The organism is Sphingobacterium corticis (assembly GCF_042684745.1).
Lineage (GTDB): Bacteria > Bacteroidota > Bacteroidia > Sphingobacteriales > Sphingobacteriaceae > Sphingobacterium > Sphingobacterium corticis.
Genome location: NZ_JBHUMA010000004.1, coordinates 633519 through 690579, shown reverse-complemented (window position 1 = coordinate 690579; position 57061 = coordinate 633519). Strand labels below are relative to the sequence as shown.

Genomic DNA, 57061 nt, shown 5'->3' with positions numbered 1-57061 from the left:
AGAAAATTCGCGGAGGTTGCTACGTTTAAAAATGTAGTGCAATTGGATGCGGGTAAAGATTATAAAGGGCAATGGGCCAAAGAACTTTTCGGTAACGATAAGCCGATCATTTTGGAACTGGCTTGTGGAAAAGGCGAATACACGGTCAATCTGGCGAAGAAATTTCCGGACACCAATTTCATTGGTGTGGATTTTAAAGGCAATCGCATTTGGCGCGGAGCGAAAACGGCGTTGGAAGAAGGGATTGAAAACGTAGGGTTTTTACGCATCCAAATCGAAAGCATTTTGGAACATTTTGCTGAAAGTGAAGTTTCACAAATTTGGATTACTTTTCCAGATCCCCAACCGCAAGATAGCCGCATTAAGAAGCGTTTAACAAATCCACGATTCTTGGAAAAATACAAAACGATCATGAAAGATCGTGGCGTCATGCATTTGAAAACCGATAACGACGATTTTTACGCATATACGCTGGAACAAATTGAAGCAGGAAATATGCCAATTTTGCGACAAACTACCGATTTGTATAAATCAGATTTAGTTGACGATGTATTGTCCATTAAAACGTATTACGAAAAGAAATACTTAGCGGACGATAAAAACATCAATTACGTGCAGTGGCAATTTGTTTAGCACGTTCTTATGATTCTGCGGGGTATTCTAAACTATAATCCCGCAGAATTAAACTGTAAATCGTACAGTTTTTTGTATGCGCCATCTTGCGCTAAAAGCTGTTGGTGCGAACCAATCTCCAACATTTCTCCTTTTTCCAAAACGATAATCTTGTTTGCTCGCTGAATCGTCGACAATCGGTGTGCGATTACAATTGCCGTGCGGCCGTCCATCAAATTTTCAATCGCAGATTGAATTAACTGCTCGGTTTCCGTATCCACAGAAGAAGTCGCTTCATCCAAAATCAAAATTTTTGGATCATGGACCAATGCACGAATAAAGGAAATAAGCTGACCTTGTCCGGCAGATAGCGTGGATCCGCGCTCTTGTACCTGATAATCGTAACCTTGCGGCAAGCGCTGAATGAAATCGTGAGCGCCAACTTTTTTCGCAGCATCCACGATAGCATCCATAGAAATCGACGAATCGTGCAGATTGATATTGTGTAAAATAGAATCCGAAAACAAGAAAACATCTTGCAGCACGGTCGATATTGTTCTTCGCAAATACGCTAAGTCATACTCGCGAATATCTACCCCATCCAACAAAATTTGTCCGCGTTGTATTTCGTAAAATCGACTCAGGATATTGATGGTGGAAGATTTACCCGCGCCAGTGGCACCAACTAAAGCAAGTGTTTCGCCCGGCTCCACCACGAAACTGATATCTTTCAACACCCATTTCTCGTCGTTGTAAGCAAACCATACATTTTTGAATTCTATCTTCCCGCGTACGTTTTCTGGCTGATAATTACCTTCATCCGGGGTGAATTCATTGGTGTCCAACACATCAAAAATACGCTCCGCAGAAACCATCCCCATTTGTAGCGTATTGAACTTGTCGATCAATTCGCGAATCGGGCGGAAAATCATGTTGATGTACATCAAAAACGCGACAACAACACCCGGCGAAATAACATCACCTAGAATCTGTTTTGAACCGTACCAAACCAGTAAACCTGTAGCTAACGCCAAAATAATTTCCAAGACTGGAAAGAAGATGGAAAAGTACCAGTTCGCACGGATATGGGCATTCCGATGTTCTGCATTGATTTCCTTAAACTTGCGCATTTCCTGCTCTTCGCGAGCAAAATACTGGATAATTGCCATCCCGGAAATATGCTCTTGCAAAAAAGTATTCAGGTTGGAAACCCAAGTTCGCACGCTTTGGAAAGCGGATTTCATTGCTTCTTTGAAAATGTATGTTGCAGCGATCATCAACGGCATCGGAATCAAAATGACCAAGGTCAACCTCCAGTCGGTATAAAACATTACCAATAGAATGACGACCAATTGCAATAAATCACCAATAATTTGGATCAATCCTTCAGAGAAAATGTTAGCAATGGTTTCCAAATCGGAAATCGTACGTGTAATTAATCTACCAATAGGCGTATTATCAAAGTATTTCAACCGAAGGTTGGTAATGTGTTCAAACACTTGAATACGAATATCGCGGATAACGGATTGCCCTAATGTATTCGTCATCAAGGTATGGAAATAGCGGATTATCGTTTGTAAAACCAGTAATCCGATCATGGCGAACAGCATATTAGACAATCCTGAGGTGTTTCCAGAAAGGATGTATTTATCCACCGTATGCTCGACGAGCATCGGCAAAGCTGGAGCCACCGCAGCTAACAAAATCGTCAGCACAACGGAAATCCAAAACACTTTTTTGTACGGCCGGATGTATTTCGCTAACCGACTTAATAATTTGCTGTCGTATGCTTTTCCGGTAATCTCTTCTTTTTTCACGATGTTATATCGATATATGGGTAGATAACTTTTGTAAGATAAAGTCCGCAGGCAGGAACAGAAACGCCGGCGCGTGCGCGATCCTGACTGGCGATCACTTCGGCAACATGTTCAATGGGTTTTCCTTTCATGCCCACTTCTAGTAATGTGCCAACAATTGCGCGCACCATGTTGCGTAGAAAGCGATCTGCTGTTACATGAAAAATCAATCGGTCGCCGATTTCTTCCCAACGGGCTTCCGTTACGGTGCAAATGTTTGTAAATACCTGCGTATGCGCTTTACTGAATGAACCAAAATCCTGTTTTCCCAATAATTGCTGAGCGGCGATGTTCATTTTTTCTACATCCGGGCGATCCCGAAAATAGCTGGAAGCTTCATGGAGGAAAGGATTCTTCTGGGTATGAATGTGGTATTCGTACGAGCGCGATGTAGCATCAAAACGTGCGTGCGCATCAGCGTGCACGGGAATCATTCGCTTCACGCTGATATCGTAAGGCAAAAGCGCATTAAATGCGTGCGTCAGTTTTACTAATTGCGCAGCTTCAGGAATTATGGGTAAATCCACGTGAACAAACAACTGTTTGGCATGCACTCCCGTATCCGTTCGTCCGGCTCCCGTCGTCTCAACATCCTGTCGTAACACGGTTTTCATAGCCTGATTCAGCTTTTCTTGCACCGATATCGCATTATCCTGCACCTGCCATCCATGGTAAGCCGTTCCTCGATAAGCGATCTCTAAAAAATAACGTTGGGAATCTGTTTGCACAGCACAAAGTTACGCAAATTTAGCTTGCATTAGGATGATCTATTCCATCCTTTGACGCTTCCGTGTCCAAAGATAAATTGCTATCTTTAACGTTCAAAATACAGCAAATCACCATGAAAACTATAAAAGGACCTGCGATATTTCTAGCGCAATTTATCGATCAATCAGCACCTTACAATACGTTGGAAAACATTTCTGCCTGGGCAAAATCATTGGGTTATGTCGGCGTGCAAGTTCCAACGAACGATCCGAACTTTTTCGATTTGAAGCAAGCAGCGGAAAGTAAGACCTATGCGGATGATATAAAAGGCAAATTGCAGGAAATTGGTGTAGAAATCACCGAACTTTCTACGCATTTGCAAGGTCAGTTGGTTGCGGTGCATCCTGCGTACGATCAATTGTTTGACGGATTTGCGCCGGCGGAAGTGCGCAATAATCCGAAAGCGCGGACGGCTTGGGCAATCGATCAACTAAAGTTGGCGGCGAAAGCTTCTCATAATTTGGGGTTGAATGCGCACGCCACATTCAGTGGTGCATTGCTTTGGCACATGGTTTACCCGTGGCCACAACGTCCTGCCGGTTTAGTGGAAACAGGATTTAAAGAATTGGCCGATCGCTGGCTTCCAATTTTGAATGAGTTTGATAAATATGGCGTTGATTTATGTTACGAGATTCACCCGGGCGAAGATTTGCACGACGGGGTTTCTTACGAACGCTTTTTAGACGCCGTCGACCAACATCCGCGTGCATGTTTGCTGTATGATCCATCGCATTTGCTCTTGCAAGGAATGGATTATCTTAGTTACATTGATCATTATCACGAGCGCATTAAAATGTTCCATGTGAAAGATGCGGAATTTAACCCGAACGGCAAGCAAGGCGTTTATGGAGGTTATAGCAATTGGTTGGAAAGAGCCGGACGTTTCCGTTCTTTGGGCGATGGTCAGGTGGATTTTAAATCGATCTTCAGCAAATTGGCCGGATATGATTACGATGGTTGGGCCGTGTTGGAATGGGAATGTGCAATTAAGAATAGCGTAGACGGAGCGACGGAAGGAGCGAAGTTTATTAAAGAGCATACGATCAAGGTTACTGAGCGTGCGTTCGACGATTTCGCATCAACGGGATCGGATGAAGATTTCAACCGAAAAGTTTTAGGCATATAATTGAATTCCATGAAATTAAGCCTTGGTTTTTCGCCTTGTCCGAACGATACGTTTATTTTCGATGCATTGATCCATCAAAAGATAGACACGAAAGGGCTATCTTTTGATGTGCAATATCAGGATGTAGAAACGTTGAACCAGCAAGCTTTCGCGCAAGAATTGGACATCACGAAATTAAGCTATCATGCCTTTGCGTACGCCGCGAAGGATTATGAGTTGTTGGACGCAGGTAGCGCTTTGGGATTTGGTGTCGGTCCATTGCTGATTACCAAAGATGCCGCGTTAGCCGAAGAGCTCGGAGCTTTGGCGGGCAAGGATTTGCCGGCTCATTTGGCGAAGCTACGGATTGCTATTCCCGGAAAGTTTACGACGGCTAATTTCTTGTTGGGGTTAGCTTATCCGCAACTTAAAGATAAAGTGGAATTGGTGTTTTCGGATATTGAAGATGCTGTTTTGAGCGGAAAGGTTGATGCAGGATTGATTATTCATGAAAATCGGTTTACCTATTACGAACGTGGATTATCAAAGATTCAGGATTTAGGTGAGTTTTGGGAAGGGAGCACTGGGTTTCCAATTCCGTTGGGAGGAATTGTTGTCCGTCGTTCCTTGCCGCAAGAAGTAAAATTGCAGATCAATCAACTGATCGCTGAAAGTGTACGTTTTGCATTTGCGAATCCAAAATCTAGCGCGGCGTATGTTCGTGAGCATGCACAAGAAATGGAAGAAGCGGTCATGTACAAGCATATAGAATTGTACGTGAACCAATATTCTGAAAATCTTGGTGAGCAAGGACGAAAAGCGGTGTCGTTTATGTTTAGCGAAGCAGAGCGTTTAGGACTAATTCCTATCGAAAATCAATCCTTGTTTCTAACTAACGATCAACAATTGGATTAACATTCTGGAAGGCTCAACGGTACTTTTACTGCTAATCCGCCATCGGCTGTTTCTTTGTACTTCACGTTCATATCCTGTGCGGTTTCCCACATGGTGCCAACCACCGCATCCAAACTTACTTTTGCTTTTTCGGGATTGGATTGTAAAGCAAGTTGCGCTGCGGTAATTGCTTTTATCGCGCCCATTGTATTGCGTTCGATGCACGGAATTTGCACTAAACCGCCGATCGGATCACAGGTTAATCCTAAATGATGCTCCATGGCAATTTCCGCTGCCATCAAAGCTTGGCGTTGCGAACCACCCAAACATTCTGTCAATGCACCTGCCGCCATCGCGGAAGAAACGCCGATTTCTGCTTGGCATCCGCCCATCGCAGCAGATATGGTAGCACCTTTTTTAAATATCGAACCTATTTCGGAAGCGGTAGCAATGAACTGAATAATTTTCTGTTCGCTGTACGCATCGTGAAAAGTGATGTAATATTGTAACACGGCAGGAATAACCCCAGCCGCGCCATTCGTTGGAGCGGTTACGACGCGTCCGAATGAGGCATTTTCTTCATTTACTGCTAACGCGAAACAGCTCACGCAATCCAATATATAGCCGAAATCTTTACCGCCTGCGCGGATTGCTGCTAACCAAGATTCGTAATCGTCGTAGCTGCGATCTTTGGTAATGCGTTTGCTCAATTTCGAAGCGCGGCGCTCCACTTGCAATCCGCCGGGCAATACACCCGTCGTGTGACAACCTTTATAAATACAATCTTTGATTGTCGAGAAAATTTGTAAAACGCCGGCGCGCGTGTCTTCTTCACTGCGCCAAGCTGTTTCGTTTTCCAATACCAATTCCGAAATTTTCAATCCGGTACGTCGACACCAAAATAACACATCTTCTGCGGTATCAATTTGAAAGGGCAAATCCAATTCAGAAGCGGAAGCCTGATCGTCGCTTTCTTGTACCACGAAACCTCCACCAATGGAATAATACGTTTCGCTGTGTGCACTTCCGTCTGCTAAAAATGCTTGAAATGTTACCGCGTTCGGATGAAAAGGTAGGCTTTCGTTGTACAAAAACAACATGTGATTGTTGTACTCAAATGCAACGGAATGCGTATTGCCTAAAATAAGTCTTTGGGAAGATTTGATGCGATCTACCTTAGGTAGCACGTCGTACACATCGAAAGTAACCGGATCATCGCCACTCAATCCCAATAAGATGGCGATATCTGTGCCGTGACCGACACCCGTTTTTGCTAACGAACCGTATAACAGCACGTTCACTTGCTGCACATTTTCCAAAACACCTCGCACGCGAAGCGCGTCTACAAATCGTTGTGCAGCGCGCCATGGTCCCAAAGTGTGAGAGCTGGATGGGCCGATGCCGATTTTGAACATGTCGAAGATGGAAATTTGTTCGCTAGCCATATAATTTTAAAAATATCACAAAAATAACGGATAAAACGCCTTCTTTTTTACTAAATGTGAAATATCGAAAAATTAGCTTTCGCGATATACAAATGATTACAATCCTGCGCCATTTTTGTGTTTTCGAGATACCGCAACCGGAAGTTTTCCTTCTGAACGGATATCCTTAAATAACACTTTTGCCGCAGCACGTTGCATGAACGCATCGTTTTGATAAGTAAGAATAATGCTGCCACTGCCATCAACATCCACCGAATTTAGTGCATAGGGATTGGCATGAAATAGCGTGATGACCTTCTTATTCGTGATCTTGTCGATAAAGCTTTTGATGTCGTCCGAAAAAGGAAGCGCACTTTGCGGACGATTACGCGCATCGTGGATTGCCAAAATAATTTGTCCGTATTTCCGGGATTCTGCGAGTATATCTTTGAGTTGATCTTCGGTTTCATTGCCTTTCACATAAAGCTGCATGCTGCCGCGAACGCGGCTGGCAATAGCTTGTTCGATGGCTTGCGGTTTATCAATTCCGACGCTCACCACTAAAGTAGGTCTCGCACTACTAAATGAGTTGATGGCGCGTTTCGAACGAAGTACCGTAACAGAAGCTTCAGCCAAACGCTGAACCAATTGTTTTGCAGCAGCGCTGTTCACATCTTGATAAAGATTCTTGGTAGCCACGGGCTGGTACTTATCTAATCCCAGCCAAAGTTTAGTTGCCAGCACTTTCTTAACGCGACGATCTACATCCGCTTGTTTGATCGTTCCACTTTTGATTGCTTGCTCAATCATCTGAACAGCACGTTGACTGTTTTCGGAAATTTCTAGCAAATCATTTCCAGCTTCGATAGCCATTACATCTGCACGGCCGTTCGGGAAAAACTTCGTGACGCCCTTCATATCCATAGCATCAGTCACAGCAAGCCCTTTAAATCCTAATTCGTTGCGCAATAAATCCGTAACGACTTTTTTCGAGATGGATGAAGGGATGTTTGGCGTGTTGTCTAAAGATGGAATATGCATGTGCGCAACCATTATGGCAGGTGCTCCCGCGCGGATTAATTCCCGAAAAGGAAAAATTTCCAACTTATTCAATCGATCTCTTGAAAAATCCAATTGAGGCAAATCATGATGCGAATCCACATCGGTGTCACCATGTCCCGGAAAATGTTTTAGCGAAGCAACGATTCCACCATCGACCATGCCGTCCATATAAGCCTTCGCTTTACGTGCAACATTCTCTTTGTTGTCACCGAAAGAACGGAAGTTGATGACCGGATTATCTGGGTTATTGTTGATATCGACGACGGGCGCAAAGTTGAAATGCATGCCCAAACGGCGGAAGTCTTTGGCCACTTGTTTCCCCATATCGTATAGCAATTGATCGCGTTGAATGGCGCCCAAAGTCATTTGATAAGGAAAAGAAATCGTGGAATCTGCTAAACGCATACCCAGTCCCCATTCGCCGTCAAACGTAATCAGCAATGGAACTTTGCTGTCTTTTTGATAGCGATTGAACATATTAGCGTGCCGAACCGGACCGCCTTGAAAAACAACCAAACCGCCTAATTTTTCTTGTTTAACAATTCTTCCAACAGAATCCACATAGCGTTGTCCGCGATCGGTATGCGCACGGATCAAAAGCAATTGTGCAATACGCTCTTTAGGCGTTAACTGCTGAAATGTTTTTTCTACCCATGGATGCGATTGGTTGATGAAGGTTACAAAATCTGTTTTCTGCTGGGCATTCGCCACAGAAATGAATATAGAAATGCTAAATAACAAAGAAAATGCTTCTTTTAATCGTATCGAGATCTCGTGCATATATGAATTAAATGAGATTATATTTTTTTTCAATGAGCGCTGTCAATTCTGCTGCATTTTTCAAATCGCCGCTTGCTTCTTTTTTCCAAAGCATATCGATGATAAGGAGTAAATACTGGGTTTCCAGTTCTGGCTTATCATATCCCAATTCTTGAAATGCCTTCAATATGATTGGCTGCACGGGTTTGATGAAATGTTCGTGTTGTGCCCGCGATAATTCGTCATGTGCTAAACGTTCCTGCATTTTCCAGAACAATGGTTCTTCTGTTACCAACTTGTTGGGGAGCAAGATCATGTTCTGAAGAAATTCTTTCGCGCCTTTGTAGGTCATCATACCTTTGTGGTGCATGACTACGCGGCTATATCCAGTTTTGATGATGAAAGAAAGCAGGCGATCTTTGTTGCCGAAGTGTTTAAAGATTAATGCTTCAGATACGCCGGCTTTGATTGAAATTTCTTTGGTAGAGGTGTCTGCAAAACCGTTTTCCGCAAATAGCGATGTGGCTGTTTGGATGATTTTATCTTTTCTACTGAGAGCGGTTTCTTTCATGGCAATCTACGGCAAAGGTATAGAAAATATTGATGGGAGCGATTTGAACAGATAAGTTGACTATTACAAGATTTTACCACCTAACTGTAGGAAATGTTCTTTCTTGTCCATGTAGATAGTTTTGTCGATAGCCTTCGTTGCTTTGGATATTATCGCGGTTTGAAATCCGGCTTCCAGACTATCCAGTGCCGAAAAATAAACGCAATAATCGGCCGCCAAACCGCAAAGGTGCAATTCGGTAATGTCACGTTCGCGCAGGTAGCCAGTCAATCCGGTGGATTTCTTTTTCCCATTGTCGAAAAAGGCGCTGTAACTATCGATTTCTTTTGATGTTCCTTTGCGGAATATAGCTTCAACCAACTGCGTGTTTAGCAATGGCGACAAGTCCGCCCCCTCTGTATTTTGAATGCAATGGTCTGGCCAAGCAACTTGCTCTAGACCATAGAGATCGAATTGGTCAAATACGTTGATGTCGGGATGTTGGCTGGCGAAACTTCCATGATCTGCAGGGTGCCAATCCTGTGTAGCTATTACCAAATCATAGTTTTTCTGTAATCCATTGATTACCGGGATAATGCTGTCGCCATCGGTAACCGCCAAAGACCCGCCAGGCAAAAAATCGTGTTGAACGTCGATAATCAGAAGTGCTCTCATACTCAAATATACTTATTCGATGGTTAATCGATAGCCAACACCACGAATGTTTGTGATCTTAATGCGCTCATCCTTGGATAGGTATTTGCGAATGCGACTGATGAAAACATCCAAGCTTCTTCCGGTAAAATAGGTGTCGTCTCCCCAATAGGTTCGGATAATTTCTTCACGAGGAACGACCTGATCTTTTCGTTCGAATAATCTTCGTAGCAGTTCCGCTTCGCGGAAGGAAAGTTTTTCCATTTGTTCGCCGTGGCTCAAAGTAAATCGCTGCGCGTCCAATTTGTATTGCCCGATTTCATAATGTTGCTGTTCTTGCCGATGGTTGGTCGATCGATGTGCTGCTTCTATGCGCACAATCAACTCCTCAATTTTAAAAGGTTTACGGATATAATCGTTGGCGCCCAACTGAAAACCTTTCACAACATCTTCTGTCTGCGTCATGGCCGTCAGGAATAAAATAGGTGTTTGCGCGTCGATTTTCCGGATTTCTGTAGCCAGAGTAAATCCATCCATGATCGGCATCATCACATCCAGCACCATCACATGCGGTTTAAATTTCTTCAGCACCTGCAACGCATCTTGTCCATTTACGGCATGTTTAACCTCAAAACCATATTCAATTAAGCTATCCTCCACGATCATGGCAAGGCTCAATTCATCTTCTACATATAAAACTTTCAACATAAATGCACAAGTAATGACTGCTTAGGACTTTGGAAGTTTAATGGTAAACGTACTTCCTTTTCCTTCTTCACTTTCCACCGTAATGCTTCCTTTGTGTTGCTCTACAACCTGTTTGACATAGGTCAGCCCCAATCCAAAGCCCTTTACTATGTATAATTCTCCGTTCGGAACGCGGAAAAAAAGTTCGTAAATATCCTTCTGGTATATTTTTGGAATCCCAATGCCGTTGTCGCTCACTTCGATCTGCACAAAATTACTCGCTTCGCTCAGTCGGAGATTGATAGTCGGCTTTTCCGAATAGTTATATTTAATGGCGTTGTCGATCAAGTTGGATAGCATGTTGCGTAAATGTGCGGGGTCGCCTTGCAATTGGCAACTTGCTGATACCGCATCTAACTGGATGACGATATTACGCGTGCCGATCAAGGTGAAAGATTCCGAAAGTTCACGAACCAGCGGAACCAAATCGATTTCCTGTTTGGATAAAGTAAGTCCGCGGCCATTAAACTGCAAAACATGCTCAACCATTTGACTTAAGTGCTCCAATTCACGTTTAGAAATATTTAGGTAGCGATCTTGTCGTTCCGGATTCTCTTTAGTCTTTGTATTTTGGAGCGCTTCTACTGCGGCACTTACCGTGGATAGCGGCGTTTTTAACTCGTGCGTCATGTTTGTGACGAACGATCGTTGCAAGATGGCTAACTTGTTTTGTTTACGAATCGTTTTAAATAAAGCGATAAACGTGATTACCAACGCAGCGAGTAGCACAAAAGAAAAAGCAATTTGCCCGAACATGCTTTTTATGATAAACTTCCAAACTTGCGGAAGCGTAGCAAATAGGTACAAATCATTTTCTGTATTTATTAATATCGGGCGGGTATCGTATTGCTTTTTATGCATCGCGGCACGCCTCCAAAATTCACGTCCGCGTTCGATTTTTTCCACCGACAAGCGTACGTTGGAAAGTCGAACGCCTTTAAATGCGAGTTCCTGCACGTATTCTTTTGTCAGTGAATCAAGAACAGCTTCAGACAACTGCAGGTTTTGGTTTTGAAACATCCATTGGTTGAAATCGCGAGATCTTCTGCGACCATTTCTTTCTTTCGGCGCACCGCGGTAAAAGTCCTGAAACTTACGGCGCATACTATCTTGTCGACGTGTAGCGTTTTGCTCCATCCACGCGTATAAACTATCGACAGCGACGTTAGGATAAGCACGATGGATAATGTCGGCTAAGTTCCTTTGCGAGTTGTTTGGAGTAGTTACGTTTACTGGCGGATGCTCATTATAGTAATCGTTTAATGTAGCTACCAACGCTTGATCCGCTTTTGCGAACGTTAATTCTCGATGATCCTCGTAGCTTTTAAATAACCAAAAGCAGAGCACCGTAAGGATGCCTGAGATCACGATAACGATCAGTAGAGCTAGGATTTTGTGGCTTTTAAACATAACGAAAGCAAATTTAATTTAGTAGCTTTGCAACGCATGCGTAATTGTTGATTTTTAACAAAATATAACACTGATTAACAGTAGGCTTCGGTTACATTTGCAATTCATTAGTATTTATGCTGAAACACCTTATTTCTATTGCCGTCGGGTTCGTATTTTTCGGAACGAGTATTTTGATGTCGAGTTGTGAAAAAGACATGGCCATCGCATTGAATAATGATAACGTTGATGCGTTGAGTTTAGCATCGGTCGATTCACTTTCCGCTTATATCACCAACGTCAATTTGGGGCACATTCCAACTTCGGGCGCTGGAGCAATTTTATTGGGTAAATACAATCGCGATGGTGTAGGTTCATTTAGCGTTGCACCTTACTTTCAGGTGGAGCCTGAGAATTATACATTTAACGATATTCCCGAGGATGCACGTTTCGATTCTATAGAATTGATTCTGCGCACACATACGCGTTTGCACGTGCAGGGCGATACCACGAAACCACACGTTATTCGTGCGCACCGCTTGGCCGAGCGTTTGCAGACGACTACCTTGCAAGCTGGCGGAATCAACAACGTAGAGATTCCTTTCTACGTGCAAACGCCAGCTATTTTCGGACAGCAAACTTTTCAAACGCAAGAAGCTCCTTTAGGTGAGTTGACGTACCTTCCAAGACCGGGTGCACGTCAACGTTTAGCGATTCGTTTGCAAGATGCTTTCGGAAAGGATTTGTTCGATAAGATGAAATCCGGCGATAGCCGCGTTTCTTCTTCAGCAAACTTTACGGATTATATGCACGGTTTTGCGATCATGCCTGATTCTGCCAATACAAGCGTAATTGCTTACAACGATACGATCCAAGCAGCTATTCACTATTCGTACATTGGTGAAGGTGGTTTGCGTACTAATGCGCAGAAGAATTTGGTTATTCGTAACTACAACTTGAAATACAATAAATTTAGTGCAGATAGAAGAGGAACAACATTTCAGTCTTTAGCTGTTGGTAGTCCGGTTGCCGGATCACAAACGAATGGCGTCGGATTGATCCAAGCGGGAACGGGAGCTTCCGTACGTATTGACATTCCTTCGCTTCGCGAATTCTTGCAAACACCGGGTTTGGCCGTGAACAAAATGGAACTGGAGGTTGAAGTGAATGCGAGACAGGAACTGATGTTTCCTTTGCCAAAAGAGCAAGATGCGCCGGTATTGTATTTAGCGAATACGAGCAACGTGGCGCTGGATTTCATTCGTTCTCCATTTGCAGCAGCAAATAGTAATGAAATTCAAACGGGCGTTTTTGTGGAAGGAAATAATACAGGGATGAATCCGAAATATACGTTCAACCTGATTCAATATGTGCGCACGCTGAATAGCGAAAGCACAGGTCCGCAAACATTAATATTATCTTTGCCTCCATCTACTTTGGTAGGTACGGCAAATTCTTTAGTGATAGCTAACGAAGACAACAAACCTAAAATTAAATTAAACATCTTATACACAAAATTCAATTAGTCATATGAAGAAGAAAAACTGGCTAGCATTACTTTTAGTTGGTGCGATTGCGATAACATCATTCCAATCCTGTTCTAAGGATGATGATGAGACGGGGACTACTACAGATACTGGACCAACAGAATGGACTAGAGCAACAGTATTCTCTGATGATCCAAGAGAAGGAGCAGCCTCTTTTGTGATTAATGACAAAGCATATGTTGTAGGTGGTTATACCGCTACGCGTGCCATTTTAAATGATGCACAATCATTCGACGGTTCTCAATGGGATACAGCGGCTACATTCATCGGAACGCCACGCCACCGTGCGGTTGGTTTTGCGATTGAAGGTGCTGGTTACGTAGGTACTGGTTACGATGGTACTTCAGCATTGAAAGATTTCTACCGTTATAACTCGGCAAACAATACTTGGACAAAAATTGCTGATTTCCCGGGCGAGGCGCGTTTCGGTGCGGTTGCATTTTCGTTGGGCGGTGTAGGTTATGTAGGTTTGGGTGAAACGGCTACTGGAAAAACCTTTGATGATATGTACCGTTACAATCCTTCAAGCAACACTTGGGAGCGAATTCAGACACAATTCGGTTGGAAAAGATCTGGTGCTTTTGCATTCGTAATTGGAAACAAAGCGTATGTTGGTGGTGGTCGTACAAACAACCAATTGCCAGAAGATTTCTTGTCATTCGACGGAACAACATGGACACCGTTGAGAAACTTGAATCGTAGCGACGCAGATAATACGTATGATGTTAGACGTTCTAATGCTTCTGCATTCGTGATCGGCGGACAAGGTTACTTAGTAAGTGGTAGAGGTTCTGCTGGCTTAATCGCAAATGTTTGGAAATATGATCCTGCTAGCGATACTTGGACTGGTCAACACCAAGCAATTCAAGGAAGCGGTGCTCGTGAGAAAGCAGTTGGATTCGCTATCGGAAACAACGGTTTCATCACTACCGGTTCTAATGGTACAGGAAGAGAAAACTTCTTCGATGAAACATTGAAGTTCGTTCCTGTTAGATAAGAATAACACACAATCAGCAATCGTTAAGATTGCTGATTCATTCCATAAAAAAATCCGTTTGACAAACGTCAAACGGATTTTTTTATGGAATTACTTTTTAAAATTAGCTGGATCAAGACTGTAAGCATCCAGCTAATCAAATTGTATTTTTATTATCCGATCAATTGCTTTTTGTGGAGCAATTCGGCGATCTGAACCGCATTAGTTGCTGCTCCTTTACGTAAGTTGTCGGCAACAACCCAAAGATTCAAGGTTTTCTCTTGGGATTCATCACGACGAATACGGCCAACAAAAACTTCATCTTTTCCGTGTGCATCCTTCGGCATTGGGTATTCCAATTTCGCTGGATTATCTACCACGATAACTCCTTCTTGAGCTTCCAATGCTGCGCGTACATCGTTCAATTCAAATTCGTTCGTGAATTCGATATTCAACGCTTCTGAGTGCCCACCGATTACGGGAATACGAACCGTTGTAGCTGTAACTTTGATGTTGTCGTCACGCATGATTTTGTTCGTTTCCTTGATCATTTTCATTTCCTCTTTCGTATAACCATTCTCTTGGAATACATCGATTTGAGGAATTACGTTCAAGTCGATTTGGTGCGGATATGCTTTTTCGCCATCAATGCCAGCACGCTCATCATTCAACTGCTTTACTGCCGCTACACCGGTTCCTGTTACGGATTGGTACGTAGATACGACAACGCGTTTGATATTATATTTTTCGTGCAAAGGTTTCATTACCACAACCATCTGAATCGTCGAACAATTCGGATTAGCGATAATTTTGTCTTCTGCAGTCAATAGATCACCATTTACTTCTGGAACGACTAATTTCTTGGTTGGATCCATGCGCCATGCTGAAGAATTATCGATTACAGTAATTCCAGCTTCCGCGAACTGCGGGGCAAATTCCGTCGAAGTAGAACCGCCAGCCGAGAAAATCGCTACATCAGGTTTCAGTGCAATAGCTTCCTTAGCAGTAACCACCTTGTACTTCTTACCCTTAAAATCAATCTCTTTACCCTTACTTCTTTCTGAAGCTACGGGGATTAATTCTGTAACGGGGAAGTTTCTTTCCGCTAATACTGCCAACATTTCTGACCCAACAAGTCCTGTTGCGCCAACTACTGCAACTTTCATAAATAAATTTTTCTTTTAGATAAAATAAATTAACCTAATTAATTATTTTTGATAACTAATCAATTTCAAACTTACTCAAATTTTCGGAATGAAGATAAGGTAAGTGTCTGTTAAACCTAAAATTCTCCAATTATGAAGTGGCTGATAACCATCCTGCTTAGCTGTAACTTGTGTTTTCTTGTTGGATGTAAGATGGAGAATGCGTTGACAGAATATTATACTTCGCGTCATCCGATTATCAATGAAGTTATGACGAACCCGGCAGGTGGCAAGCTCCCGTCGCACGAATGGGTGGAATTGTATAATCCTTCCGATGTGGCCATTCAGCTCAGCGATTATACTTTTTATTATAACAATCGGTCTTTCGCGATGCCAGATCTTTTCCTGCCGGCCAAGCAGTACGTAATTATTTCGTCCGCCTCTGATGCACATCGCTTAGAACCTTACGGAAATACTATTGGCTTGCAGGGATGGCCGAGTATGAGTAATGCTGGCGGGAGATTATGCTTGTCGCATGACGAGTTGGGTTCGGTGGATGAGATTGCCTACAAAAGTAGCTGGTTCGATAGTGCGGAAAAGCGGCGCGGCGGCTGGAGTTTGGAACGCATAAATCCACTTTTCGGATGTAATCCGAAGCATGCTTGGGCGGAATCCGTGGATGATCAAGGAGGAACACCAGGTAAGCAGAATAGCGTTCATAACGCGGAGCGTAAACCCAAATTGGAAATAAAAGATGTGCAATTGGAGGATGAGCTTATTCGATTGACCTTAAATATAGATATCGAGGGCATGTTGACCATAAATCAAGCTTCGCTAAATTACGGTGATGAAACCATCACGCTATCCACAGATGCAGATGGTAATATGCTGTTATTAAAACCGAATACTTCCGTTTCTTCCGGTGTGCCTTATCAGCTTGTTATTCAAGGTGCATTTTGTGACCAGTCAGTGGAACTCACAACTCCGATTTTATGGCAATCGCGTTTGCTTTTTAACGATGTGGTAATTAATGAAATATTGTTTAACCCAAAGTCTGACGTGCCGCGTTTTGTCGAGATCTACAATCGTTCCGATCAAATTGTGAATCTTCAAGGATGGCGCTTGGGAAATCGCTTATTGACTTTTAATCCATTATTTCTCCGCCCTAAATCATATAGTGTAATAACCACCGACATCGAAAAGTTATCCGCAGCTTATCCAAGTGCGATGATGGAAAATGCGATTGAGCTGAAAAGTTTGCCTTCGTATAATAGTAAACAGGGGATTGTGACTTTGTATAACGGTGAGCAATTGATGGATAGTTTGTATTATAACGAATCCATGCATCAGCCTTTGCTTCGCGACGAGCGTGGAATTTCTTTAGAGCGAAAATCACCGGATAAGTCGACCAACGAGATTGGAAATTTCCACTCCGCATCGACTTTTAGCGAAGGCGCTACTCCGGGTTATGAAAACTCTCAATTGCGCGCTGGTACAATCACGGAAAACAGGATGTTTCTTTCTAGTCGTACCTATCATGTTGATCGATCGCCTTGGTTTATTCATTATGATTTTATAGAAGAGAATGCAATGTTGAATGTACGTATTTACGACGATAAAGGTCGCGTTGTTCGTCACCTGTTACGGAATCAAAGCGTCGGTCATGTTGGCAAAATTGGATGGGATGGAAAGAACGATAAGGAGCAAAATGTTAAATCGGGCATTTACATCGCTTGGCTTGAGATGTATAATCATTTAGGAACGCGCAAGGTGTTTAAAGAAAACTTTGCGCTCCGCAGATAAAAGAAATGGGAAGGTGGTCGCGCTGTGGTTTTAAGAAAGGGGCGAAAAAAACTATATTTGCACCGAAATATCCATTTACAACACACTTTATATCAGTTTTACTGAAAAAAGACAGGATAACGAACTGCAACATGGAAGAACGTATTATTATACTTGGAGCTAATGGACAGATTGGCTCAGAATTAGCCGCTGCGCTGCGCACTAAATTTGGCGCTCCGAATATCATCACATCAGATATTAGAGAACCAAAAAGTTTAGCGGAAGAGGAAGTTTTTGAATTGGCCAATGTGCTGGATAAAGACAAATTGAAAAGCCTTTTTGAACAATACAAACCGACACAAGTATATCTTTTGGCAGCGATGTTGTCCGCTACGGGCGAGCAGTATCCACAAAAAGCATGGGATTTAAACATGAACGGCCTTTTGAATGTGCTGGATTTAGCCGTAGAATTGGGAATTCAGAAAATCTTTTGGCCAAGTTCGATTGCCGTTTTTGGACCGAACTCACCGAAAATCGATACGCCGCAATATTGCGTGATGGATCCCAACAGTATTTATGGCATCAGTAAATTGGCTGGTGAGCGCCTTTGCGAATATTATCACAAACGTTATGGATTGGATATCCGCAGCATTCGTTATCCGGGAATCATTTCTTGGAAAACCGAACCAGGAGGTGGTACAACGGATTATGCGGTACATATTTATTTTGAAGCGTTGCGTCAGGGCGCATATACAAGTTTCTTGTCTGAAAATACAGAACTTCCTATGCTTTATATGCCGGATGCCGTTCGCGGAACGTTGGAATTAATGGATGCGCCGGCAGAGCAGTTAACCATTCGCTCGAGCTACAACTTGGCTGGAATGAGTTTTACTCCAACGGATATCGCCAAAGAAATACAAAAAATTCTCCCTAATTTTGAAATATCATACTCCGATAATGATCCAAGACAAGCTATTGCAGATTCTTGGCCAAAGCGTATTGAGGATGATTACGCGCGCAAAGATTGGGGATGGAATCCATCTTTCGATCTGGAAGCGATGACAAAAGACATGATTGAAAATCTTAAATCGACTATATAACCATGGGTAGAGCTTTCGAATTTAGAAAAGAAAGAAAATTTAAACGCTGGGCCAAAATGGCGGTTCAGTTCACGCGTTTAGGGAAAGAGATCGTTATGGCGGTTAAAGAAGGCGGTCCGCATCCCGAAAATAACTCTCGCCTTCGTACTGCAATGCAAAACGCGAAAGCAGTAAGTATGCCAAAGGATCGCGTGGAAGCAGCGATCAAACGTGCTTCGGAAAAAGATGCCAAAGGATACGAAGAATATGTTTATGAAGGTTACGGTCCGCATGGTGTTCCTGTGTTGATCGAAACGGCAACAGATAATACCAATCGTACGGTAGCCAACGTGCGTAGTTATTTTACCAAAGCTGGTGGTTCATTAGGAAAAACTGGTTCTTTGGATTTTATCTTCCAACGTCGTTCTGTGTTCCGTTTTCCTGCAGCTGAAGACTTGGATGTCGAAGAATTGGAATTGGAATTGATTGATGGAGGTTTGGAAGAGCTTTATGTAGAAGCTGATGAAGAAGGAAACGATGTCGTGGTCGTACAAACGTCATTCGAAGACTTCGGGAATATGCAAAAGCTTTTGGAAGAAAAAGGGATTGAGGTTTCCTCGTCAAAACTAGAGCGTATCGCTCTTTCGCATTCTTCGCTGAGCGAGGAGCAAGCTGCCGATGTATTGAAAATGATCGACAAGATTGAGGAAGATGATGATGTACAAGCTGTATATCACAATATGGACTAAGGATCGTTGATCCGATATAAAAATCCCCACGAATGATATTCGCGGGGATTTTTTGTTATTTTTGGTTATGCTCAGTTTCGAAGAGTTCTTTCTGAAGAAAAAAATCGACCTGACCGCCTTACAAGCTGGTCAGCCATCCCTGTATGCAGAGTTTTCTAAACATTACGCTGCTATGGGAGAGAAGAGCTTCGATCATAGCAAAAAATTCTGGTTCAACCGATTGCGGAAATCGTATTTGTTGGCTGAAGGCGAACCTGCGCCTGCACCCCAAAAAGTAATGCCTGTTTCAGATCATCCGGTAAAACCAGTTTCGGAAGTTGTTCCAGTAGGAAGTACAGAAGCGACGAAACCAGCAGGGTTTAAGCCACGATTCAAAGCAGGAGCAGCCAAATCAGCGACTCCAGTTACGGCTGTTGAAAATCCTGAAGAAGAACTAAAAAGTGAGTCGGCAGTGGAAGTAACTGCTCCTAGTAAACCTGCAGGATTTAAGCCTCGTTTTAGAAGTGGCGTTACCAAACCTGCTGAAACGGTAGAAAGTAAGCCTTCCGAAGAAGCGAAAGCTGCACCTTCCGAAGAAACATCAAATGCTTCGGCAACGGAAGCAGCTGCTACGAACAAACCCGCAGGATTCAAGCCACGTTTTAAAGCTGGTGTTACCAAACCTACAGAAATCGCAGAGAACAAATCTTCGGAAGAAGCGAAAGCTTTGCCTTCCGAGGAAGCAGCAAATATTCCGGGAACGGAAGCTACTGCTACAAATAAACCTGCAGGATTTAAACCTCGTTTCAAGGCTGGCGTTACTAAATCTACAGAAGCCGTAGAAAGTAAGCCTTCGGAAGAAGCAAAAGCAACACCTTCTGAGGAAAACGAAAATGCTCCGGCAACGGAAGCAGCTGCTACGAACAAACCCGCAGGATTCAAGCCACGTTTTAAAGCTGGCGTTACCAAACCTTCCGAAACCACAGAAAACAAGCCTTCGGAAGAAGCAAAAGCAACACCTTCCGAGGAAAACGAAAATGCTCCGGCAACGGAAGCAACTCCTACAAATAAACCAGCAGGATTTAAGCCACGTTTTAAAGCTGGTCTTACCAAATCGGCGAAGCCTAACGACGATCAGTAGTTCTCTGCGCAATGGATCAAAATATATCTGCACAGGAAGAAAGCTTAAAGAAAAAAGCTGCAAAAGGTTTTCTTTGGGGAGGTTTGTCGAATGGCTTACAGCAAGTTTTCGGGCTGATATTTGGGATCGTACTATTGCGGACATTAAGTCCGGAAGATTATGGTTTGGTGGGGATCTTGACCATTTTTTCCAGTATTGCTTCTTCGCTTACAGAATCCGGGTTCGTTAGTGCAATTAGTATTAAAAAGGATGTTACCAAAGCGGATTACAATGCAGTCTTTTGGTTTTGCATCTTCTTGGGTGCATTTATCTATATGCTCCTTTTTCTGCTTAGTCCGGTAATTGCCGATTTTTACGAAATTCCTGCTTTAGCGCTGCTCGCTCAGGTATCTTTTCTCAACTTTTTTATCAGCAGTTTTGGCGTTGCGCACAGTGCGAACTTAACGCGGAACCTGCGGATTAAAGAACGTGCCAATGCCAACATCGTTGCGGTTTTTGTAGGCGGAATTCTTGCGATTGCGGTAGCATTTGCCGGTTGGGGATATTGGGCTTTGGTGGTGCAAAATCTTTCCTATTGTTTGGTTTACGTGTTGTTATCGTGGCGTTATTCCTCATTTCGGCCATCATTCCAGATTAACTTGGCGCCCGTAAAGCCTATGTTGGCTTACAGCAATAAGCTCATCATCACCAATGTGTTCTTTCACTTGAACAATAACTTTTTATCTGCAGTTCTTGGGAAGTATGTGCCGATTGCTCAGGTTGGACAATATAATTCTGCCAATCGTTGGAACCTGACTGTACAAAGTTTTACACTCAGCATTTCGAATATGATTATTCAGCCGCTAATGACAGAAGCATCGCAAAGCGGCGAAGAACGTCGAATTCGTGTGTTTCGCAAATTGTTGTCGTTTATTTCCTTTATCACTTTCCCATCCATGTTCGGCTTGGCGTTAATTGCTCCGGATTTTGTGCTGCTTGCCGGAGGCGGGGAGTGGGCAGAAAGCGGAAATTACCTACGGATTCTGGCATTCGGTGGCGCATTTGCCATTGTGAGCAATGCGTTTTCGAATTACACATTGAGCAAAGGAAAGTCCGATACCTACATGAAAAATATGGTGGCATTCGGATTGATTCAAATTGCGTTGTTTTTCTTGTTGAAGGAAGCTGGCGTTACCTACATTGTTATGTCGTTCGCGGTGTTGAACTTCATTTGGTTAAACACTTGGTATTTTCTAAGTAAGGAAAGTCTACAATATAGCTATCGCTATTTGTGGAAAGATGTGTACGCCTATGCGCTGATTGCGCTAGCGGGTTACCTGATGACTTTTTGGTGGATCAACATGTTACCATCTGCACTTTTACGACTAAGTTTGTCAGTTCTTTCGATGGGAGCGGTTTACATAGTACTTACGTACTTTTTCAACAAAGAAACCTTTCTAGAAATTAAAAAATTCTTTCAGAATAAGTTATGAGAAAGGTGCTAAGCATTGTCGTTTCCTACAATTTTGAGCCGTGGTTAGATACCTGTTTGGATAGCCTATTTCAATCGGATTGTCCAACGGACGTGATGGTAGTAGATAATGACTCCAAGGATGAAACCGTTTTTCGCATTAAGCGCGATTATCCACAGGCAATATTGGTGGAAAGTCGAGAAAATATAGGTTTTGGAAAGGCAAACAATATTGGTTTTGAGTATGCAATTGCGAATGATTATGATGCGGTATTCCTAATGAACCAAGATGCTTGGGTCGATCGGAATTGCTTAAGCAGATTAATGGATGTATATGTAGATTCGGATCAAGTTGGCATTATTTCGCCGATGCATTACGATGGAACCGGAAATCAATTGGATGAAGGTTTTGCCGCATATATCAATAACGTGGATCAGCCGCAGACTACAATCTTTTGTGCGCCATTTGTGAACGCAGCTTTTTGGCTTATTCCCATTCAGACGCTCCGTAAAGTAGGTCATTTCTCAGCTTTGTTCTATCATTATGGGGAAGACAGTGATTATGGCAATAGATTGCATTATCACGGGCTTAAATTTTTAGTTCATCGAGACGCAATTGCTTATCACGATCGACAAACGAGGACGGCGCTCCATGATGATGTATTTCTCAAGCGCGAATACATCTATTTCCTTGCCGAATATGCGAACATCAACTATCCGGTGACAAAAGCTTTTGCATTTAGTGTTTTAGCCGCCATTAAGAAAGTCTTTAAACCTCGGAAGTCAGATAAAAAACGTTTTACTTCCGCTTACTTGAAAATCGCTTGGCAACTATTATTGAAGACCAGCGATGTACTAAAAACGCGACAAGCAAATGCCTGAATTTAGGAAGGTTCATTCTTCGCGCACATTTGCATAAACCCCGTTTTATTACGAGTTTCGTCTATTCAATCATTTTATCCATGGAAGAAAACAGTCCGATTATCCTTTTCGCGTACAACAGACCGGAACATACCCGGCGAGCGCTTTTGGCTCTGCAGGAAAATGTAGGAGCGGCGGACAGCGTTTTGTACATTTTTGCGGACGGCGCAAAGCATGCTGGCGCAGAAACAGCCGTGAAGGAAGTACGCAATGTTATCCGGGAAAACTGGTTGTTTAAGGAAGTGCACGTGGTGGAACGCGATCGCAATTGGGGTTTGGCGAATAATGTGATGGATGGCGTTGGACAGGTAATGAAAGCACATGGCCGGGCGATTGTATTGGAAGATGATGTGCTTTTTGCTCCGCATACGTTGCAATATTTCAACGAAGCCTTAACGCGATACAAGAACGAAGAAAAGATTATGCATATCGGCGGGTTTATGTATGAACTCAACCGCGCTAAATTAGACGAAACATTCGTAACACGTTATGTAGCCAGTCAGGCGTGGGCAACGTGGTCGCGCGCTTGGAATCATTTTCAAGCGGATATTGATCAAATTATTGCGCAGTTTGATCCGCAAAAGGTGGCTGCTTTTACGTTCGATCATACCATGAATTTTTGGCGTACTATTTTGCAGCAGCAAAAAGGCGAAGTGGATTCTTGGGCTGTACGTTGGTACGCGAGCGTTTTCTTGAAAGGCGGATTAGCGATCGAGCCGAGTCAATCCTTAATTGAAAATATCGGACACGATGGTTCGGGTGTACATTCTGGTGTGAATACCATGTTCGAAACATCTATTCGATCTATGCCGATTACCCAATTTCCAACAGAAATAGTGGAAGATCCAAATGGATATGTTGCTTTGCGCCATTTCTTCAAACATCGAAAAGGCAATTTATTTCAACGCGCATATCGCTTCGCGGTAAACAAATTACGATAAGTCTTTTGATGCAATCCATGTCGAACAACCCACATTCAAATAGCGGAAGTCCTACCATTTCGATTATCACGATCGTTTACAATAACGTTCGGGATATCGCTTACACCTTAACTTCCGTAGCGGAGCAAACCTATCTTAACATAGAATACATTGTGGTGGATGGTGCTTCCACGGACGGTACCCTCGATGTTATCCACGAATACGATCGCATCATAGATGTATTGATTTCGGAAAAAGACAAAGGCATTTACGACGCGATGAACAAAGGCCTGGTGAAAGCAACAGGCGATTATGTGCTATTCCTCAATTCCGGCGATACGCTGTTTGCGACGGATACCTTGCAGACAATTATCGAACGCGGAAACAACGCGGATATCATTTATGGTGAAACTAAATTGGTCAATGAGCAACGGGAAATTGTTGGCAATCGTCGCCACAAAGCGCCAAAGCATTTCGATTGGCAATCATTCCGCTATGGCATGAACATTTGTCATCAAGCGATCTACGTTCGTAGATCCATTGCGCCGGCGTATGACACAACTTATCAATTAAGCGCTGATATCGACTGGGTGATTCGCGCTGCGAAGCAAGCTAAAACAACGCAGTACGTGGATGCATTCGTGGCTAGATACTTGGTTGGCGGAATGTCGCAGAAACGCCACCGCCAAAGCTTGGATGAGCGGTATGCAATCTTTAAAAAGCATTACGGCGCTTTCAACAATTTTTTTAATCACCTTGTAATCGCGGCGCGATTGATAATTTATAGGATGCAACATGGCAAAACCAGAGAGTAATATCTTAAATCCGCAATTACTCCTTGAAATTGCAAATGCGAAAATGCCTTTCGGAAAATACAAGGACTATTATCTTCGAAACTTGCCGGAAGCTTATTTGACGTGGTACCATAGCAAAGGTTTTCCTGCCGGAAAGCTTGGACAACAATTGGCCACAATTTACGAGATCAAACTCAATGGTCTTGAATATTTACTACAACCACTTATTGTGCGGTAGTACCATTATTTACCCTTTTTTTAAAGTTTTTGAACATAAACGTCATTTTGACATTTTTTTTTCTAATATTTGGACAATTAAATCTGAATACCTTAAAAAGGCGAGCGCATTCGTGCGTTTGATTTTATAAACTTAATCGAAAAAAAAGCATATTTGTATAAAGAGTTTGACGGGAAGTCGCGCGCTTTATCTAACCAATTCTATCAAACAGATGACAAGATTTTCAAACATTGATTACGTAGTTTTTCTTATTTATTTCGTAATCGTCGCAGGCTATGGCTATTGGATTTACCGCCGTAAAACAAAAAGTGACTCGGCAACAAAAGATTTCTTTTTGGCCGAAGGATCACTAACATGGTGGGCAATCGGAGCTTCGTTGATAGCTTCTAATATTTCTGCTGAACAATTTATCGGAATGAGCGGGAATGGTTTTACCGTCGGTATGGCCGTAGCTGCTTACGAATGGATTGCTGCAATTGCCTTGATTATTGTAGCGGTTTGGTTCATTCCGATGTACCACAAGAATGGTATTTTTACCATGCCGCAATTCCTCAAAGTGCGTTATAATGAAACGACCGCATTAATTATGGCCATCTTTTGGTTGTTTCTCTACATTTTGGTAAACCTTACTTCCATATTGTTTTTGGGCGCCATGGCGATAAATAACTTCGCAGGAGGAGCAAATTTCGAGGTGATTATGACGGTGCTCTGTGTGTTCGCTATCATTATTACATTGGGCGGTATGAAAGTAATCGGTTTTACGGATGTGATTCAGGTTTTAGTGCTTCTAATTGGTGGATTAGCGACTACTTATGTGGCATTAACATTGGTTAGCGAGCATTTCGGATTAGGTGCGGATGTGCTAGCGGGTTTCAAAGCAATGATGAAAGATTCGCCAACGCATTTCCAGATGATGCCGGAAAAACCAACAGCAGAATCGAGCCAAGAGGATATCAACAAATACTTGATGTTGCCGGGAATTTCCATGTATTTTGCCGGACAATGGATCGTGAATTTGAACTATTGGGGATGTAATCAATACATCACGCAACGTGCATTGGGTGCTGATTTGAAGACCGCAAGGACAGGTATTCTTTTCGCCGGATTCTTGAAATTGTTGATGCCAATTGTGGTGATGTTGCCGGGAATTGCAGCATACGTTTTGTACAAAAATGGTGCTTTGCAACAAGAAATGGCACCGGGTGGTGAGTTTCATGCAGATAATGCCTATTCAGCAATTTTGAGCTTCTTGCCGGATGGTATGAAAGGTTTGTCATTAGCAGCGTTAACGGCAGCAATTGTGGCTTCGCTAGCTGGTAAAGCAAATAGTATCGCGACTATCTTTACCTTGGATATCTACAAAAAATACCTAAACAAAGACGCTTCAGAAACTAAAATGGTTTGGGTAGGTAAAGTAGCGATTGTGGTTTCTATGCTGTTAGCTTTACTGCTTACTTGGGACGACGTGCTTGGTATTGGTGGAGCGGGCGGATTTACGTTTATCCAAAAGTATACAGGTTACGTTAGTCCAGGAGTTTTAGCCATGTTCTTGCTAGGTATGTTCTGGAAGCGTACAACAGGTGCAGCGGCAGTTACTGGTTTGCTTTCCGGTTTTCTGTTGTCCGTGTTCTTCAACGAGTTTGCTCCAGCAGTATTTGGTCCGGAGACATGGTTATACACTGCTTATCAAAATGCGGCGGGGAAATACGAAATTCCATTCTTGATTTGTATGGGTTGGGCATTTGTCTTTGCTGTTATGCTGATGGTAATTTTAAGTATGTTCGGTCCGAAAGAAAATCCAAAAGCGTTTGAAATCGATCGCAAAATGTTCAAAGTGGAACCATCCGTGTTAATCTTAATTGTGATCACGATTTTGGTGGTCGGCGCGTTATACGTGAAATTCTGGTAATAAAAGCGCTATGGCAAAATATGCAGAGAAACATCGTGTTCTTGTTGCAGTAGATTGTATCATCTTTGGATTTGATGGCGCCGAGCTAAAGTTGCTTGTTGTACAGCGGGCCTTGGAGCCGCAAATCGGAAGTTGGAGTTTGATGGGTGGATTTATTCAAGAAGGGGAAGATCCAAATGATGCGGCGTCACGCGTGCTTTATACATTAACAGGACTGGAAGACGTATATATGGAACAGTTGTCTGTTTTTGGCAAGCCAAAGCGCGACCCAGTCGAGCGAGCAATTAGCGTTGCTTATTCGGCGCTCATCAATATTAAGGAGTATGAAGCGCAGCTCAACGATGCATATCGTGCGGAATGGATTTCCTTAAAAGATGTTCCGCCTCTGATCTTTGACCACGACGAGATGGTTCGCGCCGCAAAACAGCAATTGCGTTACAAAGCGGCATTGCATCCTATTTTATTTGAGCTGTTGCCGGAGAAATTTACCATTCCGCAAATTATGGCACTTTATGAACAAGTGTACAATGTGGAGTTGGACAAACGAAATTTTATGCGAAAGTTGCTTTCTACCGGCTTACTGGTAAAGCAAGCAGATAAGGATAAGGAAGGCTCAAGAAAAGGAGCTTTTTACTATAAATTAGATCAAGAAACGTATAAGGACAAGTTTAGTTCTTTCTTACATTTTATTCCACAACCTTAGGCAATAATAGCAATATCGCTATAAACAAGAATGGCTTTTCCGATCGGAAAAGCCATTCTTGTTTTATTTATTTTACAGTGCTAAATCGATACGTACTGTGCGTTGCGTACGTATCGCCCGGCGATAATTCCGTTGATGGAAACTTCGCTTGGTTTGGTGCATCTGGGAAATGTTGGGTTTCTAGACAGAAAGCAGAACGAAGGCCGTAAGTTTTTCCGCCTTTCGCGTTTTGGATATTTTCCATAAAATTGCCGCTATAGAATTGCAAACCTGGTTCCTCCGTAAGAATTTCCATTTTAATTCCTGTTTTCGGACTACTTACCGTGGCGATATGTTCTAATCCATCTTTCTTAGTCAGCACAAAGTTGTGATCATAACCGCCACCAATTTTGATCTGCTCATCTGATGCGTCAATATCTTTTCCAATTGCTTTCGCTTTGCGGAAATCAAACGGTGTATTCTCAACAGAAGCCAATTCCCCGGTTGGAATTAATGTTTTATCCACTGGCGTGTAATGATCCGCTTTTACCATCAACTGATGATCGGTGATCGTTTCTGCTCCCTCACCACTTAAGTTGAAATAAGCGTGATTGGTAAGATTCACAACTGTCTTCTTGTCTGTCGTTGCGCGGTATGCAATATCCAATCCATTGTCGGAAGTAATGCTATACGTCACATAAATATCCAACGCACCCGGATAACCTGCATCACCGTCTGGAGACAATAAATGCAATTCCAGACTTTCATCAGTCACTTTGGTTACTTCCCAAACTTTGGTGTAATAGCCGGTTTTTCCACCGTGTAACGTATTTTCTCCGTCATTGATTTCCAATTGGTACGGCTTTCCATCTACGCTAAATTGACCTTTATTGATTCGGTTGCCGAAGCGACCGACAATCGCGCCGTAGAAGCCTTCGCCCGGTTTACGGAAGTTTTCCAAATCTTTATAACCCAGCACAACGTCGACCAAATTTCCAGCGCTGTCTGGAACTAATAAACTGACCACGCGCGCACCATAATTGGTAATCGCAGCCGTAATCGTTCCGTTGCCGATTGTGTATAATTTGACGGAATCTTCGCCAATAACTGTTTCAAAATCTTTCGCGGAAACACCGATATCAACATTTTCCTGTTGCTCGTTAACGGTTTTATCTTTTGATGTGTTTTGTTGGCAAGATGTGATAGCAAGTGCTAATGCGAGTGGCGTTATGCAGGCTTTCCAAAATGAGCCAGAAGATGTTCTCATAAGTAAAAATGTCTTTTATAGGATGTTAAGGTTTATACTAAACCTAATATAAGGAGTATTTTTGAGAAATTATCCAAACAAAGCTCGGAATACATCTTCCAACGTTGCCACTGGCCGAATAGCGATATCGTATTTTTTCGGATCGATACCTTTCAGGTTATATTTCGAGATGAAAATGCCATCGAAACCCAATTTTTCGGCTTCGGCAATGCGTTGTTCGATGCGATTTACTGCTCGGATTTCTCCTGATAAACCCACTTCTCCGGCAAAAGCGGTGGTTGTTGGAAGTGGAATATCTTGTTGGGAAGATATTAATGCTGCAACGACCGCTAAATCAATTGCTGGATCTTCTACACGCAATCCACCTGCAATATTTAAGAATACATCTTGCGTTCCTAATCGGAAACCAAAGCGTTTTTCTAAAACGGCTAATAGCATGTGCAAACGTTTTGTGTCAAATCCGGTCGAACTTCGCTGCGGCGTGCCATAAGCAGAAACGCTTACCAGCGCCTGTACTTCAATCATCAACGGACGAATCCCTTCCAGCATAGCGGCGATACCAACACCGCTCATCTGCTCTTCGCGCTGCGAAAGCATGATTTCCGATGGATTCGAAACTTCGCGTAATCCGTTGCCTTGCATTTCGTAAATGCCTAATTCGGAGGACGAGCCAAATCGGTTTTTCACCGCGCGCAAGATGCGGTAAACATGGTGACGATCGCCTTCGAACTGCAATACGGTATCCACCATGTGCTCCAAAACTTTTGGTCCGGCAATTGCGCCATCTTTGGTAATGTGACCAACAATGAGTACGGGCGTATCGGTTTCTTTCGCGAAGCGCAATAATTCCGCGGTACATTCTTTCACCTGCGACACGGAACCCGGCGCAGATTCGATTTGCGACGAGTGCAACGTTTGTATGGAGTCAATCACGACCACATCCGGCTGTACCGATTCAATTTGCTTAAAAATATTTTGGGTTGATGTTTCCGTTAGGATGAAACAATTCGCCTTGCTGCTCTGATTCAAGCGCTCGGCGCGCATTTTTATCTGCTGCTCACTTTCCTCACCGGAAATATATAGCGCCTTAATTTTCGGAATGGAAAGCGTTAATTGCAACATCAACGTCGATTTTCCGATTCCGGGTTCCCCGCCAATCAGCACGAGCGATCCAGGCACGATTCCTCCACCTAAAACACGGTTGAACTCGGCATCCGGAGTCAGAATTCGTTTCTCTTCGCTGTAAACAATCTCGTGTATAACGGCTGCTTTGTTGGCTCTTTTTGGCGTTCCGGTATTTGCGGTGCTTCGCCATTCGGGAACCTTGGATGCACCTTTGTCAACCACTTCTTCCACGAAACTATTCCATTGTTTACAAGAAGGACATTGCCCCAGCCATTTTGGCGATTCGTAACCGCAGCTTTGACAGAAATATGCAGATTTCGTTTTCGCCATTACACGAATTTAGAAAAAATGTGAGGACAATTCGTAACAAACTAGTAGTATTGTCGTCAAATAACCTAATATAATGAATCCGGAGTTTGAGCAACAATTTGTGTATCTCTTGGAGGAGCATCAAAATATCCTTCATAAAATCTGTAAGCTGTACACAGCGGATGCAGATGCGCACAAAGATTTGTTTCAAGAAATGGTGATTCAATTGTGGAAAGCGTATCCCAGCTTCAAAGGCCAAGCGAAGTTTACGACTTGGGCATACCGCGTAGCGCTGAATACGGCGATTTCGCTTTATCGCGTGAAGAAGCGGCGAGTGGAAACGGTAACTTGGGATAATGCGATCCATAATATGGTGTACGAGGAATATAATTCCGAACAGGAGGATAAGCTTCAATATTTATATGCGGCGGTGCATGAATTGAGCGATATCGAGAAAGCGCTCGTATATATGTATTTGGAAGATAAGGATTATGCCGAAATAGCGGAAACGCTTGGCGTTAGCGAAGTGAATGCGCGCGTGCGTATGAATCGCATCAAAACAAAATTAAAAGTAATACTCAGTCAACGAGGAGCATTATAATGGACGAGTTAGATTTCTTAAAGAATCAATGGCAGAAGGAAGATCGTTTCCCGCAGATAAAAGCGCAGGAAATCCGATCTATGTTGCATCGTAGTTCATCTTCGATTGTACAATGGATTTTCGTGATCAGCATTTTGGAGTTTCTATTTGGCTTATTGATGTCTTTCGTGCTTCCTGATTTGGAATTTCGATCGGCGTTCGAGGAATATTTTGTGCTCGCTGTTGAAGGAGTTTTCTACGTTGTGATTTTCTATTTTATTTATCATTTCTTCAAAAGCTTTCGCGCCATCCGTAGTACGAAAGATGCGAAATCGCTTATTTCGTCGATAATTGTGACCAGAGAACATGTAGAACGTTATGTTAAGTTTAATATTTACTTTTTCGGTTTTTCTATAGTTACCGCTGGACTTTTCTCATTGCATGAAAAGATTTTTGCTTCGGACGTTGAGCGTAGAACGATGGATATTGTTTTCTATGTTGCGATTTTCATTGCACTGATAGCGATCATTGGTTGGCTTTTTATCTTTCTTGTTCGCTTATATTATCGCGTATTGTACGGAATTCTTTTAAAGCGTTTGAACAAGAATTACGAAGAATTGCTCCAGTTGGAGAAAGAGGTCGAATAGATTTTTTTGTATCTTTGCAGCGCAATTCATTAAACGCCGTTTGCAGCGGTATCAATGCTCATGGGAAAATACAATACCTTGCTGTACTATTGTTACAGCCCTATCGAAGATGCAGAAAAATTTGCTGCTGATCACTTATCTTTTTGTAAATCGCTTCATCTTGTCGGACGAATTATCGTTGCGGACGAAGGATTGAATGGAACGGTTTCGGGTACGCCGGAAGCCTGCCAAGCATACATGGAAGCGGTGCACGCTGATCCAAGGTTTGCAAAAACAGAGTTTAAAATTGATGAGGTGGAAGAGCTATCTTTCATCAAAATGCACTGCCGATATAAGCCGGAGATTGTGCATTCGGGATTGCGCGATCCAAAAATGATCGATCCAAACCGCCAAACCGGTAAGCATTTGGAACCACAGGATTTCATGGAAATGAAAGATCAGGATGATGTGGTTGTGCTGGATGTGCGTTCTAATTACGAACACAGTGTGGGGCGGTTCAAAAATGCAGTAACCTTGGACATCGAGAATTTCCGTGAATTTCCAGAGAAAATCAAAGAATTAGAGCAATTCAAAGGCAAGAAGATTTTAACGTATTGCACTGGCGGTATCAAATGCGAGAAAGCTTCTGCATTATTGCTGAAAGAAGGTTTCGAGGATGTGTATCAATTGCATGGCGGAATCATCAAATATGGGAAAGAAGCAGGAGGGAAGGATTTCGAAGGCCAATGTTATGTGTTTGATAATCGCGTAACAGTTGATGTCAATTCAGTAAATCCATCCGTAGTTTCCACTTGTCGTAACTGTGGGACGGTTACTTCGAAGATGATCAACTGTGCAAACCCGGATTGTAATGAACATTTCACGCAATGTGATGCTTGTGGTGAGAAACTGGAAGGTTGTTGTTCGGAAGTGTGTACAACGCATCCGCGCAAGCGTGAATACGATGGCACCGGTTATTACGTGAAAGTTCCACAACCAGTAAACCCAGACAAAATCAGCAAACGCAAGCACAAACAGTTGGTTAAGTAATCAAATTTTTACTCGCTGCGCTCGAGCCGCGCGGGCTTTATTTTTTTGCCGAAAAAAAGTAACAAAAAGCTCGCCGCTGAGCGTATTGGCACTGCGGTAGTGCATCCTCGTGCAATCGCCAATCCGCTTAGGCGGCATTGCTCGGGAATGGAGAGGGTTTTGCTTTTTGTAAGGTTGTAAAGAAGTTGATAGATACGGTGTGACTGGTGCAGCAAACGTTGTTCCATCTAGTAAAGCTAATCAACCCGACCTAGCGTTCCGGCTGCGTCCATCTGGCCGGAAGCAAATCCGTTAAGAACAAAAATCTGTCTGAGCAAAGCGAGTTTATTTTTTGTTTAGGATTTCTTTTGGAAAGATAGCGGTAAGGAATGCAGTCTTGATTTTGCCAAACTTTTATCAAGAAAAGTTTGAAAAAAGATTATCGCAACATTTTTTGATTTCAAACAGAATATTAGGTTACAAACTGTTTTCGTTCTAACAGAGCGTTTCGAAGATATGATTTTGTAGATATAGGAAACAAAATCAAAGACAAATCCATACTAAAACAAAAAAGTCCATCATTGCTGATGAACTTTTCTTTGGAGCGAAAGACGAGATTCGAACTCGCGACCCCGACCTTGGCAAGGTCGTGCTCTACCAACTGAGCTACTTTCGCATTGGTGGAACAAAGGTAATATTTCCACCGATATTTGTCAATATTTTTTTTCAAAAAATATCGCCTATTTAATGGCGTCAACGCAGTTCATGCCGTCAATAGCGGCTGAAACAATGCCGCCTGCGTAGCCTGCGCCTTCAGCACACGGGTATAAACCAGCAACTTGCGGATGTTGAAATGTTTCTTTATTTCTAGGAATACGCAACGGGGAAGATGTTCTGGATTCTACGCCGACCAAAATCGCTTCATTGGTATAATAGCCACGCATCTTTTGTCCGAATTTCGGTAAGGCACCTTTCAACGCGCGATGTACAAAATCGGGTAAAACGTCCTGTAGCTCGACCGATTTCGTTCCAGGCTTATACGAATGAACAGGAAGATCGTTCGACAAACGTCCTTCAACAAAATCCACCATCCGCTGCGCGGGAGCGACCAAAGCACCGCCGCCGGCCAAAAATGCTTTTTGCTCCACTGCTTGCTGAAACTCCAACAAGGCAAATGGGTTTTCTAAGGCGGCTGGAATATCTTCCAAGTTGATTTGTGTTACGGTTCCCGAATTTGCGTGCGGATTATTGCGCTTGGATGGCGACCATCCGTTGACTACGATTTCATTTTGATCGGTGGCGCACGGTGCAATAATTCCACCAGGACACATACAAAACGAAAATACGCCGCGCCCATCGACTTGCTCCACCAAACTGTAATAAGCTGGCGGAAGGTTTTCATGGCGTTCTTTACAATGATACTGTGCGCTGTCAATAATATATTGCGGATGTTCAATACGAACGCCTAAAGCAAATGGCTTCGCTTCTAGCAACCAGCCCTTCTCCCGAAATAAATAGAAGATATCGCGAGCTGAATGTCCTGTAGCCAAAATAATATCGGTCGCTTCAATGGAAGAGCCATTAGCTAATTTCACACCTGTAGCACGTCCGGAAGAGCTCGTGATATCCACCAGCTTTGTGTCAAAATGCACTTCTCCACCTTGTTCGATAATGCGCTCGCGCATCAGCTGAATAATATGCGGAAGCTTGTTGGTGCCAATATGTGGACGTGCATTCACTAGGATATCTTCGTCGGCGCCATGTTCCACGAAGATGGAAAGCACTTTCTGTACATCGCCGCGCTTATCGGATCGCGTATAAAGTTTCCCGTCGGAATAAGTTCCAGCTCCGCCTTCCCCAAAGCAATAATTCGATTCCGGATTGACGATACCTTCGCGGTTGATGCGCGCTAAATCACGTCGACGATCCTGAACGGCTTTTCCGCGTTCTAGAACGATTGGTTTTAAGCCTTTTTCCAAACATCGGTACGCAGCAAACAATCCGGCCGGACCTGCACCAATAATAATGACAGGTTTTGCCCCGCGAACATTTTGAAGGGCTGAGGTGTAAACAAATGGGGATGGCGATTCGTCAATGTAAAAAATCACGCGAAGGCGGTAAACAACTTGTCGGCTACGTCCATCGATCGATCTTTTCCGAATGTGGATTCCGCCGATTCTATCTTCGGCAATACGAAGTTTTTTTGCTCCTAAACGTTTAATCGCCAGTTCGTCGTTAATCAAATCAGGACTAACGGCTAATTCTATCTCTTTTTGCATGCGTTATTTGTTGGGTTTTTATCCCAAATCTCGTTGCAAAGATAAGGAATCTGCGGAGTATCGCTGCGCGGATATTTTCGGGAAATCTCACTTGAATTTTGTATATTTATCCATAACGAAATGGAATATATACAGATGAAAAGATTATTACTTCTTGCTGTTGTGGGCATGTTCACAGCAGCCTTTTTAAGTTCTTGTGGTTACAATACGATGGTTTCCAAAGATGAAAATGTGAAAGGAAAATGGGCGCAAGTAGAAAATGCGTATCAACGCCGTGCTGATTTGATTCCGAATTTGGTGTCTACGGTAAAAGGAGCTGCTGATCATGAACAAAGCACATTGCAAGCTGTTGTGGAGGCACGTGCGAAAGCAACGCAGGTTTCTGTGGATCCGTCCAATCTTTCGGAAGAAGAAATCGCAAATTTTCAGCAGACGCAAGATGCTTTCTCGCAGTCGATCGGAAGATTGTTGGTTAGCGTAGAAGCTTATCCTGACTTGAAAGCCAATCAGAATTTCCGTGAACTGCAAGCGCAATTAGAAGGAACAGAAAACCGCATTTCGGTGGAACGTCGTGCTTATAACGAAGCGGTTCAGGATTTCAATACCACTGTTCGTAGCTTTCCAAATAACATGATGGCAGGAATGTTTGGTTTTAAAGCCAAAGGAACTTTTAAAGCAGCAGAAGGTTCGGATAAAGCACCAACAGTTTCATTTTAAATGATTTCAGTGGAAGCTTTTGCAAATTTTGGAAGCTTCAGCGATCAATAAAACGCTATGGAAATCTTTACGCAACAAGAGCAGGATCGGATTGTGCAGGCAATTAGTCTAGCCGAAAGTCATACTTCTGGAGAAATTCGATTGGTTTTGGAGAGAAAACTGAAGGGTGTATCGGCAATAGATCGCGCAACTCATTATTTCGATAAGCTCAAAATGGGACATACGCAATTGCGGAATGGAGTGCTTATTTACTTGGCACACGATGATCATGCGTATGCTATTATCGGAGATTCGGGTATCCATGCCAAGGTTTCTGATGATTTTTGGGAAACTGTCTCTTCACATATGTTGGAGCATTTCAAAGAAGGTAACGTAGTAGAGGGATTAATTGCAGGTGTAACGGAAGCGGGAGAGCAATTGAGCGCTTATTTCCCGAAAGGGCAGGATGATGTAAATGAATTACCGGATGATATACATTTTGGAGAAAACTAAAGCTATGCTTTTGGTGGCAAAGGCCAAAAGCATTTTCGCGTTTACGCTGTTGCTGGCATTCTCATGGATAAACTTTTCGGCTGCGCAGGATTTTCCGGCGCAGCCGAAAACCTTGGTGAGCGATTATGTAGGAGCATTGAGTAAATCGGAAGCACGCGCTTTAGAAGAGAAGTTGTTGCAATTCGAGGATTCTACATCCGTGCAAATTGCTGTCGTTGTGATGCGTTCGACTGGCGAGTACGATATTGCAGATTATGGCGATAGGCTGGCGCAACATTGGGGCGTTGGTAATAAAAAATATAACAACGGAATTCTTCTCCTAGTTGCCTTAGATGATCGTGCGGTAACGATCCGTACCGGATATGGACTTGAAGGCGCTGTTCCCGATGCTATTGCTTACCGAATCATAGAGAATGAAATTAAACCCGCGTTTCGTACTGCCAATTATGCGCAGGGAATAAGTGATGGTGTTGATGCATTAATCGCGCATAGCAAGGGCGAATATAAAGCGGATCCAAAAAAGGAAGGTCGTTCCGGTAAAGGCGGTGTGCCGATCATTGTTATTATTTTTATCATCATCGTGGTCGTATCCATCATTTCTTCTAAAGGAGGAGGTGGTGGCGGTGGCAAGATGATGGGCGGTCGTGGCGCGTCGGACTTGTTTTGGTGGACATTGTTAAATCAGATGGGACGCGGCGGCAGCGGTCGAGGAAACTCCGGAGGAGGTTTCGGAGGTGGCTTTGGCGGCGGTGGCGGCTTCGGAGGCTTTGGTGGAGGAAGTTTTGGCGGCGGCGGAGCAAGCGGACGTTGGTAGGTTTCGTTGACTGATATTAGTTTTTAAATGAACATTCCTGATAAGAATAACGCATTTCCATTGCCGAACTACGATCGATTATGTTTTCTGAAAAATATTATAAAAAATCCTAATATCATTGTTGGCGATTATACGTATTGTGACGATTTCGAAAACGTTGAAAATTTTGAAAGGAACGTTAAATATCATTTTGATTTTATCGGTGATCGCTTGATCATCGGTAAATTTTGCATGATCGCGTCCGATGTAAAGTTTATCATGAACGGCGCGAATCATAAAATGGACGGGATAACTGCTTATCCGTTTTACATTTTCGGGGAGGATTGGATTAAATCAGCACCTGATAATAAAGACTTGCCTCACAAAGGAGATACAATTGTGGAAAATGACGTGTGGATTGGGTATAATGCGACCATAATGCCGGGTGTTAAAATTGGAAATGGCGCTATTATTTCTACGAATTCGACGGTTGTAAAAGATGTGGAACCTTATAGTGTTGTCGGCGGTAATCCTGCTAAGCTGATCAGGAAAAGGTTTTCAGATGAGCGAATCAAAGAGTCGTTGGACATGGCTTGGTGGGATTGGGATATAGAAGAGATTACCGAAAATCTTGAGTTTCTTACTCGTGAAATAAAGTAGTTTTTTGCGCATCTTCGATCTCATGGAAATACAGAGAACGTGTTTCCGAAATTTGTTTCCTCAAAGAAAAGTGCAGTTGCTTTTCTTGGGTAAAAACGAAGCGTAAAGAAATAACATCTTTAAAAAACTGTCCTCGTTTATAAGTAACTGGAAGTTTTGTTAGCAATCGAGCTACTTGCAATTATTATTTCTTAAATGTTTTGGGACTACCGTGTGTGCTTAAAATGTGGAACCAACGTGTTCAATTTTGGTTACTTCTACGTCAACAATCAAGCGAATTTTCTCGTCTATAGCGGGAAGAATTGCTCGATTAAAGAGTGAATTAATTACCGATGCGGGAACGAGCTGATACATAGTTAAGCGACTGCTCGTAGATAGGGAATTGTCGAAGTACACGGAAGTTTTTAGCATGCTATTTTCAAAAGCGTATTCGAACTCATGTTCATAAATACTAGAAAAGCCGGTATGCATGTAATAAATACATTTTCCTTTATAGGCGGTTGCCGTATCTGTAAACCAGTCTGCACGCACCAAATACGTTTTCTATTTTTGCATCTCTCTTAACAAACTCAGTGCATACGTAATAGAATTAACACCATTAATCGCAATACGCAATTGTCCTTTTACTTCTTTTAGGTTGCTAATACTTGGATGTTTTTGTACGAAGCTTAATACATGGCCAAACTGATCGGATTCAAAATAGCTGGATTTTGCATTGGAAATAAAGAAGCCTTTTAAAACATCCTTTTTGTAGGTGATTTTTTCTAAGCCAATTTCTTTGCCTAACCACTGCAAGCGCAACGTGTCAAAAAGTTGAAAAACTGGTGGCGGGACAGGTCCAAATCGATCTTCTAAGTTCTTTGCAAATCGATCCAGTTCCTCTTCGCTTTGTAGCCGCGACAATTCCGTGTATAAATTATATCGCTCCGAAATGTTGGTCACGTATTCGTCTGGAATCAACACTTCTAAATCGGTATCTACCTGCGTAAAGGAAACATAACTTCGGTTTTGCTCATCAGCAAACAATTCGCCGAACTCATCATCCTTTAGCTCTTGAACGGCTTCGTCCAAAATCTTATTGTACATTTCAAAGCCTATTTCTGCGATAAAGCCGGATTGCTCCGCGCCCAATAAATTTCCGGAGCCGCGGATATCCAAATCGCGCATTGCCACATTAAAGCCGGATCCTAGTTCCGAGAATTCTTCGATGGCAGAAAGCCGTTTGTAAGCTTCGTTAGTTAAAGTTGCTAAAGGTGGACTTAATAAATAACAAAAAGCTTTTTTGTTAGATCGACCCACGCGCCCGCGCATTTGGTGTAAATCGCTCAGCCCAAACATGTGCGCTTGGTTGATGATAATGGTGTTGGCATTTGGGATGTCCAAACCGGCTTCAATAATGGTGGTCGCGATCAATACATCGTAATCGTGATTGATGAATTTCAGCATCACATCTTCCAAATCGTCGCCTTCCAATTGTCCGTGTGCAACACCGACGCGTGCGTTTGGCACCAGCTTTTGGATTAGTAAACCGAGTTGTTTCAAGTCGGCCACGCGATTATGGATGAAAAACACCTGTCCGCCGCGGTCTATTTCATAAGAAACCGCTTCTTGGATCAAAGGTTCATTGAACACATGTAATTCTGTTTGTACAGGTTGACGATTTGGTGGTGGTGTGGAAATGATACTCAAATCGCGCGCACCCATTAAAGAGAAATGTAATGTTCTTGGGATTGGTGTTGCGGTCAGTGTTAACGAATCCACGTTGGCGCGCATGTGCTTTAATTTTTCTTTTACCGAAACGCCAAACTTTTGTTCTTCGTCGATAATCATCAGTCCCAAGTCCTTAAACTTCACATCTTTGCTTACTAGGCGATGCGTTCCAACGATAATGTCGACTTTTCCTTCAGCCAAACGCTGTAAGGTTTCTTTGATTTGTTTGCTGGTTTTAAAACGGTTGATGTAGTCAATATTTGCCGGTAGTCCCTTCAAACGTTCTGAAAATGTGCGGTAATGCTGTAATGCCAAGATGGTTGTTGGTACCAAAACAGCCACCTGCTTGCTATCTGCTACCGCTTTGAATGCAGCGCGAATCGCTACCTCTGTTTTGCCAAAACCCACATCACCACAAACTAGACGGTCCATTGGATGTGGCGATTCCATGTCTCGTTTTACATCCGCCGTAGATTTTTCTTGATCGGGCGTATCTTCATATATAAAAGATGCTTCTAATTCCTTTTGTAGGTACGTATCCGGACTAAAGGCATTTCCGGTTTGTGCTTTTCGCTTCGCGTAAAGTTTTATTAAATCTCGCGCAATATCTTTGACCTTTTTCTTGGTGGTCTTTTTCAGTTTTTCCCAAGTGTCCGTTCCCAATTTGTTCATTTTTGGAAGCGTGCCCTCTTTTCCAGAATACTTGGATATACGATTCAGCGAGTTGATATTTACGTACAAAAGATCGTTGTCGGCATAGATTAGGCGAATCATTTCCTGCGTTTTTCCATTCACTTCCACCTTTTCTAATCCGGCATATTTTCCCACGCCGTGATCGATGTGGGTGATGTAATCGCCTGGTTTCAGATCGCGTAAATCTTTCAGCGTAATCGCTTGTGAGCGCTCGTAACCTTTTTTACGTTTATACTTATAATAACGATCAAAAATTTGGTGATCGGTGTAGCAGGCTGTACGTATGGTGTCGTCACGAAAACCTTCTCGAAGCGCTTTGTAAATAGGTGTAAATGTTACGGATTTATCTAAGTCATCTAAAATGGCGTAAATGCGCTCCACTTGCTTATTGGAATCGGAAAATATTAGATTGCTAATTTTTTTCTGTTCGTTTTCTTTGAAATTGTGGATCAACAAGCTGAAATCTTTATTGAAAGATGGCTGCGGGTGTGTATCGAACTGTATTGTCAGGTCGGGATTGTAAAAAAATTGCTTTCCAAACTCTATGACAGGAAACTCAAAAAGCATCGCATTTACATTCTTTTCATCCGAAAAAGTAAAACGTGGATCGATCCATTCCGGGTTATTCTTGATATCATCTTCCGATAGCGCTTTCCAAAATTGGGCTGCTTTTTGGTAACCATCGCGAAGGATATCTAACGTAAATTGTACATCTTTAATCCAAATGACAGCATCTTTAGCAATATATTCCAATAAGGAAATATGATTATTCGTTAAAAACTTGGCTTGCACATTTGGAACAATGGTTACGGAGTTGATTTTCTTAACGGAAACTTGGCTCTCAATGTCGAAAGTTCGGATCGTTTCAATTTCATCTCCAAAAAATTCTACGCGGTACGGTAGATCATTGGAATATGAGAATATGTCGACGATTCCGCCGCGAATAGCAAATTGCCCAGGTTCGTAAACGAAATCAACGCGTTCGAAATCGTATTCATAGAGAAACTCGTTGATGAAATCGATGCTCAGTTTCGTGTTGACGCGAATTTCAAGCGTGTTTTTCTCCAAATCGTCCCGATTAATTACTTTTTCGGCAATCGCTTCTGGATAACTAACAACAATTTTAGGAAGTTCTGAGGTATGATGTAATGAACTCAGCGTTTCGGCACGTTGCAAAACGTGCGTACCATCTAATTGCGTAAAATCGTACGCTTTTCGAAACGAAGACGGAAAGAAAAGGATTTGTTTGTCAAAAAGGCTTTCCAAATCTGCTAAGAAGAAGGAAGCGTCTTCGTGCGTTGGTAAAATAAATACGAAGGGGCGTTGCTGCATGTGGTACAGACTACTGGCTATCACAGCATCCGATGATCCTATCAATCCTTTGGCATGGATTTTTGGATTCTTTTTAACAATTGCAGTTGCAAGATTAGTCAGCTGTTCGGTAGCGGCGTATTTGCCAATAATCTCTTGTATATCCACGCGTTTTCTTTATTTGCTACGAATGTACAAAAACCTTACCGATCAAGCCAAGGGACGTTTTGCCGAAATAAATGATAGGTGTCCTTTAACAAAAAGAGTTCAATTTTTGGTTGAACTCTCAGTTTTTGCTAGTTTTTTCGACTAAGCATGTTGTTAATATGGTGGTTAGTTAGTTTTTTTTGTTATTTTTCTTAAATAATATGATGTAAATATAGTTAAACTTTTAATATTTACTAATTTATATGCATAAATAATTGTTTTTATATTAATTTTTGGATAAAAATAGGATTTATGCCTATTTTAAGGTGTATTTGTCGGTTGTTAGGTGTTGTTTTTTGTTTATTTGCTGTTTTTAAGCTTTTTTTAGTGTTGTTATTGGTTTTTTTAATTCTTTTGCTGTGTTCTTGAGCGATGCAACAAAATGGTTTTTCACCTCGATATTTGGTATCTTTGCAGAATCAAGCTCGAACGCACTTTGCGTTCATCAACTAAAGCGCGTTACGTTATGAAAGCGTCAGAAGAAAAAAGTTACCCAGGAGTTTTATCCAGCGCATGGCACTGTAAATGTCCACGTTGCAGACGTGGAAACATGTTTGAAGGGCCGATTTTGAGTTTCACTGCGCGACAAATGCGTCCGGTTTGTCCACACTGCGATTTACAGTTCGAAAAAGAGCCCGGCTATTTCTATGTCGCTATGTATGTAAGCTATGTTTTTGTTGTAGCACAATTGGTTACAGCTTGCGTTGCAACGTATATTCTGACAGGAAATGCCGAATCTCCATGGCTTTATCTTTCAGTTGCTGCGGCAGCGGTAATCCTTTTGGCTCCCTTCAACTATCGATATTCTCGCGTGGTGTTGTTGTATTGGATGACGCCGATTTTCAAATTTCGTCCTGAATTGTATCGCAACCATCATCGAGAGCCACAAGTTCACCAAAAGACCGAAGCGTAACCTTTAATAATATTTACGATAAAGATCGTAAAGCACCATCACATCGTATGGGGTAAGTTCGGGCGAAACATCGGTGCGAATGAACTTCTTTTTAAATGCTCGAATTGCCGTGCGTAAATTCGATGTGTCATACCCGATGATGCGTAATGCGTCTGTGCTATTGAATGTTGGTGGAGGAGGAGCTAGGAAGCTTTCGTTATGCCAAATGCCAAAACCGCGTTCGGCCAATACCTGCCAAGGGAAAAAGGTGCTCGGATCGTCTTTGCGTCCCGGAGCATAATCCGAATGGCCAATGAAGTTGACTGTTGGAATGCGGTATTTGCTCTTTAGGCTGTTTAATAGAACCAATAAAGTATTTATCTGTGCGTCCGGGAATGGCTCGCGACCATTGTTGTCTAATTCTATTCCTATGGAAACGGAGTTCATATCCGTGATGTTTCCCCATTTTCCCGCGCCAGCGTGCCACGCGCGCATATATTCATTGAGCATTTGCACCAATTGACCATCGCGCCCAATCACGTAGTGCGCACTCACTTGCGTATGCTCCAGTTGGAAGGTACGAATGGTTTGCGCGATGCTATTCTGTGAGGTGTGATGAATCATCACAAATTGAGGTTTGCGAAGATCGTAATGGACCGTTGGTGTGAAATCAGCCGTACGTTGTATCCCCGATGCATATAATTCTTCCGCTTTTTGCTCCGGCGTGAGCAACTGACGAAATATGCCTTCTTGCGGTCCATCCAATACTCCGCCATGTGTCATAACTACGACGGTGTCGCGAACAATAGAATCTTGCGCAGGATATACAGGATGTGTTGATGGTGGTTTAGCAGCCGTGACAACTGCTGGTGTTGAAAGAGGTTGGGTTTGTTTCTTTTTACTCGAACATGCCGAAAGTATAATTGCCGATGAAATTATTCCGCACGAAACCCATCCTTTTATCCTCATTTGCGTTTATCTATTTTTACGGTTTTATAACAAGAACTGGAGTAGAAGGTTTGTTATTGACGAGGGAATGCAAATAAAATACCCATTGATAACGCCTGACTGTACTGAACGCGTGCGCTTGTTTCTCCTTCAACGATTCGTGTACGGTCATACCAAAGAATCCCATTAGCAGTTACACTAATTATTCCACTCACTTTAGCAGTTAACGTAGCATCCAATCTATGATCGGGACGTGATATTTCTTGATAATCTGCAAGCATGGCGTAACGAGCTTTAAGATTTAGGTTTTTCGACAAGTTACGATCCAAGTTGGCAACTAACTGGAAACCGAGCTCACTTCGCATCGTGCGTCCAGGTTCGACACCAAAAGCTGCTTTTAGCCCCAGAACTCTTCCTGATGTATCCGTAAGCGGTTCTCGCACTCTGTCATCTAGAACAAATGTTTGACGCGCCGTACCTGTACCGAAACGTAAAGAGAATGTTTCATCAGGCTTATATTCCAAACCGAGCGATTCCGTTAAATAACCTGGAGACATAAATGCAGAGATTTGGCGTCCTCGTGGATTTGTTTCAGTGGCAATATAGTTGTATCCCGGAGAAAACGTTGATTCGAACAATAAAGATGTAAAGATGGACCAATTGGTAGAGAACTTATAGGCTAATTTATTATCCCAAAAAATACGGTCAATGTTTTTCTTGCTTAACTGCCCATCATTCGACAAAACACCATAACGAAAGTCGAATTCCGTCGTAAAGTTGAAGTCGTTTTTATTAAACTCGGATTTGTGCCATCCAGTTGTCGACCATGCGACGGAGTTAACACCACCATCGCGCCAGTTATCACTAAAAGACGCTTGATTTAGATTTAAGCCGATTTTTGTCCAATGTTTCCAATAATCTACGGATAAACCAAGTTCTGGGATTGGAACGTTGACGTTGCGAATACTCAATGGTCTGTTTTTTTTACTACCTATAATGCTTGTATCTGGTAATGCTCGAAGATCCTTTAAATCTTGTGCATATAGTTCTCCAAAACCTAAACAGGTTGCCAGCGCAACAAAGCAAATTACGTGTTTCATAGACTAATTCTTTCGTTTAACATCAAAGTCTACCTTTGGTAGTTCTGGCAAAGGTCGCAAATCTGGCAGTATTTTGAACATATTGTATTTACTTTTTATGTATTGCGTTAGCTGATAATGACTTGCTCGCGTTACAAATGCATACGTCGGTCGATATCTGATCATAAAGTTCTGTAACCTTTCGCCTTCCAGTCCTACCAAATTTCGCACCAAATCGGGTGTAAATACGGAATCGATTACGTTTTCTTCGTATAACTGTTGCAAATACTCAGTAAAACGTCGTGCATTGCGACCTTCTTTGCTAAAGTAATTGTAGATCGCATTAATGCTTAGGCCTGCACCTGTTGGGCCCACGCTGATCAACGATCCCGGATCAGCTAACGAAAATGCATCGCGATTTTCTCGCCGCGCTTCTTCATAAACATCGCTCGGCGACCGCCGAGCGCTCACTGAAACAGGTTGGATGTAACGGAAGTCGCGCAACATAGATAACACTAAGATGGGTTTGTCGGATACAGCAATGGTGTCGCTGAAGAAACCATCTTTGCTAAGGACTAAAGTGTCGTTTTTTACAACATCCATCCGAAATTCTCCTTTTGCGTTATTGAACACGCGCTGATGAGTTCTCGGATTGTAGATTTGAACTCGTCCTAAACGATCTTTAGATTCTTCATCATATATAATACCTTCAATGGATGTTTGCGCCTGTACGAAAAAAGGCATAACAATGAGAAGGAATGGTATATAATAACGTAATAGGCTCACTTTAGTAAAACTACGTCTTCAAGAAATAGAAAACTAATATTTAACATCTTTTTGGAAAGATGCTATTTAGAAACGACTAAAAGTTGTCCAACAGATAGGTTTTCATCGTCCAATGCATTCAGGTCAATTAGCTCTTGTACGGTAAGCTGATAACGCTGGGCAATGTTGTATAGCGTGTCATTCGCCTTGACTTCATAAATGGTCATCGCGACCGGCTTCTTCACTTCTTCCGGCGCCACTTCTTCTTCAACCACCTCTTTGACCTTAATGATATCTTCCACCTGATGTTCACGAACTTCTTGCTCGACAAAAGTTTCCTCGCTGTCGTAACGATATAGCTGGTAACGCTCAATGAGGTCAATCAATAAATAAGCATAACGCGGATTGGTGGCATATCCAGCTTGTTTCAAGCCATGTGCCCATCCTTTATAATCGTCTTTTTTTAACGCAAACAGTGGTTCGTAGCGCTTGCGTAGCAGAAATTGGGAGTGATCTCGGAAGGAGTCATCCGGGTTGCTGTAGACACGAAAGCAATCGTTCGGACCATCATCGGGGCGATTTGTACTTCGTCCGTTCCAAGAGCCTCCGCATTTAATGCCGAAGTGATTATTAGCTTCTTTTGCTAAATAACTGTTTCCATTTCCAGATTCGAGCAAGGCCTGCGCAAGCTTGATGCTGGCAGGAATCCCGTATTGGTTCATTTCCGCTATTGCAATGGATCTATAACGATCGATGTAAGCGTTACCACTACTAGTGCCGCCTTTGCCTGAAGATACATTCGGTCTGGAATTATTTGTGCTGGGTTCCGTATTTTTTGATGTGCTACTTGGATAGTTTTTCGAAGAGCGCAATACCGTTCCTCTTTTCGAGCTACAAGCAGAAAAAAATAACGCTACACCAAGTAGCATAACCAACCCAAATGTATATTTCACTTAGTTTAATGAAGTCTTTTCGTCGTATTGATCAAGATTATATCGGTCGATGGTAGCTAATACTTTTTTCGACCAATCACCTGAAGTGGAATATCCAGATTTTGCAATTCCTTTGATCCAAGATTGGTAATCCTCCGAATCATGTTTCATAAACAACGGTTGCGTGGATTTTTTTCTTTGGAGCATACCTACAAAATCGCGATAAGAAGCTAATGTTGAATCGTATCCCTTGTAAGCAGAGTTGATTTTTCTACTGTTGTTTTTACCTTTTATGCCGAAGTGATTGTTGAGGTAAGTAGCTATGCGGCTGTTTCCGTAGGCACTTTCGTGAATAGCGATGGCTAAAATGACTGATGCGGGAACGCCTGTTTCTTTCATAAGCTGTTTGGCAGCTTTACTGTGTTTTTCCAAGTAACTTGTCGGCGTGTATTTGCGCTGAGCTTGGCAATAGCTGCCACCGATCGTTATCATAAGAAAAAGTACGCATAGTACTTTCATCCAATTTTTTGACATGTTTTATTTTTTAGTTCAACCATTACTTTTTGCGCAATACAAAAAGCCCGTCTCTAATGGGCAAAATCAACTTGTCAACACGCTGATCCGCCGCTAAATAATTATTCAATGCTAAAATCTGTCGAGTTTGGCTGTCTGGATTCTCGTCCAAAACACGTCCTTTCCACAGTACGTTATCTACCAAAATGAGTCCGCCAGAAGAAACCCTGTCAATAACCATTTCATAGTAGATTTTGTTTCGCTTTTTATCGGCATCAATGAAAACTAAATCAAATGTTCCCACAATGCTAGGAATTACGTCGATCGCGTCGCCAATATGATATTGAATCTGCGCCTGTTTCTCCGATGCATCGAAGTACGTTTGAACACGTTCCTGTAATTCTTCGTTGATGTCAATCGTATGAATAATACCACCTGTTTTCAACCCTTCCGCTAACGCTAAAGTAGCATATCCCGTAAATGTGCCAATCTCCAAAATCTGTTTTGGAGCGACTAATTTGCTTAACATAGATAGTACCCTACCCTGAAAATGACCCGATAACATATGTGCTTTCGTGTCTTTCAAATAGGTGTCCCGATTTATCTTTTTTAGTAACGCAGGTTCCTCATCACATGTGCTTTCTAGGTATGCGCTCCACGCTTCATCGGGCATATTCATGGCGACAAATATAAATATTCCAACTAGATAGACAAGTTAAAAATTGTTAACGAGTTAAAAGTCAGCACCTTGCTAAGGTATTTTTTGTAACACGATGCGCCTGCTTTTCACGGCGCATCGTGTATTGAGTGGTGTTTTTTAATCTAAAGATGCAGTGATCAGACGCAGAAACTCCGAGCGAGTTACGTCATTTTCGAAAGCACCGGTAAATGCCGAAGTGGTGGTTACCGAATTTTGTTTTTGTATGCCGCGCATAGCCATGCACATGTGCTTACATTCCATCACTACTGCAACGCCAAGTGGTTTCAAGGTGTCCTGAATACAATCCCGAATTTCGTTTGTTAAGCGTTCTTGTACCTGCAGTCTGCGCGCAAAAGCTTCTACGACGCGGGGGATTTTACTCAGTCCAACGATATGTCCGTTCGGGATGTATGCGATATGCGCTTTTCCGAAGAAAGGAAGCATGTGGTGTTCGCACATCGAGTAGATTTCAATATCTTTAACCACCACCATTTGGCTGTATTCTTCTTCGAACATCGCACTTTTTAAGACTGCGGCTGCATCTACATTGTAGCCATGCGTTAAAAATTGCAGTGCTTTCGCCACGCGTTCGGGTGTTTTTAATAATCCCTCGCGCTCCGGCTTTTCGCCTAAAGCGTCTAAAATATCCGTATAGTGTGATGCAATACGTTCTACATCCTTCGTGTTGTATTGATCGATTTTACGGTATCCTTCGAACTCGTCGTCATCGTCGTCAACGTGGTGTAAATTATTCATGTATTCTTAATTATTGGGAATTTGAACCGAAATATTCGGCGTAATTGTTTTCTGTTTCGTGCAGTCGTACTGCATGCAATAAAACGCCTTCCTGATCGAAGGCTGGTTTTAATACCTCAAAAATGGACTGTGCAATCACCTCGGTAGAAGCCATTTTGTTTTGCATGAATGCCACTTCTAAATTGATATTTTTATGATCAACATGCTGAATGACGTGTTCGTTGATGATGTTCTTCATCACTTTTAAATCCATCACAAAACCTGTTTCCGGATTCACCTCGCCTTTTACCGTGACGAAAAGCTCATAATTGTGGCCGTGCCAATTTGGATTGGAGCAATTGCCAAATACCTGCAAATTCTTTTCATCCGACCATTCCGGACGAAATAATCGATGTGCTGCACTGAAACGTTCGCGACGCGTTATAAAGACCATATGCCAAATATACAGGAAAAAAGGGTACTTTGCCGTTTGCTAAAATTGAATTTTCGGATGAGAATATTAATAGTTGCCGCAACATCTGGAGAGGTCCAACCTTCTTTATTGTTTTTGAAAGAACAGGGCATCGATGTTTTGATAACTGGCGTAGGCATGGTGGAAACCGCCTTTGCACTGGGTGAACGTTTGGCTCAAACGCAGTACGATTTGCTTCTTAATGTGGGCGTTGCTGGATCGTTTTCCCGCGCTATCCAGATTGGCGATGTCTTAGGAGTATCGGCAGATCGACTGATTGAGTTGGGCGCAGAAGATGGCGAGCAATTTTTGCCAATAGAAGAAATGGGGTTGGCCGAAAGTGTTTTTAAGGTAGGCGTTTTAACCAATTTGCCACCGACTGGTTTGCCCGATGTGAAAGCAATTACCGTAAATACCGTTCATGGCAATAATGATTCTATCGAAATGCTTTCTAAAAGATTGGATGGCGCGGTGTTGGAATCAATGGAAGGCGCGGCGGTTCTTTTTGCCGCGAAGAAAAAAGGGGTATCCGTTATGCAGGTCAGGGCAGTTTCTAATTACGTAGAGCGGCGCAACACAAGTAGTTGGAATATGCCGTTGGCCGTTGAAAAGTTGAACGAATGGCTACAAAGATACCTGCACAGCCTGCTGTCCTGATCGCTTAAAATACTTGGAGCACACTACCATAATTCGATAAATTGTAGTAGATTTGCTTGGAAAAACAGACTATTCACTAATACTGATGAGAGAAATACAATTCAGAGAAGCGCTTCGCGAAGCGATGAGCGAAGAAATGCGTAAAGATGATACGATATTTTTAATGGGCGAGGAAGTCGCTGAGTATAATGGAGCTTACAAAGTGAGCCAAGGTATGCTTGACGAATTTGGCGCTAAACGCGTTATTGATACACCAATTGCAGAGCTTGGTTTTACTGGTATTGGCGTGGGTGCAGCGATGAACGGCTTAAAACCTATCATCGAATTTATGACGTTCAACTTCTCCTTGGTTGCGATCGATCAGATTATCAACGCGGCGGCTAAAATCCGCCAAATGAGTGGTGGACAATTCGCTTGTCCAATCGTATTTCGTGGAGCGACAGGAAATGCCGGTCAATTAGCGGCTCAGCACTCCCAAAACTTCGAGAACTGGTACGCGAACACACCAGGTTTGAAAGTAGTTGTTCCTTCTAACCCTTACGATGCAAAAGGATTATTGAAATCAGCGATCATCGATCCGGATCCAGTTATTTTTATGGAATCTGAGGTGATGTATGGCGATAAAGGTGAAGTGCCTGAGGAAGAATACTACATTGAGATTGGTAAAGCGAAAGTAGTTAAAGAAGGTACGGATGTTACTGTCGTTTCTTTCGGTAAAATGGTTCCTCGCGTGGTAATTCCTGCGGTTGAAGAATTAGAAAAAGAAGGTGTGAGTGTTGAATTGATCGACTTGCGTTCTGTACGTCCAATCGATTTCGCAACAATCATCGAATCTGTAAAGAAAACAAATCGTTTAGTGGTTGTAGAAGAAGCTTGGCCTTTAGCGTCAATCTCTTCGGAAATCTCTTTCCGCGTTCAGAAAGATGCTTTCGATTATTTAGATGCTCCGGTAACTCGCGTTACTTCGGCTGATGTACCTTTGGGTTATGCGCCTACTCTAGTAGAAGCCACGCTTCCTAGCATCACGAAAGTAGTTAAAGCGGTAAAGGAAGTTTCTTATTTGAAGAAATAAGCGTTTCACGTAAACGTTATAGCATATAAAACCTCTAAGTCCGCAAGCTTAGAGGTTTTGTTTTTTACCGTAAAGCCGACTTTTATTGGTATATTTAAACATTGACAATCATTTTAGTATAAAATTAAGCATGAAAAAACTTCAATTATCGTTCTGTTTGTTTATGGCTGTTGCATTGGGCACGCAGGCGCAAGAAAAGGTTTCTTTTCGATATAATCCACCGGTTGGCGAGGCAATGAACTACAATACCTCGATGAATATGGATATCGAAGGCGAACAATCCATGATTATGGATATGACCATGAAAATGTCTCAAACGGTAAAAGATAAAGGCGCCGACAATGTTTACAATGTGGTGTCGCAAATCGAGTCCATTAAAATGGACATGAATATGCAAATGATGATGATGACCTACGATTCGGAAAATCCGGATGATAGCAATCCGGTATCTCAACAGCTAGGTCAGCAATTTGCTCCGTTGTTGAAAAAGGACATTAATGTAAAAATTAATGAGCGTGCCGAAGTGCTTGAAGTGGAGAACGCAGAAGCGTTTGCTGGTTTAGGCGATATTAAATCCATGTTTAGTGCGGCAAGTTTTCCAGAGCAGGAAATTGCTGAAGGCGAAAGTTGGGATATGTCGGTCGCAAATGAGCAATTGGGAATGGATGTCACGTATAAGTTGACTTATGCAGGTAAGGAAAATGGTTTGATTCGTGTTAATGTGGCTTCAGCTCCAGCGGAAGGTGCAGCGCAAGTTTCTATCAGCGCAGATGGTTACAACTTATATGATCCAAAAACATTTGTTATTGTGAAATCTGAAATCACATCAAAAATCGACGCACAAGGTACGGCAATCACCAACAAAGTGGTGATGGAGAAAATATAATTTGATCTAATTTCGTTGATCATTCGATCGAAACAGTATAAAATAAGAACGCCATCTTTTCTCGAGATGGCGTTCTTATTTTGTATTAAAAGTGAGCGATTAAGAAGCTACTTCGTTTTGATATTCTTCTGCCGAAAGTAGACCATTTACATCATCCGGGTTGCTCAATTTAACGCGGATAATCCAGCCAGCTTCGTAAGGATCATTGTTAACCAATTCTGGGGAAGCGTCAATCGCTTCATTGACAGAAAGAACTGTTCCCTGTACGGGCATAAATAGGTCAGAAACCGTTTTAACGGCCTCAATTGTGCCGAAAACTTCGTTTGCTGCTACGTCTTCACCAACACTGCTGATGTCTACAAATACGATATCGCCCAATTCACGTTGTGCGAAATCTGTGATACCAACCACGGCTTCGTCACCTTCAACACGAACCCATTCGTGATCTTTTGTGTACTTTAAATCTGCTGGAAAATTCATTTTCTGTTTAAGTTTTTTCAAATTTATCATTATCGGACGACAATCCAAAAGTTAGCTGTAACTTTATTTAATGAACACGCAGGTCAAAAAGCTTTATCATATTGCGAAAAAAGAGGAAAGATTGATCTTAGGATTAATGTCCGGAACATCGTTGGATGGGTTGGATTTGGCACTTTGTCTCGTTCGCGGAAACGGAACAAGCACTGTGCTTGAGCTTGTCCAATTTATCACGATAGCGTATAGCGAAAGCTTTCGCGAGCAAGTTCGTCAGCTATTTGCGAAGGCAGAAATCTCACAACCACATTTCAGTACGATGAATGCCTACATCGGTCGGTTCCATGCGGATATCATCAATGCTACTTTACAGAAATGGAATGTATCCGCGGATGATGTGGATTTGATTGCCAGCCACGGACAAACCGTGTATCACGGTCCGAAAGGGAAGCTGGGCAATGAGCAAATCAACAGCACTTTGCAAATTGGCGACGGTGATCACATCGCAGTTGGAACAGGAATTATTACAATTTCAGACTTTCGACAAAAGCACATCGCCGCTGGAGGAGAAGGTGCGCCGCTCGTCGTTTATGGCGATCGCTTGTTATTCACAGCTGACAACGAACATCGTGTTTTATTGAACATTGGCGGAATCGCCAATTTTACATTTTTGCCGTCTTCTACATCAGATCTTTCTTGTTACTGCTCAGATATTGGTCCTGGGAATACGATGATGGATCAATACATGCAACAATATGTAGGTCAGGAAATGGATCGCGATGCAGCGTTGGCAAAATCAGGACACATTAACCAAGCGTTATTAAATCAGTTGCTTGCTGTGCCATTTCTTCGTAAGGCATTTCCAAAAACAACTGGCCCCGAATTATTCAATTTATCGTTGTTGAAAAGCATGTTTTCCAACGAAGGCTTGCAACAAGAGAATCATGCCGACGTGATGGCCACGCTTTCGGCCTATACAGTGGAAACGATCGTGGGTGCGATTCAGCACGTGCTGGAGAAATTGTCGGAAAGTGGAGATCAAAAGCCGATTACGATTTATATTAGCGGCGGCGGTTTACATAATCCGTTGATCTATTCTGGGATCAAAAATCATCTGTCGAGCATCGGCGTTGCCGTAAAATCATTTAAGGAGATTGGCTTCAATCCAGATGCGAAAGAAGCGGCATTGTTCGCGGTGCTAGCGAACGAAACCGTTGCTGGTTCTCCAACTGCGATCGGTGAAATGGATGGTGCGCCGGCTGTTTGTATGGGGAAAATTAGTTTTCCTTATTGATCGATTATTGCTCGATCGCCATGTGAATGAAGTTCTTGAATGGCAGGCAGGATTCGTACCACGAAATTACTTCGTCCAAAGCTCGTTCACTTTCCATCACTTCTTGCGATATCTGATGATGCAATGTGAAGCTTTTCAGTTTCAATAAATCGATATGTGGATGTGTTGCTTCGTAGCCGGCAGGCGGCCGCACCAATTTGTCTTCTGTATCCAAATCTGTCCAATCACGCTTTCCTTTTTTCAATGCTATGATTAATTCTTCCGCATTGTAATCAATTTCCTGGCGAATTAAATCGAGGTGTGCTTTGTTTGGTCGCCAATATCCAACAGCAATGAATATTTTGTTGGGTTCAATATGGATATAGTATTCTGGACCGTCCAGTTTCCGTCCATCCACCGAAATGCCAGCAGCCAACCAATTTTTGTAAGGTGCTTTATTCTTCGAAAATCGCACATCACGATAAATTCTAAACAAGCATTTGCCGGGATTAATATCTTTGGGTATATGCGGATCAATGTCGGACAAGCGATTGATGATTGCTTGCACGAAATCCTTAACATTCTGTTGCGCATCGTCGTAGCGATTTTTATTCTCTTGAAACCATTCCCGGTTATTGTTTTCCGACAAATCCGATAAGAAAGCAAAAGTAGCTGGTTGAATACGCATAATTCAAAAGGTTATATCAGTGCCAAAAATACATACACCAATGGAGCAGAAATCAGCAATCCATCGAATCGATCCAATAAACCACCATGTCCAGGTAGGATATTGCCAGAATCTTTTACGCCCAATGTCCTTTTTAGCATGGATTCTACTAAATCGCCCAATGTTCCGAAAATTCCGATCGTTAAGCCGATGGCGATCCATTGCCATAATGGTAAAATCGGATGGAAATGTGCCATTACCGCAGAAACGGCTACAGCGAAAATCAATCCACCAATAAAACCTTCCCAAGTTTTATTCGGTGAAATGCGTTCGAAAAGTTTGGTTCTACCAAAACTTCGTCCGACCAAATATGCGCCTGTATCATTGCTCCAAAGCATAAATAAAAAGCCAAGCGGAATATAAGGCTGATAATCTCCGCGAACAAATCCCAATGCTACGAAACACAAAAATGGAGCGGTAGCATATAACAATCCGCCTAATGTGTACGAGATATCGTGAAATGGTTTTGCATTACCGCGATAAAGTGGAATGATGAAGATTGCGCAAAAAATAGGGATTGCCGATAAGATATATTTGATGGGTAAATCCTGTAAATGGTTCCACCCAAGCGCCGTCGCAAGAAAAATCGCAGCCAATAATCCTAAACTCCTGACTGGAAGGACGTCTTGTTGTTGACGTACCATGCCGAAAAATTCGTACAAACATCCGACACCGACTAGCGAGAAAAAGATAGTGAAAGAAAGCGGTCCGAATAAAACGGATCCAATTAAAACGGCGACGAAAATGGAGCCGGTTATGGCGCGTTGTAGCATTAATCGTTGGTGTTTTCGGATTGTTCGTCGATCAATTGTAATGCTGCCTCTTGGTTGCCATCTTGCACGTAAAGTTCTACGTTGCCAAAGCGGACATAAACATCCTGTTTATTCACAACCACGGCCGGAATATCATTTTCAATCAACATGTTTTTTACGATCTCGGCTTCTACAACGATGCCGAAGGTCTTGATTTTTATCCAGCCTGGTTCCATTTGTTGGTGTTTTGTTTAGATGACAGTTTGTAAAAGTACCAACCTAATGCCACACTCGCAACCAAACTCAGAAAATAAAGGCCGACGTGATAGCTGTTGTCGGCCATCAATTGCTCATACGTTTTGCCTTGCTTATGATAGTAAAATGCTACGATGACCACGCTGGCATTGTTCAAGAAATGCGCTAAAATGGGGATCCATAATGTTTTGCTGTAAACGAGCATATAACCAAACATGGCGCCCAAAAACATACGAGGAAGAAACCCAAAAAACTGCACGTGAATAGCAGAGAAGATGATTGCAGTTAGCCAAATTACCACGTGCTTATTTGCAATCCATCGCCCTAAAATATTCTGTAAAGCACCACGGAAATAGAATTCTTCAGCGATGGCAGGCAATACGGCAATAACCAACAGATTGATCATCAAGTTACAAATAGAATCATTCATGACTAAATTTTCAGTCAACCTAGCCATTTCATCTTCCTTTGCGCGCATCCAATCCTGCATTGCCGACCAGGATTCTGGAAGTTGCATATCCATATTCCAAGCAGAAACTAAACTCAGCAACGGGTTAAAGGCAAACAAGAATAGCACGGCAATCAGAAATAGCCAGCCAGATTTTTGGACAGCGAATGGTAAATAGTTGATCGGGCTTTTGCGCTCGATGAATTGCAAAACGAGAACCGGGAGCATAAATGTGCCAACGCTGCTCGCGCCCAACAGCCAATGAAATAATCCTACTTGCTTTCCATTTGCGCTACCCATATTCATGCTGCTGCTAAGCACGCCGGCTGCGTCACCTGAAGCGAGCGCATAGATCATTAAAACAAGCACCTGCGAAACGAAAGCGCAAATCAGCGTGAAGCCAATCAGAATAAGAAATGAAATTCCGGGCGAATTGGTTGGGTAAATAAGACGTTGCATATGTCGCAAAATACTAAAAAAGCTGCCCATTTTCATGGACAGCTTGTGAATTCCTGTTAAGTGAAAAGATTAGTTAACCCGAATCGGATCAGCCGGCTTTTTCATTTCTTGATATGGATAGGATTTCATTTCCTCCAATAACAATTTCACGGTGCGCTCTAATTGTGGATCCTTGCCATCCAACAAATCTTTCGGCATTTGTTCAACGAAAATATCCGGCGCAACACCTTCATTTTCGATGATATAATTGCCTTTTAGATCGAACACGCCGAAGTTTGGTGAAGTGATACTACCGCCGTCCAGCAATGGTGGATATCCGGAAATACCGACCAAAATACCCATCGTGGTGCGTCCGACTAGTTTACCCAAACCTTTGAAACGGAACATATATGGCATCATATCCCCCCCGGATCCGGCATTTTCGTTGATAATCATTGCTTTCGGGCCGTAAATGCCATTTCCTGGCGTGGTAAAGCTACGTCCGTCGCGAATTCCCCAGCCAGAGATCAGTTCGCGAGAAAGCAAATCAATAACATAATCTGCTACCGAACCTCCTCCATTGTTTCTTTCATCGATTAACAATGCTCTTTTGTCCATTTGCGAGAAGTAATAGCGGTTGAACGAATCGTATCCTTCGCGACCCGTGTTCGGCATATATACATAAGCAATCTGTCCGTTGCTGGCAGCGTCCACTTTCGCGCGGTTCTTTTCAACCCAAGCTTGGCGACGTAGACCGAATTCATTTCCAAAGGAAATTGGTTTAACGATGATTTCACGCGCGCCATCCAAAGAAGCTTTGCTGTTCACTTTCAAAGTAACTTGCTTACCTACCGTATTGTCGAATAAGCTGTAGATATCAATATCCGAAGTCAATTCCTGTCCGTTGACAGCTAAAATATAATCGCCTTCTTTCACGCGCAGTCCTGGCTCGGCCAAAGGTGCTTTGAATGATGGATTCCAGTCCATGCGCGAATAGATTTTCGCGATACGGTATCTGCCATTGCTGATTTCGTAATCTGCACCGAGAACACCTGCGGAAACAGATGGCGTAGAAGGTTCGTCGCCCGGATAAATGTAGTTATGACCAACAACCATTTCGCCCATCATTTCGTTTAACAGATAACCTAAATCGGAACGATGGTTTACGTAAGGCAAGAACTTTGCATATTTTGTTTTCATCGCATCCCAATCGGCGCCGTGCATATTTTCTACATAGAAAAACTCTTTTTGCATCGCCCAAACCTCGTTGAAAACCTGATTCCATTCGGCTGCCGGATCAACGCGCTGCTGCACATCGTCGATTTTCAATTTCTCAGGTGTTCCTGCTGGTTTCTTGCCAGCATCAACAATGTAATATCCATCGCGATTTCCATAAAGCATTTTTTTACCGTCGGCACTGATGATGAATCCATTGACATTGTCGATCAAATTCTTCTCTTCCAACTTGTTCAAATCGTAGGAATAGATGCTGCGACCTTTCGTGTATACCAACATGCCATCTACTAATCCGCTCAATTGACCAATATTGGATATAGACAGCGCCATAATGCGGTTATTGATTTGGTCGAAGTCTACTTTGATGTCTTTGCTTTTGGTTGTTTTGCTTTCCTTTTCGTCTCCTTTATCGTCCTTATCCGATTTTTTATCGGTGTCTTTTTTGTCGTCCTTTTTCTTCTTGTCGTCGTCGGAATTTTCGGCTTTTACCGTTTCTTCGTCGCTTTCATTTTTAAATATTGATGGCGTTTCGCTCGACAAAATAAAGGCATAAGTGGCGTATTCCGGACTGCGATCGTAGGCGGTCATGTGCAAGCCAGAATTCGTTAAACCCGTATTTGTGCTTGCTTGAAAAACCAAATATTTGCCATCCCGCGTAAATATCGGCTGACGAACAGCGCTCATTCCATCAGTAATTTGTTGTGATTTTTTGGTGTCCAAATTGTACATAAATACGGCAGTAACACCGTTCGGCAACGCTTTTATGTAAGAAATCCATTTCGAATCGGATGACCAATTCGGTTGAAAATGATTGTAAGTACGTCCTGTGTGTGATGCTAAATAATCATCATCCACTTTCACACGCGTTTTAGTGTCG

At 42.6% G+C, this 57061-nt stretch carries 56 protein-coding genes and 1 tRNA gene (2 of these 57 only partly in view); 28 read left to right on the top strand and 29 right to left on the bottom strand.

Going from position 1 to position 57061, the window contains the following annotated elements; genetic code table 11:
• Positions 1-633, top strand: the 3' portion of a protein-coding gene (gene trmB / locus ACFSQ3_RS04305; RefSeq protein WP_380867836.1) for a tRNA (guanosine(46)-N7)-methyltransferase TrmB. It extends 18 nt beyond the left edge of the window; only the last 633 of its 651 coding nucleotides appear in the window; the start codon falls outside the window, past its left edge; its stop codon occupies positions 631-633.
• A 32-nt stretch (positions 634-665) separates the two neighbouring features.
• Here the strand turns inward: trmB and ACFSQ3_RS04300 are convergent, their stop codons facing one another.
• Positions 666-2429: an ABC transporter ATP-binding protein gene (locus ACFSQ3_RS04300; protein ID WP_380867833.1), complete on the bottom strand. Its 1764-nt coding sequence runs from the start codon at positions 2427-2429 to the stop codon at positions 666-668.
• Positions 2426-3196 (bottom strand): tRNA pseudouridine(38-40) synthase TruA, encoded by a 771-nt coding sequence (gene truA / locus ACFSQ3_RS04295; RefSeq protein ID WP_380867831.1) that lies wholly within the window; start codon positions 3194-3196, stop codon positions 2426-2428. The genes ACFSQ3_RS04300 and truA overlap by 4 nt, the downstream gene beginning before the upstream one ends.
• A gap of 113 nt (positions 3197-3309) precedes the next feature.
• Here truA and ACFSQ3_RS04290 point away from each other — a divergent pair, with 113 nt between their 5' ends.
• The gene (locus tag ACFSQ3_RS04290; protein WP_380867828.1) at positions 3310-4362 is read left to right on the top strand and encodes a sugar phosphate isomerase/epimerase family protein; all 1053 of its coding nucleotides are present in this window, start codon (positions 3310-3312) and stop codon (positions 4360-4362) included.
• A gap of 9 nt (positions 4363-4371) precedes the next feature.
• Entirely contained in the window at positions 4372-5256 is an 885-nt protein-coding gene (locus tag ACFSQ3_RS04285) for a 1,4-dihydroxy-6-naphthoate synthase (protein ID WP_380867826.1), read from the top strand.
• Here the strand turns inward: ACFSQ3_RS04285 and ACFSQ3_RS04280 are convergent.
• The 6 genes from ACFSQ3_RS04280 to ACFSQ3_RS04255 all read right to left on the bottom strand — a co-directional run bounded on the left by ACFSQ3_RS04280 (position 5253) and on the right by ACFSQ3_RS04255 (position 11841).
• Positions 5253-6680, bottom strand: coding sequence for an L-serine ammonia-lyase (locus ACFSQ3_RS04280; protein ID WP_380867825.1), 1428 nt, complete (start codon positions 6678-6680; stop codon positions 5253-5255). The genes ACFSQ3_RS04285 and ACFSQ3_RS04280 overlap by 4 nt on opposite strands.
• 96 nt (positions 6681-6776) lie before the next feature.
• A complete protein-coding gene (locus ACFSQ3_RS04275) occupies positions 6777-8501 on the bottom strand; it encodes a glycoside hydrolase family 3 protein (protein WP_380867822.1) in 1725 nt (574 codons plus the stop codon).
• Between the two features lie 7 nt (positions 8502-8508).
• Positions 8509-9051, bottom strand: coding sequence for a TetR/AcrR family transcriptional regulator (locus ACFSQ3_RS04270; protein WP_380867819.1), 543 nt, complete (start codon positions 9049-9051; stop codon positions 8509-8511).
• A gap of 63 nt (positions 9052-9114) precedes the next feature.
• A complete protein-coding gene (pncA, locus tag ACFSQ3_RS04265; RefSeq protein ID WP_380867818.1) occupies positions 9115-9705 on the bottom strand; it encodes a bifunctional nicotinamidase/pyrazinamidase in 591 nt (196 codons plus the stop codon).
• Between the two features lie 12 nt (positions 9706-9717).
• Positions 9718-10392: a response regulator transcription factor gene (locus ACFSQ3_RS04260; RefSeq protein ID WP_380867817.1), complete on the bottom strand. Its 675-nt coding sequence runs from the start codon at positions 10390-10392 to the stop codon at positions 9718-9720.
• Positions 10393-10413: 21 nt separating this feature from the next.
• Entirely contained in the window at positions 10414-11841 is a 1428-nt protein-coding gene (locus ACFSQ3_RS04255; protein WP_380867814.1) for a sensor histidine kinase, read from the bottom strand.
• A 116-nt stretch (positions 11842-11957) separates the two neighbouring features.
• Here ACFSQ3_RS04255 and ACFSQ3_RS04250 point away from each other — a divergent pair, with 116 nt between their 5' ends.
• Positions 11958-13346, top strand: coding sequence for a hypothetical protein (locus ACFSQ3_RS04250; RefSeq protein ID WP_380867812.1), 1389 nt, complete (start codon positions 11958-11960; stop codon positions 13344-13346).
• Positions 13347-13350: 4 nt separating this feature from the next.
• Positions 13351-14364 (top strand): Kelch repeat-containing protein, encoded by a 1014-nt coding sequence (locus ACFSQ3_RS04245; RefSeq protein WP_380867810.1) that lies wholly within the window; start codon positions 13351-13353, stop codon positions 14362-14364.
• A 152-nt stretch (positions 14365-14516) separates the two neighbouring features.
• Here ACFSQ3_RS04245 and ACFSQ3_RS04240 read toward each other — a convergent pair whose 3' ends face one another.
• Positions 14517-15509: an aspartate-semialdehyde dehydrogenase gene (locus ACFSQ3_RS04240; RefSeq protein ID WP_380867807.1), complete on the bottom strand. Its 993-nt coding sequence runs from the start codon at positions 15507-15509 to the stop codon at positions 14517-14519.
• Between the two features lie 132 nt (positions 15510-15641).
• Here ACFSQ3_RS04240 and ACFSQ3_RS04235 point away from each other — a divergent pair, with 132 nt between their 5' ends.
• From ACFSQ3_RS04235 to ACFSQ3_RS04185, 11 genes are all read left to right on the top strand, one after another.
• Positions 15642-17291, top strand: coding sequence for a lamin tail domain-containing protein (locus ACFSQ3_RS04235; protein WP_380867804.1), 1650 nt, complete (start codon positions 15642-15644; stop codon positions 17289-17291).
• A 131-nt stretch (positions 17292-17422) separates the two neighbouring features.
• Positions 17423-18370 (top strand): NAD-dependent epimerase/dehydratase family protein, encoded by a 948-nt coding sequence (locus tag ACFSQ3_RS04230; RefSeq protein WP_380867802.1) that lies wholly within the window; start codon positions 17423-17425, stop codon positions 18368-18370.
• A gap of 2 nt (positions 18371-18372) precedes the next feature.
• Positions 18373-19098 (top strand): YebC/PmpR family DNA-binding transcriptional regulator, encoded by a 726-nt coding sequence (locus ACFSQ3_RS04225; protein ID WP_380867800.1) that lies wholly within the window; start codon positions 18373-18375, stop codon positions 19096-19098.
• A 67-nt stretch (positions 19099-19165) separates the two neighbouring features.
• The gene (locus ACFSQ3_RS04220) at positions 19166-20218 is read left to right on the top strand and encodes a hypothetical protein (protein WP_380867798.1); all 1053 of its coding nucleotides are present in this window, start codon (positions 19166-19168) and stop codon (positions 20216-20218) included.
• Between the two features lie 11 nt (positions 20219-20229).
• The gene (locus ACFSQ3_RS04215) at positions 20230-21690 is read left to right on the top strand and encodes a lipopolysaccharide biosynthesis protein (RefSeq protein WP_380867797.1); all 1461 of its coding nucleotides are present in this window, start codon (positions 20230-20232) and stop codon (positions 21688-21690) included.
• Entirely contained in the window at positions 21687-22550 is an 864-nt protein-coding gene (locus tag ACFSQ3_RS04210) for a glycosyltransferase (RefSeq protein ID WP_380867795.1), read from the top strand. The genes ACFSQ3_RS04215 and ACFSQ3_RS04210 overlap by 4 nt, the downstream gene beginning before the upstream one ends.
• Before the next feature lie 80 nt (positions 22551-22630).
• On the top strand, positions 22631-23530 hold the full coding sequence (locus ACFSQ3_RS04205; RefSeq protein ID WP_380867794.1) for a glycosyltransferase: 900 nt from the start codon (positions 22631-22633) through the stop codon (positions 23528-23530).
• A 17-nt stretch (positions 23531-23547) separates the two neighbouring features.
• Entirely contained in the window at positions 23548-24324 is a 777-nt protein-coding gene (locus tag ACFSQ3_RS04200; RefSeq protein WP_380867791.1) for a glycosyltransferase family 2 protein, read from the top strand.
• Positions 24305-24541 (top strand): DUF3820 family protein, encoded by a 237-nt coding sequence (locus ACFSQ3_RS04195; protein ID WP_380867789.1) that lies wholly within the window; start codon positions 24305-24307, stop codon positions 24539-24541. The genes ACFSQ3_RS04200 and ACFSQ3_RS04195 overlap by 20 nt, the downstream gene beginning before the upstream one ends.
• Before the next feature lie 211 nt (positions 24542-24752).
• Positions 24753-26450, top strand: coding sequence for a sodium:solute symporter family transporter (locus ACFSQ3_RS04190; RefSeq protein WP_380867787.1), 1698 nt, complete (start codon positions 24753-24755; stop codon positions 26448-26450).
• Between the two features lie 10 nt (positions 26451-26460).
• Positions 26461-27153, top strand: coding sequence for an NUDIX hydrolase (locus ACFSQ3_RS04185; protein WP_380867785.1), 693 nt, complete (start codon positions 26461-26463; stop codon positions 27151-27153).
• 67 nt (positions 27154-27220) lie between these two features.
• On the opposite strand, the gene ACFSQ3_RS04180 is transcribed toward ACFSQ3_RS04185, so the two are convergent.
• A complete protein-coding gene (locus ACFSQ3_RS04180; RefSeq protein ID WP_380867782.1) occupies positions 27221-28399 on the bottom strand; it encodes an aldose epimerase family protein in 1179 nt (392 codons plus the stop codon).
• Between the two features lie 69 nt (positions 28400-28468).
• On the bottom strand, positions 28469-29854 hold the full coding sequence (gene radA, locus ACFSQ3_RS04175) for a DNA repair protein RadA (protein WP_380867780.1): 1386 nt from the start codon (positions 29852-29854) through the stop codon (positions 28469-28471).
• A 73-nt stretch (positions 29855-29927) separates the two neighbouring features.
• On the opposite strand from radA, the gene ACFSQ3_RS04170 reads away from it, so the two are divergent.
• The 3 genes from ACFSQ3_RS04170 to trhO are packed head-to-tail and all read left to right on the top strand — an operon-like array spanning position 29928 to position 32089.
• On the top strand, positions 29928-30434 hold the full coding sequence (locus ACFSQ3_RS04170) for an RNA polymerase sigma factor (RefSeq protein WP_380867778.1): 507 nt from the start codon (positions 29928-29930) through the stop codon (positions 30432-30434).
• Entirely contained in the window at positions 30434-31060 is a 627-nt protein-coding gene (locus ACFSQ3_RS04165) for a hypothetical protein (RefSeq protein ID WP_380867777.1), read from the top strand. The genes ACFSQ3_RS04170 and ACFSQ3_RS04165 overlap by 1 nt, the downstream gene beginning before the upstream one ends.
• Positions 31061-31120: 60 nt before the next feature.
• Positions 31121-32089 (top strand): oxygen-dependent tRNA uridine(34) hydroxylase TrhO, encoded by a 969-nt coding sequence (gene trhO / locus ACFSQ3_RS04160; protein WP_380867775.1) that lies wholly within the window; start codon positions 31121-31123, stop codon positions 32087-32089.
• Positions 32090-32668: 579 nt separating this feature from the next.
• On the opposite strand, the gene ACFSQ3_RS04155 is transcribed toward trhO, so the two are convergent.
• Together ACFSQ3_RS04155 and ACFSQ3_RS04150 are read right to left on the bottom strand one after the other, a co-directional pair.
• A tRNA-Gly gene (locus ACFSQ3_RS04155) sits at positions 32669-32744 on the bottom strand.
• 64 nt (positions 32745-32808) lie between these two features.
• Positions 32809-34347, bottom strand: coding sequence for an NAD(P)/FAD-dependent oxidoreductase (locus ACFSQ3_RS04150; RefSeq protein WP_380867772.1), 1539 nt, complete (start codon positions 34345-34347; stop codon positions 32809-32811).
• 135 nt (positions 34348-34482) lie between these two features.
• Between ACFSQ3_RS04150 and ACFSQ3_RS04145 the strand changes: the two genes are divergently transcribed.
• The 4 genes from ACFSQ3_RS04145 to ACFSQ3_RS04130 are packed head-to-tail and all read left to right on the top strand — an operon-like array spanning position 34483 to position 37009.
• Entirely contained in the window at positions 34483-35064 is a 582-nt protein-coding gene (locus ACFSQ3_RS04145) for a LemA family protein (RefSeq protein ID WP_380867770.1), read from the top strand.
• A 57-nt stretch (positions 35065-35121) separates the two neighbouring features.
• The gene (locus ACFSQ3_RS04140) at positions 35122-35556 is read left to right on the top strand and encodes a TPM domain-containing protein (protein WP_380867767.1); all 435 of its coding nucleotides are present in this window, start codon (positions 35122-35124) and stop codon (positions 35554-35556) included.
• Positions 35531-36370 (top strand): TPM domain-containing protein, encoded by an 840-nt coding sequence (locus tag ACFSQ3_RS04135; RefSeq protein WP_380867766.1) that lies wholly within the window; start codon positions 35531-35533, stop codon positions 36368-36370. Before ACFSQ3_RS04140 ends, ACFSQ3_RS04135 begins: the two co-directional genes overlap by 26 nt.
• Positions 36371-36397: 27 nt before the next feature.
• Positions 36398-37009, top strand: coding sequence for a CatB-related O-acetyltransferase (locus ACFSQ3_RS04130; RefSeq protein ID WP_380867764.1), 612 nt, complete (start codon positions 36398-36400; stop codon positions 37007-37009).
• Between the two features lie 219 nt (positions 37010-37228).
• On the opposite strand, the gene ACFSQ3_RS04125 is transcribed toward ACFSQ3_RS04130, so the two are convergent.
• On the bottom strand, positions 37229-37540 hold the full coding sequence (locus ACFSQ3_RS04125; RefSeq protein ID WP_380867762.1) for a hypothetical protein: 312 nt from the start codon (positions 37538-37540) through the stop codon (positions 37229-37231).
• A 12-nt stretch (positions 37541-37552) separates the two neighbouring features.
• Positions 37553-40891 (bottom strand): transcription-repair coupling factor, encoded by a 3339-nt coding sequence (gene mfd / locus ACFSQ3_RS04120; protein ID WP_380867761.1) that lies wholly within the window; start codon positions 40889-40891, stop codon positions 37553-37555.
• Positions 40892-41396: 505 nt separating this feature from the next.
• On the opposite strand from mfd, the gene ACFSQ3_RS04115 reads away from it, so the two are divergent.
• Complete coding sequence (locus tag ACFSQ3_RS04115) at positions 41397-41843, top strand: DUF983 domain-containing protein (protein ID WP_380867759.1); 447 nt, start codon at positions 41397-41399, stop codon at positions 41841-41843.
• Between the two features lie 3 nt (positions 41844-41846).
• Here the strand turns inward: ACFSQ3_RS04115 and ACFSQ3_RS04110 are convergent, their stop codons facing one another.
• The 8 genes from ACFSQ3_RS04110 to ACFSQ3_RS04075 all read right to left on the bottom strand — a co-directional run bounded on the left by ACFSQ3_RS04110 (position 41847) and on the right by ACFSQ3_RS04075 (position 47948).
• Positions 41847-42791 carry an N-acetylmuramoyl-L-alanine amidase gene (locus ACFSQ3_RS04110; protein WP_380867756.1) on the bottom strand — a complete coding sequence of 315 codons (945 nt, stop codon included), beginning with the start codon at positions 42789-42791 and terminating at the stop codon, positions 41847-41849.
• 53 nt (positions 42792-42844) lie between these two features.
• Positions 42845-43870 carry a DUF3078 domain-containing protein gene (locus ACFSQ3_RS04105; protein WP_380867754.1) on the bottom strand — a complete coding sequence of 342 codons (1026 nt, stop codon included), beginning with the start codon at positions 43868-43870 and terminating at the stop codon, positions 42845-42847.
• 3 nt (positions 43871-43873) lie between these two features.
• Positions 43874-44593: a hypothetical protein gene (locus ACFSQ3_RS04100; RefSeq protein ID WP_380867752.1), complete on the bottom strand. Its 720-nt coding sequence runs from the start codon at positions 44591-44593 to the stop codon at positions 43874-43876.
• A gap of 104 nt (positions 44594-44697) precedes the next feature.
• A complete protein-coding gene (locus ACFSQ3_RS04095) occupies positions 44698-45567 on the bottom strand; it encodes a glucosaminidase domain-containing protein (RefSeq protein WP_380867750.1) in 870 nt (289 codons plus the stop codon).
• Positions 45568-46080: a glucosaminidase domain-containing protein gene (locus tag ACFSQ3_RS04090; protein ID WP_380867748.1), complete on the bottom strand. Its 513-nt coding sequence runs from the start codon at positions 46078-46080 to the stop codon at positions 45568-45570. It lies immediately after the preceding gene.
• 22 nt (positions 46081-46102) lie between these two features.
• Entirely contained in the window at positions 46103-46738 is a 636-nt protein-coding gene (locus tag ACFSQ3_RS04085) for an O-methyltransferase (RefSeq protein WP_380867746.1), read from the bottom strand.
• Positions 46739-46876: 138 nt separating this feature from the next.
• Positions 46877-47515: a GTP cyclohydrolase I FolE gene (gene folE / locus ACFSQ3_RS04080; protein WP_380867745.1), complete on the bottom strand. Its 639-nt coding sequence runs from the start codon at positions 47513-47515 to the stop codon at positions 46877-46879.
• A 10-nt stretch (positions 47516-47525) separates the two neighbouring features.
• Positions 47526-47948: a 6-pyruvoyl trahydropterin synthase family protein gene (locus tag ACFSQ3_RS04075; protein ID WP_380867742.1), complete on the bottom strand. Its 423-nt coding sequence runs from the start codon at positions 47946-47948 to the stop codon at positions 47526-47528.
• Here ACFSQ3_RS04075 and mqnB point away from each other — a divergent pair.
• The 3 genes from mqnB (at position 47907) to ACFSQ3_RS04060 (ending at position 50581) form a co-directional block, all read left to right on the top strand.
• On the top strand, positions 47907-48623 hold the full coding sequence (gene mqnB, locus ACFSQ3_RS04070) for a futalosine hydrolase (RefSeq protein WP_380867740.1): 717 nt from the start codon (positions 47907-47909) through the stop codon (positions 48621-48623). The genes ACFSQ3_RS04075 and mqnB overlap by 42 nt on opposite strands.
• An 85-nt stretch (positions 48624-48708) precedes the next feature.
• Complete coding sequence (locus ACFSQ3_RS04065) at positions 48709-49695, top strand: pyruvate dehydrogenase complex E1 component subunit beta (protein ID WP_380867738.1); 987 nt, start codon at positions 48709-48711, stop codon at positions 49693-49695.
• A 130-nt stretch (positions 49696-49825) separates the two neighbouring features.
• Positions 49826-50581: a DUF6263 family protein gene (locus tag ACFSQ3_RS04060; RefSeq protein WP_380867735.1), complete on the top strand. Its 756-nt coding sequence runs from the start codon at positions 49826-49828 to the stop codon at positions 50579-50581.
• Positions 50582-50680: 99 nt separating this feature from the next.
• Here ACFSQ3_RS04060 and gcvH read toward each other — a convergent pair whose 3' ends face one another.
• The gene (gcvH, locus tag ACFSQ3_RS04055; protein WP_380867734.1) at positions 50681-51061 is read right to left on the bottom strand and encodes a glycine cleavage system protein GcvH; all 381 of its coding nucleotides are present in this window, start codon (positions 51059-51061) and stop codon (positions 50681-50683) included.
• Between the two features lie 70 nt (positions 51062-51131).
• Here gcvH and ACFSQ3_RS04050 point away from each other — a divergent pair, with 70 nt between their 5' ends.
• Positions 51132-52349 (top strand): anhydro-N-acetylmuramic acid kinase, encoded by a 1218-nt coding sequence (locus ACFSQ3_RS04050; RefSeq protein WP_380867731.1) that lies wholly within the window; start codon positions 51132-51134, stop codon positions 52347-52349.
• 4 nt (positions 52350-52353) lie between these two features.
• Here the strand turns inward: ACFSQ3_RS04050 and ACFSQ3_RS04045 are convergent, their stop codons facing one another.
• The 5 genes from ACFSQ3_RS04045 to ACFSQ3_RS04025 form a co-directional block, all read right to left on the bottom strand.
• Positions 52354-53016, bottom strand: a complete 663-nt coding sequence (locus ACFSQ3_RS04045; protein WP_380867729.1) for a DUF2461 domain-containing protein — start codon at positions 53014-53016, stop codon at positions 52354-52356.
• 11 nt (positions 53017-53027) lie between these two features.
• Complete coding sequence (locus ACFSQ3_RS04040; protein ID WP_380867728.1) at positions 53028-53828, bottom strand: phosphatidate cytidylyltransferase; 801 nt, start codon at positions 53826-53828, stop codon at positions 53028-53030.
• Positions 53828-54043: a putative signal transducing protein gene (locus ACFSQ3_RS04035; RefSeq protein ID WP_380867725.1), complete on the bottom strand. Its 216-nt coding sequence runs from the start codon at positions 54041-54043 to the stop codon at positions 53828-53830. Before ACFSQ3_RS04035 ends, ACFSQ3_RS04040 begins: the two co-directional genes overlap by 1 nt.
• The gene (locus ACFSQ3_RS04030) at positions 54025-54969 is read right to left on the bottom strand and encodes a CPBP family intramembrane glutamic endopeptidase (protein ID WP_380867724.1); all 945 of its coding nucleotides are present in this window, start codon (positions 54967-54969) and stop codon (positions 54025-54027) included. Before ACFSQ3_RS04030 ends, ACFSQ3_RS04035 begins: the two co-directional genes overlap by 19 nt.
• Before the next feature lie 69 nt (positions 54970-55038).
• On the bottom strand, positions 55039-57061 hold the 3' portion of the coding sequence (locus ACFSQ3_RS04025) for a S41 family peptidase (protein ID WP_380867722.1). The gene runs 1268 nt beyond the window's last position; the window shows 2023 of its 3291 coding nt (coding positions 1269-3291); its start codon lies beyond the right edge, outside the window; it ends in the stop codon at positions 55039-55041.

Excerpts from the sequence above, each read along its gene's own strand:
- ACFSQ3_RS04290 (WP_380867828.1), top strand. The coding sequence starts at position 3,310 with ATGAAAACTATAAAAGGACCTGCGATATTTCTAGCGCAATTTATCGAT.
- ACFSQ3_RS04285 (WP_380867826.1), top strand. The coding sequence starts at position 4,372 with ATGAAATTAAGCCTTGGTTTTTCGCCTTGTCCGAACGATACGTTTATT.
- ACFSQ3_RS04280 (WP_380867825.1), bottom strand. The coding sequence starts at position 6,680 with ATGGCTAGCGAACAAATTTCCATCTTCGACATGTTCAAAATCGGCATC.
- ACFSQ3_RS04275 (WP_380867822.1), bottom strand. The coding sequence starts at position 8,501 with ATGCACGAGATCTCGATACGATTAAAAGAAGCATTTTCTTTGTTATTT.
- ACFSQ3_RS04270 (WP_380867819.1), bottom strand. The coding sequence starts at position 9,051 with ATGAAAGAAACCGCTCTCAGTAGAAAAGATAAAATCATCCAAACAGCC.
- pncA (WP_380867818.1), bottom strand. The coding sequence starts at position 9,705 with ATGAGAGCACTTCTGATTATCGACGTTCAACACGATTTTTTGCCTGGC.
- ACFSQ3_RS04260 (WP_380867817.1), bottom strand. The coding sequence starts at position 10,392 with ATGTTGAAAGTTTTATATGTAGAAGATGAATTGAGCCTTGCCATGATC.
- ACFSQ3_RS04255 (WP_380867814.1), bottom strand. The coding sequence starts at position 11,841 with ATGTTTAAAAGCCACAAAATCCTAGCTCTACTGATCGTTATCGTGATC.
- ACFSQ3_RS04250 (WP_380867812.1), top strand. The coding sequence starts at position 11,958 with ATGCTGAAACACCTTATTTCTATTGCCGTCGGGTTCGTATTTTTCGGA.
- ACFSQ3_RS04245 (WP_380867810.1), top strand. The coding sequence starts at position 13,351 with ATGAAGAAGAAAAACTGGCTAGCATTACTTTTAGTTGGTGCGATTGCG.
- ACFSQ3_RS04240 (WP_380867807.1), bottom strand. The coding sequence starts at position 15,509 with ATGAAAGTTGCAGTAGTTGGCGCAACAGGACTTGTTGGGTCAGAAATG.
- ACFSQ3_RS04235 (WP_380867804.1), top strand. The coding sequence starts at position 15,642 with ATGAAGTGGCTGATAACCATCCTGCTTAGCTGTAACTTGTGTTTTCTT.
- ACFSQ3_RS04230 (WP_380867802.1), top strand. The coding sequence starts at position 17,423 with ATGGAAGAACGTATTATTATACTTGGAGCTAATGGACAGATTGGCTCA.
- ACFSQ3_RS04225 (WP_380867800.1), top strand. The coding sequence starts at position 18,373 with ATGGGTAGAGCTTTCGAATTTAGAAAAGAAAGAAAATTTAAACGCTGG.
- ACFSQ3_RS04220 (WP_380867798.1), top strand. The coding sequence starts at position 19,166 with ATGCTCAGTTTCGAAGAGTTCTTTCTGAAGAAAAAAATCGACCTGACC.
- ACFSQ3_RS04215 (WP_380867797.1), top strand. The coding sequence starts at position 20,230 with ATGGATCAAAATATATCTGCACAGGAAGAAAGCTTAAAGAAAAAAGCT.
- ACFSQ3_RS04210 (WP_380867795.1), top strand. The coding sequence starts at position 21,687 with ATGAGAAAGGTGCTAAGCATTGTCGTTTCCTACAATTTTGAGCCGTGG.
- ACFSQ3_RS04205 (WP_380867794.1), top strand. The coding sequence starts at position 22,631 with ATGGAAGAAAACAGTCCGATTATCCTTTTCGCGTACAACAGACCGGAA.
- ACFSQ3_RS04200 (WP_380867791.1), top strand. The coding sequence starts at position 23,548 with ATGTCGAACAACCCACATTCAAATAGCGGAAGTCCTACCATTTCGATT.
- ACFSQ3_RS04195 (WP_380867789.1), top strand. The coding sequence starts at position 24,305 with ATGGCAAAACCAGAGAGTAATATCTTAAATCCGCAATTACTCCTTGAA.
- ACFSQ3_RS04190 (WP_380867787.1), top strand. The coding sequence starts at position 24,753 with ATGACAAGATTTTCAAACATTGATTACGTAGTTTTTCTTATTTATTTC.
- ACFSQ3_RS04185 (WP_380867785.1), top strand. The coding sequence starts at position 26,461 with ATGGCAAAATATGCAGAGAAACATCGTGTTCTTGTTGCAGTAGATTGT.
- ACFSQ3_RS04180 (WP_380867782.1), bottom strand. The coding sequence starts at position 28,399 with ATGAGAACATCTTCTGGCTCATTTTGGAAAGCCTGCATAACGCCACTC.
- radA (WP_380867780.1), bottom strand. The coding sequence starts at position 29,854 with ATGGCGAAAACGAAATCTGCATATTTCTGTCAAAGCTGCGGTTACGAA.
- ACFSQ3_RS04170 (WP_380867778.1), top strand. The coding sequence starts at position 29,928 with ATGAATCCGGAGTTTGAGCAACAATTTGTGTATCTCTTGGAGGAGCAT.
- ACFSQ3_RS04165 (WP_380867777.1), top strand. The coding sequence starts at position 30,434 with ATGGACGAGTTAGATTTCTTAAAGAATCAATGGCAGAAGGAAGATCGT.
- trhO (WP_380867775.1), top strand. The coding sequence starts at position 31,121 with ATGGGAAAATACAATACCTTGCTGTACTATTGTTACAGCCCTATCGAA.
- ACFSQ3_RS04150 (WP_380867772.1), bottom strand. The coding sequence starts at position 34,347 with ATGCAAAAAGAGATAGAATTAGCCGTTAGTCCTGATTTGATTAACGAC.
- ACFSQ3_RS04145 (WP_380867770.1), top strand. The coding sequence starts at position 34,483 with ATGAAAAGATTATTACTTCTTGCTGTTGTGGGCATGTTCACAGCAGCC.
- ACFSQ3_RS04140 (WP_380867767.1), top strand. The coding sequence starts at position 35,122 with ATGGAAATCTTTACGCAACAAGAGCAGGATCGGATTGTGCAGGCAATT.
- ACFSQ3_RS04135 (WP_380867766.1), top strand. The coding sequence starts at position 35,531 with ATGATATACATTTTGGAGAAAACTAAAGCTATGCTTTTGGTGGCAAAG.
- ACFSQ3_RS04130 (WP_380867764.1), top strand. The coding sequence starts at position 36,398 with ATGAACATTCCTGATAAGAATAACGCATTTCCATTGCCGAACTACGAT.
- ACFSQ3_RS04115 (WP_380867759.1), top strand. The coding sequence starts at position 41,397 with ATGAAAGCGTCAGAAGAAAAAAGTTACCCAGGAGTTTTATCCAGCGCA.
- ACFSQ3_RS04110 (WP_380867756.1), bottom strand. The coding sequence starts at position 42,791 with ATGAGGATAAAAGGATGGGTTTCGTGCGGAATAATTTCATCGGCAATT.
- ACFSQ3_RS04105 (WP_380867754.1), bottom strand. The coding sequence starts at position 43,870 with ATGAAACACGTAATTTGCTTTGTTGCGCTGGCAACCTGTTTAGGTTTT.
- ACFSQ3_RS04100 (WP_380867752.1), bottom strand. The coding sequence starts at position 44,593 with ATGCCTTTTTTCGTACAGGCGCAAACATCCATTGAAGGTATTATATAT.
- ACFSQ3_RS04090 (WP_380867748.1), bottom strand. The coding sequence starts at position 46,080 with ATGTCAAAAAATTGGATGAAAGTACTATGCGTACTTTTTCTTATGATA.
- ACFSQ3_RS04085 (WP_380867746.1), bottom strand. The coding sequence starts at position 46,738 with ATGAATATGCCCGATGAAGCGTGGAGCGCATACCTAGAAAGCACATGT.
- folE (WP_380867745.1), bottom strand. The coding sequence starts at position 47,515 with ATGAATAATTTACACCACGTTGACGACGATGACGACGAGTTCGAAGGA.
- mqnB (WP_380867740.1), top strand. The coding sequence starts at position 47,907 with ATGTGCTGCACTGAAACGTTCGCGACGCGTTATAAAGACCATATGCCA.
- ACFSQ3_RS04075 (WP_380867742.1), bottom strand. The coding sequence starts at position 47,948 with ATGGTCTTTATAACGCGTCGCGAACGTTTCAGTGCAGCACATCGATTA.
- ACFSQ3_RS04065 (WP_380867738.1), top strand. The coding sequence starts at position 48,709 with ATGAGAGAAATACAATTCAGAGAAGCGCTTCGCGAAGCGATGAGCGAA.
- ACFSQ3_RS04060 (WP_380867735.1), top strand. The coding sequence starts at position 49,826 with ATGAAAAAACTTCAATTATCGTTCTGTTTGTTTATGGCTGTTGCATTG.
- gcvH (WP_380867734.1), bottom strand. The coding sequence starts at position 51,061 with ATGAATTTTCCAGCAGATTTAAAGTACACAAAAGATCACGAATGGGTT.
- ACFSQ3_RS04050 (WP_380867731.1), top strand. The coding sequence starts at position 51,132 with ATGAACACGCAGGTCAAAAAGCTTTATCATATTGCGAAAAAAGAGGAA.
- ACFSQ3_RS04045 (WP_380867729.1), bottom strand. The coding sequence starts at position 53,016 with ATGCGTATTCAACCAGCTACTTTTGCTTTCTTATCGGATTTGTCGGAA.
- ACFSQ3_RS04040 (WP_380867728.1), bottom strand. The coding sequence starts at position 53,828 with ATGCTACAACGCGCCATAACCGGCTCCATTTTCGTCGCCGTTTTAATT.
- ACFSQ3_RS04035 (WP_380867725.1), bottom strand. The coding sequence starts at position 54,043 with ATGGAACCAGGCTGGATAAAAATCAAGACCTTCGGCATCGTTGTAGAA.
- ACFSQ3_RS04030 (WP_380867724.1), bottom strand. The coding sequence starts at position 54,969 with ATGCAACGTCTTATTTACCCAACCAATTCGCCCGGAATTTCATTTCTT.